The following is a 57,671-nucleotide window of genomic DNA, read 5'->3' on the forward strand; positions in this document are numbered from 1 at the left end:
CCTCGCCGTAGCGGATGACATCGAAAAACCGCTGAAACTCCAGCGCCAGCTCGGAGCGCCGCTCCCTCCGGATAAGGTCGCGCAGCAGGCTTTGGTCGGTGGTCGTGATGTCGGGCAGCAGGCCCGTTGGCACCTTGCCCGCATTCGGCAGCGTGGTATCGAAGAGATAGCTTTCGCGGGCCCGTTTGCGCACTTGGTTCAGGGCCGCGAGCGCCGCCGCGCTGTTACCGGCTTCGTTGAAGCCTTCGGCCTGAATCAGAAGCACTTCAGCGTACCGGATGGCTTCGTAGTTGAGGTTGCCGTCGCCTTTGATGGTAGCCGGAATTTCGGTGAGCGGCTGCAAATGCTTTTTCGACACGTAGCCGGTTGTCGTCCAGGTAGTGTCAAATGGAACGCCGAAAAACGACTGCCCCGCCCGCCCCAGCGTGTAGTCGAGCCGCGGATCGACCACCCCGGCAGCAGTGCGCTCGAAGTTGTCGACGAGCTTTTGCGTCGGGAAGAAAAAGCCGTAGCCGTTTTGCGGGCGCGGGGCAAACCACTGGTTGAGGTTATTGCCCTGGTTGGGGCTCAGGCCGCTGGTGTGCTGCACCGAGAAAATCGCCTCCTTGTTGTTCTTGGTGGCCGCCCGAAAATTATCGGCAAATACCGGTAACAAACTGTAGCCCAACGCTCCTACGGCCTGCGCAGTTTGGGCCGCTAAAGCCCATTTTTTCTCATACAAATACGTTTTGGCCAGCAAAGCCAGCGCCGCACCCTTTGTAGCCCGGCCGGCATCTGAGGCGGGCCACGTGGTGGGCAGCGCGTCGGCGGCGGCTTGGCAGTCGGCCTCGATCTGGGCGTAAATCTGGGCTTGCGGCACGGCCGGGCTTTGTAGCTCTTCGGGCGTTTCGACTTTCACGCGCAGCGGAATATCGCCGTAGAGCGACGTGAGCTGCAAGTAGTAGTACGCGCGCAGAAACTTAGCCTGTCCCACGGCCTGCTTCTTCACGTCGGCGCTCACGCTGGCATTGGCGTCGGGCAGCCCGTCGATGACCACGTTGCACTTGAAAATGCCGTCGTAGTCGCGTTTCCATTGGGCTTCCACGGCCGCGTTGATGGGGGCGATGTTGAAGTTGTCGATGTTTTCAAAATCGGCCTGGTCGCCGGGATTGCTGCCTTTCACGGCGTCGTCGGAGGCCACATCGCCCAGCACCCAAATGGCGTTGGAAGCCGCATCGCGAAACGAAAGCGGCACGTACGCGCTGTTGACGGCCAGCAGGGCGTTCGTGTCGGAAGTAAAGAACTGCCCGGCTTCGTACTGCCCCAGCACCGGCTGATCCAGAAAATCCTTGCAGCCGACCACCGTCAGCAGCAACGCTCCCAATAAGCTGATGGCAAAAGGTTTTGTTTTCATAACCATTTGATTATCAAATATTTAGAAGCTGGCATTGATGCCCACTGTAAAGGTGCGCGCCGAAGGATATGTCCCGAAGTCGATGCCCGTAGCCCGCACACCGTCGCCGAGGGAGTTGCTGTTGGTGCCCTGTTCGGGGTCGAGGCCGGTGTATTTGGTAAACGTCAGCAGGTTCTGCACGCTGGCGTACAGGCGCACCGACGACACGCGCACCGGCGCCAAGATTTTGTCGCCGAAGGTGTAGCCCAGTTGTAGGTTTTTCAGCCGCAGGTACGAGCCGTCTTCGAGAAAGCGGTCGGAGGGCATCTTGTTGTTGGAAGCACCAGTCCACGACAGGCGCGGAAACTCGTTGGTGCTGCCTTCGGCCGTCCAGTAGTGCGTGGCCACGCGCTCCGTGATGTTGAAAGCGCGGTAAAAGCCTTCGATGTCGGTATTGACCTGGTTGTAGAGCTTGTTGCCGTAAATGCCTTGGAAAAAGGCACTTAGGTCGATGTTTTTGTAGCGCACGTTGCCCGTGAGGCCGTACGTAAACTTCGGAATCGGGCTGCCCACAAACGTGCGGTCGTAGCCGTCAATCACACCGTCCGGCACGCCATCAGGCCCGCTGATGTCCTTGTATTTCACGTCGCCGGGCTTCACGCCCGGCCCTTGGTAGGCGTGGGTGAAAACCTCCTGGGCGTTCTGGAAAATGCCTTCTTTCTGCAACAGGTAAAAGGCCCCAATCGGATGCCCCACGGCCGTGAGAGTCGCGTAATAGTTGTTGTCGATGCGCCCGCCCACGATGGGTGGGGCCGTGCCCAGCGAAATAACCTCGTTGTGCAGCGTGGCGAAGTTGCCGGTCAGGTTGTAGCTCCAATCCTTGCCGATGGCGCTGCGGTAGAGCAGCTCCAGTTCCAGGCCGTTGTTGCGGATTTTGCCGGCGTTTACGGCGGGGTTGCCGCCGTTGCCGGCGCTGCTGGGCTGCGGCAAAAATAGCAGCACATCCGACGTATTCTTGATGAAATAATCGGCTGTGAACTGCAAGGCGCCTTTCAGCAGACCCAGGTCCACGCCCACGTTGGTTTGGGTGCTGGTTTCCCAGCGCACGTTGGGGTTGCCCTTGGTCACGATGCTCAGGCCCTGGGTCGAAACGCCGCCAAACGGATAGTAAAAGCCGCCGCCTACCAGCGAGGCGTAGGGGTAGTTGCCAATGGCTGAGTTGCCCAATTGCCCGATGCTGGCCCGCAGCTTGAGCAGCGACACCGCGCTGATACCCTGCATAAACTGCTCCTGCGCCAAGTTCCAGCCTACCGAGCCCGAATAGAAGTTCTGGGCCCGCAGGCCGGGCGAAAGCTGCGAGGAGCCGTCGCGCCGGAAGTTGAAGCTAGCCAAGTACTTGCTGTCGTAGTCGTAGGCCACACGGCCAAAGCCCGACAGCAGCGACGAATGCGCCTCGCCACCGCCGTTTTGCTGAATGCCCGTGCCGCTGTCGAGGTACTGAAACGTCGGCGACTGATCGACGTAGCCCCGGCGCGAGGCCGAAATGGCTCTTACGTTGTTTTTGATGGCTTCCGACCCAACTAAGAAATTGAAGGTGCTTTTGCCCAACGGCAGGTCATATACGGCCGTGTTGGTCCAGTTGTAGTTGAACTCGTTGGTGTTCGACTGCGCCAGCTGCGGCGGCGAGTTGAAGGACCGGTCAATGCCAAACGTCTTGAAAAACTGCTTGTAGTCAGTGATTTGGAACGTGATGCCATAATCCGACCGGATGTGCAGGCGCTCCACGGGGCTGACCTCCACGTAGGCATTGCCCAGCGCCGAATAGCGGTAAAAGTTGCGGTTGGCGGCGTCGGCCAGGGCCACGGGGTTGATGCCATCGCCGAAAAAGGCCGAAGCGACTTTGCCGTCCGCCATCGGCAAGTCCACGAACTGCCCCTGCTCGTTGTAAACCGGCGTGGCCGGCGTGCGAAACAAGGCGTAGCGCACAATGCTGGCGCCGGGGTTGCCGTCGCCGAAGCCATCGCCAGAGGTGCCTACCTGCCGGGTTTTGGAATACGACAAGTTGAGGTTGGTGCCCACCTTCACGTATTTCGACAAGGTGCTGTTCAGGGCCGTGCGCAGGTTGTAGCGATCGTACGATGAGTTCTTAATCAGGCCATCCTGCTTCAAATAGCTGCCCGACACGATGTACTGGGAGTTTTCGCCCCCGCCGCTCACGTCCATTTGCACGTTGTGCTGCTGGGCCGGCTTGAGCACCTCCTTCAGCCAGTTTACGTTGGGCAGCGTGGCGGCCAGCGTGGCCGGAATCTGGTCGCGGCCGTCGTTTTGGGCCGCGATGTTGTAGGCCGCCACGTACTGGCTGGTGTTGGCCATTTTGATGAGGTTGGATGCCGTTTGCACCCCGGTGTAAGCGCTCACGCTCAACCGGGGCTTGCCCGTTTTGCCGTGTTTGGTGGTCACAATCACCACCCCGTTCGAAGCCCGCGCCCCGTAGATGGCAGCCGAAGAGGCGTCTTTCAGGATGTTGATGCTCTCAATATCATTAGGCGAAATCTGGTTGATGCCGTCCTTAGTCGGCACACCGTCAATGATATACAGCGGGTTGTTGTCGTTGATGGTGCCCACCCCACGAATCCGGACGGCGATGTTTTCGCCGGGCGCGCCAGTCGCCTGCGTGATGGCTACCCCGGCGGCTTTGCCCTGCATAATCTGGGAAACGCCGGTCACCGGAATGCTTGCAATATCGCCTTGGCTAATCTGCGCCACCGAGCCCGTCAAATCCGACTTTTTCTGGGTCTGATAACCAATCACCACCACACCTTCCAGCGCTTTCACGTCGGTTTGGAGCGCCACGTTGAGCTGCGTGCGGCCTTGCAGGCTAACTTCTTGCGTCACAAACCCAATGGCCGAAATCACCAGCGTGGCGTTGGCGTCGGGCAGGTTCAGGGTGAAGTTGCCGCCGGTATCGGTGGTGGTGCCGTTGGTGGTGCCTTTTACCAGCACCGTGACGCCTGGCAGCCCTTCGCCGTTGGCCTGCGTCACGCGCCCCGACACGGTTACGTCGGCGGGAGGCGGGCTCGGCTGGGGCTTCGGCAGCAGCGCCGGCGCCGCGGCGCCCGTTGTTTCGGCGCGGCTAATAACTACTTGATCCTGAAGCACTTCAAAAACTAAGTCTAGCGGCGTTAGCAGCCGGTTGAGCACTTCGTCGAGGCGCTGCTCGCGCACTTGTAGCGTTACTTTTTGCCGCGTGTCGATCAGCTGCGAGCTGTACACAAATTTAACCTCGGCCTGTTGGCCGATGAGCCGCAACGCGGTTTTGAGTTCCTGGTTGTCGATTTTCAGGCTGATGCGCCGCGTCAGTACATCGTGGGTGGGCCCGGCTGGGGCAGCGGCCGCCCCACGCACGCCGGTCATAACCAGTAGTGCAGTGAGCCCGAGCAACCGCGTGAGTCGCGCTAGCTGCGCCCGGGTGGGTAAGATTTTCAGCATACTGTTGGGGAGTTTTAGTTGAATAAAACAGGCGTGGCCGGTTGCCCGGTGCGCCGAACCCAGGCCGGTGGAGTAGCAAGCTTCACCAACCATTTTTGCGGCAGAAAACGATTGCAGGTTAGGTCATAATAGAGAAGAAAATAGGCGGTTTATTGGCAGCCGCGGCCCGTTACAACTATTTGTGCATCAAGCACTTCGTAGTTGGCGCGCACGGCTTTACAGATCAGGTTGAGTTTGGCAAACAGCGGCTCGTCGGTGAGCGAGGCCGTGAGCGGACAGTTTCCCAGCACCGCTTCGTCGTAGACGATGTGCACGCCGTAGGCTTTTTCCAATTGGGCAAATACCTGACGCAGAGGCGCTTCAGTATATTCGAAGGCGGCCTGGCCAGCGCTGGCCTGTAGGGTTGGCTGCGGCACCAGCGTGCGCAACAGCTTTTGGTCGGTGAGGCGATAGGTGGCCTGCTGGTTAGGCAGCAGCACAAAGCCCTCTAGCTTGCGGGTGCGGCGCTGGGTCTGGGCCTCCGTGCCGCCCTGCGGATACACCGATACGCGACCTGTTTTCACGGTTACCATCACGCGGGGGGCGTCAGGCGGGGCCTGCACTTCGAAGCTGGTGCCCAAGACTTTGGTTACGAGGTGAGACGTATTGACGAAGAAGGGCCGGCTCGGATTTTTGGCCACTTCAAAAAAAGCCGTGCCGTTGAGGTACACGTTGCGGTTAGGCCCCGTAAACTGCGCCGGAAACGCCAAGCGGCTGTGCGGACGCAGCAACACCGAGCTGCCGTCGGGCAACACCACCAGGCGAGTTGACTGGGCGGTATTCACAATTTCCTTCAGCAAATCAGTGGCTTGGGCCTGCACCAGCAGCTCTTGGTACGCCGGATCGGGGGCTGTCCGAAGCGTTTGCCAAAATTGCCAGCCGCCTACCAGCAGCAACAGCACCGCCGCGGCCGCCGCCCAGTACCAACGAACTTGTCGGGGCTGACTGGCAGCCGGCGCCGGGGCTTCCTGGGCGTCCAGGTGCTCGAAAATGCGTTGTTTGAGCACTCCTTTTTCGCTGACCGTGAGCCGCGGCTGCGCTACCTGATGCAAGGCCAGCACCAGATGGCGGGCCAGCTCCACCTCGTCGCGCCGAAACGGAAACGTGGCCAGCCAGTCCTGCCACACCGTTTCGGTGTCGGCATCAGGCCTCAGAACCCACCGGACAAAGAAGTCATCCTGGGCAAAATCCTCGGCGGAAAAGTGAAGGTAGTCGTGCATGGGAAGAGGCTGCTCTCTATTCAGAGTCCGCGGCCTGCTTTTACTACCACGCCCGCGCCGAATTTTTTTGCGCTCCGGCACCTTTCCCTTTATCTATTCACACGTTCTGCTAAGATCATGTTGCATAAATATTTGACAATCAAATAGTTATAAAATAAGAATATTTGATATTTTTCACCGATTTACATTCGGTGCAAAGCCAGCAACAGCAGACCCGCCAGGCAGGGCACAAACGCTTTGCGCAGCTTTTGGAGGGCGCGGTAGAGCTGATTGGCGACGGTTTGCTCGTTGAGTTGGAGCAGATTGGCGATTTCCCGGATCTTGAAATCGCTGAAATACTTCAGGTTGATGATTTCTTTCTCGCGGCTGGAAAGCTGATCCATCGACAAGCGCAGCCTGACGGAGAGGCGCAGCTCGTCTTCGGCGCGTACGAGGCGCTGCTCAGCCGATTGCTCGTTGTCGTCGGGCGGCGGCCAGGCCAGGTGCGGCCGGGGTGCCGAAGCGGTTTTGAGCAACTCCCGCCGCAGGCAGCGATACAAATAGAACTTCACGGCTACTACTTCGCCTAAGCTTTCCCGCCACGACCACAGGTGCACAAACACCGTCTGAATGCCGTCTTTCACTGCTTCGGCGTCGTCGATTAGGTGATGGCCGTAGGCAAAAAGCGGCTGCGCGTAGCGATCAAACAGCTCTCCTAGCGCCTCCCGCTGCCCGGCCCGGAAGGCTTGCCACAGCGCCAAATCGTCGCTGTACCGTTGTTCGCTGTAGGAAGGGGTGGGGACGTACATGCGGGGGAGAGGCAAAGTACACTTCCCGGATAGCCCGGTCTATAAAGCTACCAGAACGGCCCGAATAGTCTAGACTTTTCGGTAAAAAGTATGCAGATCAACCCCTTACAAGAGAAGGAGTTGCAAACAGATTGATTTTGGCTGCCCTGCGTTACGATCGTGCAGAACCTCGCTGCTAAGGAAATTTAGCGGATAAAATTATTTCCAGAGCAATTATGAAATAACGTAGGATGCCAGCATCTTGTATCACTCTCTTTTCCCTACACACCTTTTTCAATCTGGAATGAAATCACCTTTCCAACTCCTGCTGTTGGCCTTGTTGGCCACGGCCGCTTGCCAGCAATCCGACCACCAAGCTGCTACCGCTTCAACCCTCGAAACGGACCACGCCGTACGGGAGCGCGTCGCGCAGCTGGCCAAGGCCTACAGCCACAAAGACGGCTCTGGCTTTGTGGGCCTCACCGACCCAGACGGTAGCGTGGTCTACGGCACGGATTCGGCGGAGGTGAACGTAGGACAAGCCGCGATCCTGCAACAGATGCAGGCCGATTTTGCTACCGTCGACTCGTTGCACTTCGGCTCCGTAGCCAATTATCACAGCCAAGCTACTCCCGCGTTGGCCACGGCCTTTTTCGATCAGCCTCTTGATGCCTACGTCGGCGGCCACCGCTACCACGGCCTGATACGCTTTGCCACGGTGTGGCACAAACGGGACGACGGCAACTGGTACCTGTCTCAAACCCTGGTGTCGCGCCCCACGAAAGGCAAATCGTCGCGCGAGGTAGTTGCCGCTCGCCACAAACAATCTTAGCCCAAGCAGGCATTCGATCCGTCCGATTCCAGCGGCTGAGTTTCAACCTGTTATAATACAGCCAGCATCAGCCGCTTGAATTAGTCTGCTGAGAGTGTTGCTGGCAGAGTTTCATCTTAACACGCTCGAATACAGATAGATCTACTCATGACGACCAACGCCCGGCTCAGGAAAGCAGTCGGGCTTGGTGTGCAGCATTGATCAGCGCGGGCGCGTTTTTGAGTGTGGCCAGCACTACTTCCTTGGCGGCTTGTTTTAGTTCGTCTTTACTGATGTCGCGGCTTTCTTCGCGCACCAAGTCGGCCAGCGTTTGGAAGGCGTGGGTTAGCGCCTCGCGTTTTGGCCGTTCGGAGTGCAGTTCCGTGTACACCAGCGCCAAGTGTGCCTGAATCTTCTTGCGGCGGGTACGAAACACCGATTCGTGGGCCACGTGCGGCTGAATGGCGTCGAGCAGCTTGACCAACGGCAGCAGCTTGCTGGCCGTCGCGACGGCGGCCCCGCTCAGCCGCTCGCGGCGGCTGTGGTGGCTAACGGGCTTTGGGAGAATGGAATTTTCGGGCTCAGCAGCCAGGTGGTTGGCTTCCGTAGGAGGGACGTTGTCGCTGGGAAAATCCTGGAAACTGGCGGGCATGCAGGGTAGCTTGAAAATGTCGTACGCCAACCAAGGTAGGAGCAAAGGGTCTGGACTACCAAACCCACGCGGCTACCCCGCCAAATCAAGGCATTTCCACCATCGCCTTGATGACACCCGTTTTGGGATCCAGCCAGCTGGCAAACTCGGCCTGTACCTGCCCGAACGGAACCCGGTGGGTGATGTACGTAGTGGGGTCGACGTGCCCGGCTTGCATGGACGCAATGACGTGCTCAAAATCGGCACGGGTGGCGTTGCGGCTGCTCAGAAGCGTGGCCTCGCGCTTGTGAAACTCGGGGTGCGAAAAGCTGATCTCGCCTTTCTGCAAGCCCACCAGCACGTAGCGTCCGCCGTGCGCCAGGTACTGAAACGCACTCTCGATAGCCTTTTGGCTGCCCGTCGCATCGATCACGACGGTCGGCATATCGCCGCCGGTGATGCCGTGCAACTGCTCCATAACATTGGGCGCTTGCGCCTCTACGGTGTATTCGACGCCTACTTTTTCGCGGCAAAAAGCGAGTCGCTGCGCATTGAGATCGAGGGCAATGACGCGGCCCCCGGCGATGCGCGCAAATTCCATCACGCCCAGCCCGATGGGACCGGCACCCACCACCAGCACAAACTCGCCGGGCCGCACCGCCGCCCGGCTCACGCCGTGCGCGCCAATCGCTAGCGGCTCGATGAGCGCCAACTCGTCGTAGCTCAGGCCCTGGCCGTGCACCAAAGCAGTGGCTGGCACGGCCAGCAACTCGGTCAGGCCGCCGTCGATGTGCACGCCGCACACCTTGATGTGGGTGCAGCAGTTGGGCAAACCCGCGCGGCACGCAATGCAGGTACCGCAGCCGAAATACGGAATAAACGTGACGGCCTCGCCCCGTTCGAAGCCAGGTGCGCCTCCCGTGTCAACTAACTCGCCGGCCAGTTCATGCCCCAGCACCCGCGGGTAGTTGAAAAACGGCTGTTTGCCCTCGTACGCGTGCAAATCGGTGCCGCAGATGCCGACCCGGCGAATCCGCACCAGCGCATATCCTGCGGGTACGGCTGGGGCAGGGCGCTGCTCGTAGGCAAAATGACCAGGCTCGATGCAAACTAACGTATTCATAATGAAGTAGATAGCGTTAAGCGTTGGCCAAGGCCCGATCGAGGTGCACGTAGCCGCCATCGACGTGGATGATCTGGCCGGTGGTGTGGCTGCTGCGGCCGGAAAGCAGAAAGGCCGTGGTGTTGGCAATTTCCTCGGCTGTAGTCATGCGGTTTCCCAACGGGATTCGGCTGGTGATTTCGCGCAGCTTGGCTTCAGGATTGGGCAGGGTCTGAAGCCAAGTTTGATAGGCGGGCGTCCAGCATTCGGCCACCGCCACGGCGTTCACCCGGATGCCGTATTTGAGCAATTCCACGGCCCACTCGCGCGTGAGAGCGTTGCGCCCGCCGTTGGCCGCCGCGTAGGCGGAAGTATTGCCTTGCCCGGTTTCGGCCGTTTTGGACGTGATGTTGACGATCGCCCCCTTCGATTTCTTCAGCTCGGGCAGCGCGTGGTGAGCCATCAAGTAGTAATGTACCACGTTGCGATGCAGGCTAAGCATAAATTTCTGATAATCACCGTTTTCCAGGCCAACGCCGTCGTTCACGCCTGCGTTGTTTACCAGCCCGTCGAGGCGGCCAAATTGGGCCACCACGTCGCGCACGGCTTTGGCGCATTCGTCGGGCTGCGTCAGTTCGGCAACTACCTGTCCGGCCCGGCCGCCGGCGGCCTCAAGGGCAGCTACGGTGGCGCGGTTGTCGGCCTCGCTGCGCCCCACGATAACCGGAATGGCCTTTTCGCCCGCCAGCACGTGCGCAATGCCTTCGCCAATGCCTTGCGCCCCGCCCGTAACGAGAATAACCTTGTCCTGAAGCTGTAAATCCATGGTGGGATGGGTTATAAACGGTAGAAAGCGGCCGCGTTGCCGCCCCAGAACTGCGCCTGTTCCTCAACTGAAAAAGCAGCCAAATAATCGGCTGCGAGCGCCTGCACTCGGTCGTAGCCGCCGGCCACGTTGCATACCGGCCAGTCGGAGCCAAACAGCAGCCGTTGGGCACCGAAAGCCTCGAAAGCCGCGTCCAGGTACGGCCGAAAATCAGCCGGTTGCCAGCGGTGCCAGTCGGACTCCGTGACCAGGCCGGAGATTTTGCATTGCACGTTTTCGTGCGCCGCCAAGGCTTTCAGATCACGCCGCCAGGGCTCAATTTCCCCGGCTTTGATGTGTGGTTTGGCCAAGTGATCGAGCACAAACGGCTGCGCCGGAAAGACCTGCGCCAGTTCGGCCGCGTAGCCTAGTTGGTCGGGCAAAATCAATAGGTCGTAGGTGAAGCCGTGCCGAGCCAGCGCCGCAATGCCGCGCCGAAATTCCGGCCGCAGCATCAGCGCCCGATCGGCTTCGCTTTGCAGTACGTGTCGGAAGCCCTTTAGCGGTGTAAATTGTTTATAATGAGCTAGTTGTGTTTCAATGGTGTCAGCCTGCAAATCAACCCAGCCCACAACGCCCTTGATAAAATCGTGGGCGTCAGCCAGCTCCAGCAGCCAAGCCGTTTCCCGCTCCGACTGGCTAGCCTGCACCGCAACGCACCCGTCGAAGCCATGCTGCTGCAAAATCGGTTGCAGCTCGGTGGGCAGAAAATCGCGTCGGATAGGCGCCATGTCGGCCGTTATCCAGGTGTCGCGGGCGGCGTCAAACTGCCAGAAATGCTGGTGAGCGTCAATTTTTAGCATACGCTTTCAGCACTTGGCGCGAGGTGCCGAGGCCGTCGATGCCCAACTCCACCACGTCGCCGGGCTTGAGGTACACGGGCGGCTTCATGCCCAGCCCAACGCCCGCCGGGGTGCCGGTCGAGATGATGTCGCCGGGCAGCAAGGTCATAAACTGGCTGAGGTAGCTGATCAGAAACGGGATTTTGAAAATAAGATTGGCCGTGGTGCCGTCCTGTACCATCTGCCCGTTCACCGACAGCCACAGCCGCAGGTTATTCACGTCGCCGATCTCATCGGGTGTGGCCATAAACGGGCCCACCGGCGCGAAGGTGTCGCAGCCTTTGCCCTTGTCCCAGGTGCCGCTGCGCTCCAGCTGAAACTCGCGCTCCGATACGTCGTTGTGCAGCACATACCCCGCGATATATTGCTCAGCTTCAGTTTCTTCTACGTACGATGCTCGCTTTCCAATGACCACAGCCAGCTCCACTTCCCAATCGGTTTTGGTGGAGTTTTTCGGGATGATAATGTCGTCGTTGGGCCCGACGTACGAGGTGGTGGCTTTCATAAACAGCACCGGCTCGGGTGGGGGCGTGGCGCCGGTTTCGCGGGCGTGGTCGGCGTAGTTTAGGCCAATGCACAGCAGCTTCGACGGACGCGCCACGGGCGGGCCAAGGCGCTCGCCGGCCGCAATCGGTAGGAGCTGATTTTCATGGGCTTGCACAAATTCCGCCAAGCGCCGCAGGCCATCGGTGGCAAAGAATTCTTCGTGGTAGTCCTGCCCGAAAGCGGAAACGTCGTAGGGCTGGTCGTGGAGAATTATGCCGGGCTTCTCGTGGCCGGGCTGGCCGTAGCGGATGAGTTTCATGTTCGGGAAAGGCTTTAGGGAGGGTATTACTTATTTGCATAAATATTTGATAGTCAACTATTTAACTTTATAAATCCGCCATCAATCGGGTAGTCGCAACCGGTGACGAAACTGGCTTCGTCGGAGCAGAGGTAAAGGGCCAGGGCGGCAATTTCGTCGGGCTGGCCCATGCGGCCAATAGGCTGACTGCGTGAGAGTTTGGCGAAGATTTCGTCTTCGTGACCGGCGTAGTTTTGGGCAATAAACCCGTCGACGAAGGGCGTGTGCACGCGGGCCGGCGAGATGCTGTTGCAGCGAATGCCAGCGGCCAGGTAGTCGCGGGCCACCGAGAGCGTCATGGCAAAAATGGCCCCTTTGCTCGTGGAATACGCAAATCGGTCGGTGAGGCCAACTTGCGCGGCAATGGACGCCATGTTTACGATGACGCCACCGCCTTGCGCTTTCATCTGCGGCACGGCGGCAAACAGGCAGTTGTAAGCGCCCTTCACGTTTACCTGAAACACGCGCTCAAAGTCGGTTTCGGTGGTGTTTTCTACATTGCCGATGTGCGCGATGCCGGCGTTGTTGACCAAAATATCGACGCGGCCGATCTGCTGAAAAACGGCTACCACCTGCGCCTGCTGGCTAACGTCGGCAGCATGCACGTGGGCTTGGCCGCCGGCGTGGCGTATTTCTTCGGCCGTGTGCTGCCCGGCTCCCAAGTTGAGTTCGAGGATGTGCACTTCGGCGCCCTGCCGCGCAAAAAGCACCGAAATGGCTTTGCCGATGCCGCTTCCGCCACCCGTCACGACGGTCTGTTTCCCTGTTAAATCAAACATAGGCCATTGGGCTGCAACCAGCCGTATCTTCCTGAGGCTGAAATTTTTGATGGCAACATTGATGCCCCAAGAAAGCACAAACCGCGCACAAAACAGCACAGTATTTCGGTCAGCTTCCACGACGCTTTTCGGGGCGAAAGCTGGCCATGGGTTGTTGAAAAGCAACTCGGCAGTAAATTCAAGCCCTGCTTTTTAAAATTATATTTTTTGTTACATTTATCATATCGAAGCGCACTCATGTCTTGCGCAGCCCTTCCTGCTTCTATGAAAATGACAAAAACGCTTGGCGTGCTTACAGCAGGTGGCGCCCTGCTGTACGTTGTTTGGTTGGGCCTGCTGACGGCCAGCAATTCGATTCAGGCCCAGACGCCCCCGGCGCAAGCCACCCTCAGCGCTGCCGCGGCGGATACGATAGTGCTCATTCCCAAGAAGAACTGGGAGGACATGGTGACACTTTACGCGTCGGCAACGGGCGAAACCCCAACCTACGAACCAGCCGGCTCGACGCTCGAAAAAGCTACCACCGCCCGCTGGCACAACGCCCAAGTGGCTTTTGTGCAGGATGGGCCAGGGGTGCCGGATGGGCAACCGGAATTTTTCATCCGCTTCTCAACCCAAGACGACACCAATTTCAAGAAGTACCTAAAAAACCTGCTGAAAACGCCCCACGACAACGGCCATGAACTGAAGCGGGATTTTCAGTATACCAATAGCCAAGGCAAGTTGCGAACGGTGAAAGTGCGGGGCATCTACCTGCACCACGTCATCCCGAGTGGGCAAGCCGTGGAATTCGACACCACAGTGGGCGTGATCCACAATCCCAATTTCTAGCGTAGCGAAATCCCTGCTCCGGCGGTTTGGCCAGCTTTACAGCAAGCCCAAGGCTTTGAGCACGCGATCGCGGTTGGAGAGGTCGCCGACCAGCCGGCGGACCAAGCCGGGGCGTTTCTTGAGCAGCATCGGCACACCAAGAACTTCGTCCTCGCTGGCGCGTTCGGGGTGCTGATGCAGGTCCACGACGGCCAGCTGGTGGCGGCCCGACAAATACTGCGCACAAATAGCCCGAAGGTTGTCGAGGGCCCGCATAGATGTCGGCGACGAGCCGGCAATGTACAGTTGCAGATCGTACTCAGGTACAAACGACAGATCCTCTTCGAGGGGCGTGGCAGCTTCGGCCATAGGCAAAAATAGGATTGAGGGAAGTTATACGCGCCTGCGCAACGACCGGCTAGCCTCAGGCAGATTTTTCTGTACATACAACCCATTGCCGGGTTGCACGACAGGGATTTGCCTATGGTAGCCACAACAAAAGCCCAACGCCACTCGCTACCTGAGAATGCATCATCAGGTACCAAGTGGCGTTGGGCAGAAAGCGCGAGGAGCGGTCTTCGCGGTGTAGAAACGCGACACTTCGCGTCTCTACGTTGCTGATGCTGAACGATTAAATCATCCCTGATAAACAACGACGAGACGCGAAGTGTCGCGTCTCTACGCTCCATCTTCGGACTTGGAAACTGCGCTAGTTGTTTTCCGCGCTACTTCACCTCGGCGGCCAGGTTAGCGTAACTTAGCTCGCGCACGGCAAAATTACCTTCTGACCTAAGTGTCATTTTATCAAGTATTTGCGTGGGAAAGAAAAGCTCGCTCATAACCGTCAGGCCCTGGTCGGCGAAAAGCTCTACTGAGCTGGCGTCGAAAAGCAGCGTTAGGTTTGTTTGAGGCGTGGTAGCCAGCCGCGGGGCCGTGTGCCGTCCGGCAAATTTGCTGCTGAAGCCCGATAAGCCCGCCTTCGTGCGGTCGATGTAATACTGATTGGCTTTTTTATCGTAGCCGATCACCAGCTCCTCGCCTTTGCTGTTGGAGAGCACCAGCGAGTAAGTAGCCAGCTGGGCCGCGCTGAGCTTCAGCTGAAACTTGTCGCCCGCATTTTTGACTTTCGCGGAGAGGTCGTACTCCTTCGGAACCGTAATGTTCTTGAGCGTAGTGCCCGGCTGGGTGATTTTGGCTAGTTCTTTCACCGGCTGCGAGGTCAGGTACATCTGCGAGCCTACCTGTTGCAGCGCCAGCTCACGCGGCGCCGTGGTGGCGTTGCGCCAAGGCGAGGTGGGCACTTGGTTGGCGTATTCCCAGTTGCTCATCCAGCCCAAGAAAAGACGGCGGTTGCCGGTGTTCGACCACGTCACGCCGGCGTAGTCGTCGGGGCCGTAATCGGCCCATTTCGTGTCGGTTGAGGCAGGCGTGAAGGTTTTGCCGTCGAAGTTGCCCACAAAATACTGCGTGCCGGAGCCGCCGTTGGGGCCGCCGGGGTTCAGGTTCACGATCAGCACCCAATGGGTTTTGCCGTTCAGCGTCAGCGGGAACAGGTCCGGGCATTCCCAGACGCCGCCGTGGGCACCGAGTTTTTGCCCGAATTCGCTTTCCTTGCTCCAGTCCTTCAGGTTAGGCGACGAGTAGAAGGTGATGCGGTCTTTGGTGGCCAGCGTCATCACCCACTTTTTGCCCGCCTCGTACCACCTCACTTTGGGGTCGCGAAAGTCCTGAATACCAGGGTTTTTCAATACGGGATTCTTATCGTATTTCGTCCAGGTTTTGCCCGCATCGAGGCTGTAGGCCAGGCTCTGGTTTTGGTGCTTGTTGGTGCCTTTTTTCTCCTCCTTGGGGTTGTGGTGGGTAAAAATGGCCACCAGCGGCACTTGCCCGTTTTTGCCAAATCCCGAGGTGTTGTTGGCATCGACCACGGCGCTGCCGGAGAAGATATAGCCCAGACTATCAGGGTAAAGCGCAATGGGTTGCTCTTTCCAGGTTACCATGTCGGGGCTGGTGGCGTGGCCCCAGTGCATCGGGCCCCACACCATGGCTTCGGGGTAGTACTGGAAAAACAGGTGGTAGGTGCCCTGGTAGAACACCATGCCGTTGGGGTCGTTCATCCAGTGCGCAGCGGGGCTAAAGTGATAAGCCGGCCGGTATTGCGGAGTAGGAGCAGGAGTGGGTGCGGGCGTAGTTTGGGCAGTACCGAACCGAGCCAGGCCGAGAAAGGGCAGGGCCAGGAGAAGCGCTTTTTTCATATGGAAAGGAATTTGTAGCGGGAGAGACAAGGAGCTATACGGCATGAGCTGCCATAAATTTGGCAACTTGGCTTTCAGTAATTAGAGGAGTGGCCCCTTGATAAGTAGCTACTAATGAGCCTGTTGCACAAGCGCGGCGCAGGCATTCTTCTGGGTCTTTGCCGGCTTGCCAGCAGGTGAGCAGGGCGGCCAGAAAAGCATCGCCGCTGCCGATGGTGTCCTGTACTTGCACCGAGATGCCTTCGCTGCGGTAGAGCTTGCCGCCCTTCCACATAATGGCGCCGTCGGCGCCTTTGGTCACGCACACGCCTTGCAGCCCGAAGCGCTCGGCCAGCCACGCCAGGGCCGTTTCTTCGTCGGCGTCTTTGCCAAACCAGCCCATAATCTCGGCCAGTTCGTGGTGGTTCATCTTCACCAGATCGGCGTGTTCCAGCAGGTAGCTTACCACTTCGCGGGTGTAGTGGGGCGGGCGCATGTTCACGTCGAACACCTTAAAACGGGCATTTTGCAGCAGCCGGTACAGGGTTTCGCGGGTGGCTGGTGTGCGGGCCGCTAGGCTGCCAAACACAAACATGTCGGCTTCGGCAACCAAGTCGCGCAGGCGGTCTTCGTACTGAATGTAGTCCCAGGCAACGGGCTGCACAATCTTGTAAACCACTTCGTTACGGTCGCCCACGTTGGCCTTCACCACGCCGGTCAGGTGGGTGTGGCCGCGCTGTACGTAGGTGGTCGGTACGCCGCGCTCTTCCAGAAAAGCAAGCAGCTCGGTGCCCAAATCGTCGTCGCCGACGCGGCTGATGAGCTCCACCGGCTGGCCGAGCTGGTGCAAGTGTACGGCCACGTTGAAGGGCGCGCCGCCCGGCTGCTTGCCCGAGGGTAGCACGTCCCAGAGCGTTTCGCCGAAACAGACAATAGTGTTGTTAGGCATCGGATATAAGGCTTAAAAGAACGTCATGCCGAGCGCAGCCGAAGCATGACGTTCTGGTTGATTTTTAGTGTATCACCAAAGTCTTTTCGAGTTGCTCCAGGCTGGTGCCTTTGGTTTCGGGCATGAAGCGCCACACAAACAGCAGTTGCAACACCATCATGCCGCAGAAAAACGCGAACGTATGTCCACCACCCAGGTGCTCAGCGAAATACGGGAACGTGAAGGCGATGAGCGCCGCCATCACCCAGTGCGTCGAACTGCCCAGCGCCTGGCCTTTGGCCCGCACGGTGTTCGGGAAAATCTCGGAGATGAACACCCAGATAACTGCGCCCTGCGAAAAAGCGAAAAAAGCGATGTACACAAACAGCAGCACCGGCACCAGCACGCCGCCAAACTGCTCGGTGTAGAAGGCGCGCGCCACCAAACCCAGCGTCACGATCAGGCCCACCGAGCCGATGAGCATGAGCTTGCGGCGCCCAAAGCGATCGATGAAATTCATGGCCAGCAGTGTAAACGCGAAGTTTACCAACCCAATGCCCGCCGACGACAACAGCGCCGAGCCTTTGCCCAACCCCGTCATTTCGAAGATGCGCGGGGCGTAGTAGATGATGGCGTTGATGCCCGATACTTGGTTGAAAAAAGCAAACAGCATCGCCAGCATCACCGGCTCGCGGTAGGCCCGCGCAAACAGCGAAACGCTCAGGGATTCGTCGGCGGCGTTGGTCGTCAGGATGGAGGTTACGTCCTGCTCGGCGGTTTCGGGGTCGATCAGGCGCAGCACTTGGCGGCCTTCCTCGACGCGGCCTTGCCCCAGCAGCCAGCGCGGGCTTTCGGGCACGCGGAACAACAGCAGCAGAAACGCCGTGGCCGGCACCGCCTGAATGCCTAGCATCCAGCGCCAATCTTGGTCGCCGATGCCGGCCAGCAGGTAGTTGGAGAGGTAAGCGGTCAGGATGCCGAACACAATGTTAAACTGAAACAAGGCCACCATCCGTCCGCGCGATTTGGGCGGCGAAATCTCGGAGATGTAGAGCGGTGCCGTCACCGATGACGCCCCTACGCCCAGCCCGCCCAGAAAACGGAAGATCATGAACGGCACCCACAGCGGGGTGAGCGCCGCGCCCAGCGCCGATATGAAGTAGAGCACGGCAATCCAGATCAGCGTCTTGCGGCGGCCGAGCTTGTCGGAAGGAATGCCACCGAAAATGGCACCGAACACCGTGCCAATCAGGGCGATGGCGATGGTGAAGCCGTGCTCAAACGCGTTGAGGTGCCACACCTGCTGAATGGCTTTTTCGGCACCGGAAATTACGGCCGTGTCGAACCCGAACAGGAAGCCGCCCAGCGCGACGACGATAGACCAGAAAAAGACGTTGCGATTTTTCATCTGAATAGAAAGTAGGAATAAGGCCCGCGTTTTGGACTGCTCTCGGGAGCCGGAACCGCATTACCTAGCTCCGTTTTCGAGAGGAAAAGGGAAGCTAGGTAATGGATTAAGTACGAGATGGTTACCAACCAGGATTCTGCTTGTACAACCCTTTGCTGAAGTTGATCTGGTTCAGCGGAATGGGCAGGTATTCGTCGCGGCCGATTGTGAAGTGGGCGTCTTTCAGGTGCAGGCGTTTCACTTTTTCCTTCTCGAAATACGCGTTCAGGTAGTCGCCGGCGATGCCCCAGCGCACAAGGTCAAAGAAGCGGTAGCCTTCCAGGGCAAACTCCAGGCGCCGCTCGAAGCGCAGGGCCTCGCGGGCATACTGCTGATTCCACTGCCCGGCGCTGTACAGGCCGATTTTGTAATTGGAAATGGGCTGGCCGCTGCTGGTTTTCAGACGGGCTGTACTATTCTGGGCGCGCTGCCGGATCTGGTTGATGATGGGCAAGGCCTCGGTGGCGCGGTTTAGCTCGATGAGGGCTTCCGCTTTCCACAACAGCACGTCGGCGAAGCGGATGATGGTCCAGTTTTTCGAAGAGCTCATAAACGGCGGCGTTTTCTGGAAGCTGGGGTCGGAAGGCAGCACGTTTTCTTTCATCGACATGAACACGCCGTAAGTGTTCTTGTCGCGCAGCCAGGAGTTGTCGTCGAAAATAAACGTAGGATCATACTTGTACGGGTGTGTTGGAATGCCCACCGTATGATCTAGGCGCGGGTCAACGGTATTGGTTTGAAAATCAGATGGTTTTATCAAATCTGAATTGTTGAACGTCGTGAACAGCGGCAAACCCTGGGGGTCAGTTTTGAAGGCATTAACCAGGTTCTGGCTGGGCTGGTGAAAGCCGCAGCAGCCGTAATCGGGGTTCATGGGATAGTTGAGCTGGTTGCCGCGGTCGGTGCGGCCCTTAGGCGTGCCGTCGTTGCGCGAAAATTGGATGGCAAATACCGATTCGGGGCTGTTGTCGCCTGCGGTCAGGAAGTTGGTGGCAAAATCGGGGTTCAGCGAGTACTTGCCCGTCGCAATCACCTGGTTGGTCAGCGACAGCACTTCCTGCAGTTTGGTCTGGTCAATGGACGTTACAGCGTGGTTGTCGCTTTGTACATACGCCTGATACAGAAGGGTTTTAGCCAGGTAAGCCTGCGCCGCCGACTTGTTGGCCCGCCCGATTTCGGGCTGAGTTTCCGGCAGGTTAGCCACGGCAAAGCGGAAGTCGTCGGCGATTTTGGCCCAAAGCTGATCGTTGGTCAGGGCCACGTTCGACACCTCCGGGTACTGCTCCGTGGGGATGGTTTCGTCGATGTAGGGAACCCGGCCAAATAGTTCTTTCAGCAAAAAGTAGAAGTGTCCGCGCAGAAAACGCAACTCGCCCTGGCGAACGGCCTTGTTGGGCATATCCACCGCGTTGAGGCGACGCAGAGCATCGTTGGAGCGAGAAACACCGATGTAGAGCTGAAACCAGAGTTGGTCGGTGTTCGGAATATCGACGCGGTTGAAGGAAAACGTTTCGTAAAAATGAAAGGCATCGATATCCGAAGTGTTATTGCCCCCCTTGTAAGCATCGCCGCTGCGAACGTTGCCATAGGGCCACATCGAGGTGTAAGGAACAAAGTACACGTCGTTGCCGAGCTGCGAGTATGCCGCAATGACCTGCTTCTCAATGTTGGCGGGCGTATTCAGCTGGTCGTCGCTGAGGGCGCCGGTGGGCTGTACGTTGAGGAATTTGTTATCGGAGCAGCCGAAGGAAAGCGTGAGCAGCGAAAGAGCCAACACGCTGGTTTTCAGGTTTTTCATAAGATGGAGCGTTGGCGAGTGGCTAGAAGGAAACGTTGAGGCCGGTCGTGAACACGCGCGGAATCGGGTACTGGTAATTGGTTACTTCCGGGTCGGGGCCGGTGTAGTTCTTGCTCTTGATCGTGAACAGGTTCTGGCTCTGCACGTACACGCGCACTCCTTGCAAATGGAGCTTGCCCGCCACACCTTCTGGTAGCGAATACCCCACCTGGAGATTGCGCAGCTTCAGGTAGGAAGCGTTCTCGATGAAGTAGGTCGAAGCGCGCGCTTCGTTGTTGTTGTTGATCAGGGTAGCCGCCGGAATGGTCGAGCCGGTATTGGTTGGCGTCCAGGCACCCAGCAGGCGCTGGCCCCAGTTTTCGCCAGAAGCGATGGACGAGAAATCCGTCCGGAATTTGGCGTTGTTGTAGGCATAGATGCCCTGCACACCCTGGAAGAACGCCTGTACGTCGAAGCCCTTGTAGCCCACGCCCAGGTTGAGGCCATAGTTGAAGTCCGGCACGCCTTCCGTAATCCATGTTTGGTCGAAGTTGTCGACTTTGCCGTCGCCGTTCAGGTCTTTGTAACGGATGCGGCCGGGCGCGGCCCCTACTTGCGTAGGACCAGCACTTACTTCGGAAGCATTCTGATACAAGCCATCCGCCACGTAGCCATACACCGCATTGATGGAGTGGCCCAGGCGCGTTACGTCCTGGCCGTTGCCGCCGTAGGCGTTGATTACTTCGGCGGGCAGGAAGGTGAGCTTGTTGCGGTAGGTCGAGAGGTTGCCGGTAATGTTGTAAGTCAGGCTGTTAGCGAGCTTGTTCTGGTAGCCGAGCAGAAATTCCCAGCCTTTGTTCTGAATCGAAGCCCCGTTGACAAACTTATCGCCGCCTTCGCCCACTACAGCCAGGTAAGGCAGGTTTACCAAGATGTCCTTGCTGTTTTTGATGAAGTAATCGACCGAACCGCTCACCTTGTTGTTGAGGAAACCGAAGTCGATGCCGTAGTTGGTTTGCGTGGTGGTTTCCCACTTCAGGCCGGGGTTGGCGCGCTGCACGCGACGATAGCCCGAGGGCAAGTTGGTGTCGTTGCCGTAGATGTCATAGGCCGTGCCGTGGTCGTAATCGAAGTTAGGATCCAGGGTGCCCAGCAAGGCTTGGTAAAGGCCGCGCGAAGCGAAGTTGGCAATGTCCTGGTTGCCGGTCTGGCCCCAGCCGGCGCGCAGCTTCAGGTCGGAAAGGAACGCGGCGTTGTCTTTCAGGAAGTTCTCTTCGCTCAGGCGCCAGCCCGCCGACACGGCCGGAAATACGCCAAACCGCTTGTCTTCGCCAAAGCGCGAGGAGCCGTCGCGGCGCACCGTTACCGAAGCTAAGTACTTGTCGGCGAAGGCGTAGTTGAACTTGCCGAAGTACGAGGCCAAGCGGTACGCCGTGCCCGAGCCACCATTGTCTTTGTTGGCCGAGCCCGCGTCGAGGTAGGTGTAGCTGGGATCTTCGCTGGCAAAGTTGGTGCGCGAGGCGTAGGTGCTCTCGTCGTAGTAGCTGATGCGCTCCGTGCCGACCACAAAGCCTAGCTGGTGCTTACCGGCCAGCGTCATGTCGTAGTTCAACGTGTTCTGCCACACCCAGTTACCGTAGAAACGCTCGTTGTCGGTTACCCGGTTATTGGCCTCCGACAGATAGCCCGCCTTGTAGGTTTTGTAGATCTGGCGGAACTTGTACAGGCTGTAGTCGATGCCGAAGCTGGTGCGCAGGTGCAGACCCTTCAGGATTTCGGCGTCGGCAAACAGGTTGCCGAATGCCCGGCCCGTGTTCGAGCGGTTTTGCTTGTTGTCTTTCAGCAAGCGCAAGGGGTTGTCGCGGTCGCTCATGCCGGCTACTGGGCCGCCCCAGCCTACACCATCAATGGTGTGCACGGGCACAATGGACGGCAGCTGCGTGGTGCGGTCGCGCACCAGGTTCAGGTCGAATTGCGCCTGCTGCGACTTCACGAGGGTCAGGTTTTCTCCGATCTTCAGCTTGCCGTTCAGGAAGTTATAATCCGAATTGAGGCGCGCCGTGTAGCGGTTGAAGCCCGTGTATTTCAGCGTGCCGGTGTTGTCGTAATAGTTCAGCGAAAACAGGGCGCCGCCGCGCTCGCTGCCGCTGCTCACGTTCAGGTTATACGACTGAATCAGAGCGTTTTGCTGGGTTTCCTTAAACCAGTCGGTGTTGGCGGCCCGCAGGGTTTTGTCGGCGTCGATAAACTCCGGAATGGTTACGCCGTCCAGCACCGGCTTGCCGCTGGCGTCGAGGTGCGTCTGGAAGTTGTAGTAAGGCAGGCTGGGCACTTTGCCGTCGTTGATGGCTGCCTGCCCGTACACCTGGCCGTAGTCTTTGGTGTTGAGCATCTTGATGTGCGGACCCGGCTGTTGCACACTGAAGAAGGTCGAAAAGTCGACGCGCGTGGCGCCTTTCTTGGCCTTTTTGGTCGTGATGATGATGACGCCGTTGCCGGCCCGCGAGCCGTAAATACTGGCCGCCGAAGCATCTTTCAGCACCTGAATCGACTCGATGTCGTTCTGGTTGATCTGGTTGATGCCTTCCTTCGTTGGGATGCCGTCGATGACGTACAGCGGGTCGTTGTTGCCCAGCGTACCGATGCCGCGAATGCGCACCGTGGCCGCGCTGCCCGGCCCCCCGTCGGTGGTGATGTTGACGCCCGGCACCCGGCCTTGCAGGTTGCGCGTGACGTCGTTAGAAGCCATGTCGCGGATTTCCTCGGTCTTGACCACGGCCACGGCCCCGGTCAGGTCGGCTTTGCGCTGGGTTTGGTAGCCGGTCACGACTACTTCTTCGAGGGCTTTGCGGTCGGGGGCCAGCGCAATCGTCAGGCTGGTGCGCCCGGCCACGGCCACTTCCTGCGTCAGGTAGCCCACCGACGAAACCACCAGCGTGGCGTTTTCGTCCATGGTCAGCACAAACTTACCGGTGCCGTCGGTGGAGGCGCCGTTGGTCGTGCCTTTTACCACCACCGTCACGCCGGGCATGCCTTCGCCCTTCTCGTCGTTGACCTGGCCGGTTACCTGAATAGGAGCCCAGAAATCGTTTGCAACATGAGGTCCCGTAACAGCAGTTTCAGCCTCGGGAGTAGGCCGCGCACCCGCTACCATTGGTACGGTGGCCAGCAGCGTCGGCAACAGTAGTCGGCGCGCCAAGAGTACACTTTTTCGCATGGGGATGTAGGAAAAGAAGTTGGAAGAATAGGAGCTGGAAGCGAATCGGGCGGAGCCGTTGGAGCCAGTATTCGGGCTGACCTCAGGCCGCAGACGGGCACTCGGAAACGTTTTCGGTGTCAGCGCAGCAATGCGCTACGAGAAGCAGATGTCAGCGCCGGAAAGGAGAAGCCCCGCAGATTCATGACTCAAATGTCGGCTGAAAGCAGGGCGGGGGGCTAGCTCGATTATCCCAAATGCTATAACAATTCGTACAGACTTACACTTTTATGTAAGCAGTTGATAATCAAGACATTATGTACAAGTGCGGAAAAGCCGTACTTGCGCAGCTATTACTAATGATACCTCACTTTAGAAATTGATTCACACGCTCGGCGTCGTGTGCAGGGCCCGGAACTCGGAAGGCGAGATGTGGTACTTGGCCTTGAAGCTGGCCGAGAAATAAGAGGGCGAAGAAAAGCCCAGCCGGTAGGCAACTTCGGCAATGGCCAGCTCGGTGTCGAGGAGTTGCTGGCGGGCTTTGGTCAGCCGGATGCCTTGGATAAAATCGGTAACGCCCGTGCCCAGCACGGCCTTCACTTTGCGGTAGAGCTGCACCCTCGAAATGCCGAGGCTGCGCGCCACATCCTCGACGCTCAGCTCGGAGTTGGATAGGTTTGCCTCGACAATCGCGGTGAGGTCGGCCAGGAATTTCTGGTCCACGCGCTGCGGCGCGACGGTGGCCGTGTCCACGGAAATCGCGCGCCGGAAATGCTCGCGTTGGCGCTCGCGGTTGCTGAGCAGCGTCCGCAGATTTTCCAACAGAAACGTTGGGTTGAAAGGCTTAGTCAGGTAAAGATCGGCGCCGGCCTGCACGCCTTCCACCTGCTGCTCGGCAGCGTTGCGGGCCGTGAGCAGCACCACCGGAATGTGCGAGGTGCGCCAGTCGCCTTTGAGCTGCGCCACGACTTCCAAGCCGCTGAGGCCGGGCAGCATTACGTCGCACACGATCAAATCCGGGATGGTTTCGGCTGCCATTCGCAGACCCTCGGCGCCGTCGGTAGCCGTCTTGACCTGAAAATGCGCGCGGAGTTTCTGAGCCAGAAAGGCGTTTACTTCCTCGTTATCCTCAATTACCAGCACTAGGGCTTCGCTGTCCTTGCCGGTGCTCACCACCGCAGGCATGTCGTCCGGCGATTGGGCCGGCGTAATTTCTTCCGTCAGCATAAGGGCAGGGGCCGGCAGCGAGGTGGCCGTGCTGCGAAGCGCCGCGGGAAGCTCCAGCGGCAGCGTCACGGTGAACGTGCTGCCTTGCCCAGGTTCACTGGCAAAAGCCAACGTGCCTTGGTGCAATCGCACCAGTCCCATCGCCAATGCCAGCCCCATACCGGAGCCCTTTGCCACGTCCTGGTTGCCCTGGTAAAACCACTCGAAGATGTGGGCGCGGTCCTGCTCGCTGATGCCGCTGCCGGTGTCTTCCACGCTGATGCGCACGCTGCGCTCGGCGGGCACCAGCTGAATGCTGACGGTGATCTGGCCGCGTTCCGGGGTGAATTTCAGCGCGTTAGACAATAGGTTGAACAACACCTTGTCCAGAATATTAACGTCAAACCATAGCCGGATGCTGGGCTCGGCGGGCAGAAACCGCAGGCTGATGCCGCGCTGCCGGGCCGGCTTCTCAAACACGTCCATGATCTCGCGCACAAACGCCACCAGGTTGCCCTCGGTAGCGCGCACAGGCATTTTGCCCACGTCGATTTTGCGGAAATCCATTAGCTGATTGACCAGCTGCAACAGGCGCTGCGTGTTGCGGCGCACCAGCGACAGATCGTGGCGCTGCCCGGCGGAGAGGTCGGCGCCGTTGGTGAGCAGCTCTTCCACCGGCCCCATAATGAGGGTGAGCGGCGTGCGCAGCTCGTGCGAGAAGTTGGTGAAGAAGCGCAGCTTGGCTTCGGTCTCGACGCGGGCCCGTTCGGCAAAGGCCTGAATCTGATTGCGTTGCGAAAGAATCTCTTGGTTCTGTCCCTCCAGCTGGCGTGTGATGCGGCGGTTTATGCCAAATGCCCGCCACACAATCACGCCCAGCACCATCGCACCCAGCAACGCAGCGGCCAGCACGTACAAAATCGTTTGCTGGCTGGTGTACGTGGCCAATTGCGCCCGCAGCAGTTGTTGCTGGCGCTGAATGTCCTGCTGCTGACTGGCCAGCTTTTCGGTCTGCAGCTTCATGGTCAGCACGTTGGTCGAGTCGATGACCATCGTGCTGAGAATGTTTTCTTTCTCGAACGGCTGCTTGCGCAGAATCCGCATGGCCGTGCGAATCGCCTCTTCACCGCCCGGCGGGTACAATAGCGTGGCAGTCAATATTTTATCCTGCACAAACTGGATGCCGCCCTGCGGCCCGGCCAAGCCATCGACGCCGATCACCCGAATGCGGCGATCCAGTCCCAACTGTTTGCACACCTGGTAAGCGCCCAGCGCCATGCGGTCGTTGTGGGCAAAAATCAGGTCTACTTCGGGGTGGGCCCGCAGCACGGCCGGCAGCGCCCGCATCACCGAGGGACGCTTCCAGTCGCCCTGCACCTGCGCCGTGAGCCGGACGCCGGGATAACCCGCGATGCCCTGCACAAACCCCTTGTGCCGATCGACGGCCGGCGAGGCACCCGCCGCGCCCAGCACTTCCAGCACGTTGCCGTGTTGGCGCAGCAGGCTGCTGGCGTAGCTGCCGGCCGTGTGGCCCACTTCCAGATTGTTGCCGCCCACGTACGCCGTGTAAAGCTTGGAGGTAGTACGGCGATCGAGAATCACGACCGGAATGCCCCGGTTAAACACTTCTTCCACGATGGGCGTGATGGGCTCGGCTTCGTTGGCCGAAACAATCAATAAATCAATGCCTTCGCGCAGAAACTCGCGGATGTGCTGCTGCTGGAGCTTGCTGTTGTCGTGGGCGTCTTTCATCCGAAAGCTGACCTGCGGATAAAAGCTCAGCTCCTTTTTCATGCCCGCCAGCATGGCCTGTCGCCAGGCGTCGCCGTTGGTGCACTGCGAAAAGCCAATGCGGTAGGTGCGCGGCGTCGGTGACGTGGTGCAGCTACCCGCTATCCATAAGATAATCAAATAGATACACGGCTTCAGGATAGCGAGTTTCCGGCCTGAAGCAATGAGAGATTTCATAAGAAGACCTAAGTGAACGCGCAAAGCCGAAAGCGATGTGGTGACTCACGAAAGGTAAGCAAGCCGCTCAATATTTATTCCGCTGCGCTTCGGCCGGGGCATATGCACCCGCCGTAGACGGATTTGTGCTTTTTTTGCAAGTGCTATGCGCCAAAATTACCCCGAATACCCGGCCGCCCGCGGCAACGTCCTGCTCCTGAGCTGCATGGATTTGCGCCTGCTCGACGACATCGTGCGCTTCATGGAACACGACAACCTTACCAACCGCTACGATCAGTTTATTTTGGCCGGCGCGGCACTGGGCTCGGCCATGAATGAACACTGGAACACGGCTTTTTTCGAGCACCTCGCCGTGGCTTGCCAGCTCCACGGCGTGCGCGACGTGTACATTCTGGAACACCGCAACTGTGGGGCCTACCAAGTGTTTCTGGGCGATGCGGGCACTTTCGACGATTCCCACCAGCACCACGACAACGAGCGCTGCCTGCACAACCAATACGCTCAGCAGTTGGCCGCCAAAATCCGGGACTGGAGCCAGACCAGCGGTTACGTACTGCAAGTACAGTGCTTCCTGATGGATCTGCGCGGCAATGTAGAACTGTTGCAAGCTGCCGAATCAGAATAAGGTAGGCTTACAATAGTGTGAATGGTTGATCCAAGTCTTTTCATAATTGCTTGATAATAAAGTAATTATGAAAAGACGTTTTGCGTTCGATTTACTTAGAGTTTATCGCAGCAAGGGCGCAATGCGCGTGCCGATCAGCTCGATGGAGCGCAGTACCTGCTCGTGAGGCAGCGCTGCTACGTCCTGTTGAAACGTGACGCGGGCAATGCCACCCAGCGCCTCGCTGTGGCGTTGGATTTTGGCCGCCACTTCCTCGGGGCTGCCGACCAGCAGCGCGCCCGTTGGGCCGGCTTGCGCGTCAAACTGCGCCCGCGTCACTGGCAACCCGCCCCGCTCTCGGGCTCGGGCCGAAAAGGTGCGGGCATACCCTGGGAAAAACTCGGTGCGGGCTTGCTCCGACGTCTCGGCCACGTAGCCGAGCGAGTGCAAACCCACCGGCAGCTGCTCGGGTGCAAAGCCCGCCCGGCGGCCGGCTTCGCGGTACAGATCCACCAGTGGCCGGAAGCGGTGGGTTTCGCCGCCTATCACCGCCACCATCAAGGGTAAGCCCAGCGCCCCGGCCCGCACAAATGACTGGGGCGTGCCGCCCACCCCAATCCAGATGGGCAAGGGTTGCTGCACCGGGCGAGGATAGATGCCTTGGCCGGTCAGGGCGGGCCGGAACTTGCCCTGCCAGTGCACATGCTCATGGGCGCGAATGGTCAGCAGCAGCTCCAGCTTTTCGGCAAAGAGCGCGTCGTAATCGGCCATGTCCAGCCCGAAAAGCGGAAAAGCTTCCACCGACGAAGCCCGGCCCACCACCATTTCGGCGCGGCCCTGGGAAATGAGGTCTAGGGTGGCAAACTGCTGAAATACCCGCACCGGATCGGCGGCGCTGAGCACCGTAACCGCGCTGGTGAGCCGAATGCGCTTGGTGCGGGCCGCCGCGGCGGCCAGAATGACGGTCGGAGCCGAATCAAGGTATTCGGGGCGGTGGTGCTCGCCAATGCCAAATACATCGAGCCCGACTTGGTCGGCCCGCTCAATACGGGCCAAGAGCTGCTCCATGGCCTGCGCGCCGCTAAGGGCAACGCCGGTGTCGGGCGCCGCGGCGAAACTGTCTATTCCGATTTCCATCTTGGGTAGTCTGACTAGGCGCCCTGCGAGTTGAGGCGGCAATGTTCTGCTTCAAGGTAGGGCAAAAGGCCGCGGCTTCAGAAGCGGTTGGTCAGAAATCAACTTCCTCTTATTTACTCAAGAATGCATGTTCTTTTATAAATAATTGATAGTGAGAGTTTTGTGCATGCAATGAAGCAAAAACCAGTTAATGACGAGCCCTCTCACCATCGGTGCGCAGCAGAAGCCGATTGCCCCACGGATCGGTGGCGGCAATGCCTTCCGGCGCCGGTTCCGTGGGAAAGCCAGCCTGCTGCAGACGGGCCGCCGCGGCATCCCGACTGGCGGCGTCGGGCAGCCACAGCTCCCAGGAAAGCAGGCGGGCATCCTGCGCGGTAGCTGCCGGCGAACCTGCTGCCCACACGTTCAGGCCCACATGGTGGTGATAGCTCCCGGCCGACACAAACAAGGCGCCGGGCAAGCTCCACGTCACCTTGTCCAGCCCCAGGGCAGCGTGGTAAAAGGCGGCGGCCTGCGCAAGGCTGCCGGTGTAAAAATGCATGTGGCCGATGGTGGTGCCCGCCGGCAGGCCCTGCCAGCGGGTGTCGCCGGCCGCCTGTAGCACGGCGGGTAAGTCCAAGGGATCGAGCGCCGATTGGATTTCGCCCTGCTCACTTACCTGCCACTCGCTGCGCGGACGGTCGCGGTATACTTCCACCGTAATGCCATCAGGATCAGTTAGATAGGTGGCTTCGCTGTAAAGATGATCTGAGGAGCCTATGCGTACCCCCAGCACGTGGACGTGCCGAAGAAATCGGCCTAAGTCGGCGCGGGAGGGCAGCAGAATGGCAAAATGATACAGGCCCAGCAGGCCCCGCCGCGGCACCGGCCGCACGCCTGGTTGCTCATGCAAAACCAGCAGCGCCTGCTCACTGCCGGCCGCCCCTAGCTCAGCCACGGCTCCCGCGGCCGGCGTTCCCTCGCTCCGACGCAGCACCTGAAAGCCCAATACATCTTCGTAAAAAGCCAGTGAGCGCGCCAGATCCGCTACTTGCAGCGCAACGGTGCCGATGCGGATGTCGGCAAGCAGGCGGCCGTCGGGCGGGCGAATCCCGATTTGGTCGGGCGCCAGGGCAGCATAAGGAAGCGGCGTGATGTTCATGGCAGGCATATGTAAAATGGGAATTACAAAGCAGGTACGCACACGACCAGCGCCGCTACTTGCTCAGGCTTCAGCTAGTTCATGTACGGTTGTCGGCTAAGTAAGTGCTGCCAGCAAAGGGTTGGATTAGAAATACCTAACGGCTGTGGAAGATCTAAAAAGCGATGTTTCGTAAACAATTGATTATGTGGTATTTATAAATTAAGGCCAAAAAGGATACGGACTTGCAGAATGTGTCGTAGCGGAAAGTCGCCACCCATCCGGATGGCCGTTGAGCTCCGTAGGCCGTTTCGGTTTGAAACAGAATGTAGATGCGCGGGTTGGAGGGGGCACCGGGTTTGCTAATACCTTTACCCAACCACTTTGGATTTGTATCCAGCTTCTAATAGGAAGTTGAAGCAATGCTGTTCAGCTATAATCATTTGATGGATAAGTGATTATCTGATTTGTAAAAATATTTTAAACATTTGTTTAAAATAAACAGTTAAAGTATTAGGCATGAAGGCCCGCGCCCATATATATTTATTCTGTCTTGCAAACTCCTCTCTGACTTTATGAAAAAAGTTGCCGAAGCTGCCCTCGATACAAGCACCGAAGAGCGCATCAAAGAGGCGGCGCGCAAGGTGTTTCTGCAAAAAGGCTACGCCGCCACCCGCGTGCGCGACATCGCCGAGGAGGCCGGGATCAACATTGCCTTGCTCAACTATTACTTCCGCAGCAAGGAAAAGCTTTTTGACCTGGTGATGCTGGAAAAAGTGCAGCAGTTTGCCGGCGAGCTTCGGCAAATTATGCTCGACGAAGCCACGTCGCTGCGGGAAAAAGTTGAGCGCATTGCTGCCTTCTACGTCGATTTGCTACTGGCCCAGCCTGAGCTACCGCTCTTCATATTCAGCGAGTTGCGCACCAATCCGGAAAAGCTGGTCGGTACGCTGGGTGCCAAAAAAGTGGTGATGCAATCGCGGTTTGCCGAACAGCTACGGGAGACGTTGGGCGACACCCATAGCCACACCAACCCCTTCCAACTTATCATCAGCCTGCTCGGAATGGCCGTGTTTCCGTTTATCGCGCGCCCCATGCTTCAAATTGTGGGTGAGCAAAACGACGCCATGTTTGCCGCTATGATGCAGGAACGCAAGCACTTGCTGCCGCAGTGGTTCGACGCGATGCTGAAGAGCAGTTAGTTTTTTTGGACGTCTCTTAAACAAGTTTTTAAAATAGAATTTCAACCGTTGCCTGTTCTATGAAAAAGGTAGTTGCGCTGCTCGGCTGGCTGGCGCTGGCTGGAAGTAGCTGGGCACAAACCCCTTCGCCGCCTCTGACGTTGGCCGACTGCCAGGCGCGGGCCCAGCAGAATTATCCGCTGATCCGGCAGCGGGAGCTTATTCAGAAGACTCGCGAGTACTCCGTGGCAAACGCGGCCAAAGGCTATTTGCCCCAGGTAAGTGTCAGTGGGCAAGCTACTTACCAAAGCCAGACGGTAGACTTCGCGGGGCGCTTTCCGGCGGGCTCGCCGCTAAGCGATGCATTGCCCAAAATCAGTAAGGACCAATACCGGATTACCGGACAAATCGAGCAGGTGGTGTACGACGGCGGGGCTATTCGGGCTGCTCAGCAGATTCGTCAGGCCGACGCCAACGTGCAGAATCAGAACCTAGAAGTGAACCTTTACACGCTTCGCGATCGCGTGAACCAGGTGTTTTTTGGGCTGCTGCTGCTGGATGAGCAGCTCAAACAAGTCGCGCTGCGCCGCACCGACATCCAAAGCGGCGTCGACAAAACGCAGGCGCAACTGACCAACGGTGTGGCCTTTCGCAGCAGCCTCAACGAGCTAAAGGCCGAGCTGATAGGAGTAGATCAAACCGTGACCGAGCTGCGCGCTACCCGTCGCGCCTACGCCACCATGCTCGGGCTGCTCGTCAACGAGTCGCTCGATGAGCAAGTACAGCTGGAAAAGCCTCAGCCCGTGGGGCTTACTCCTCAGATCAATCGCCCGGAGCTGGGGCTATATGAGGCGCAAAAACGCGCTTTCGATGCGCAGGAAACCCAATTGCGGGCGGCTTTACGGCCGCGGTTCAGCGCCTTTTTTCAGGAAAACTACGGGCGGCCAACCTTCAACATCATCAGCAACGACTTCGGCTTTTTCTGGATCGGTGGCCTGCGCCTGAGCTGGAACCTGAGCAGCCTCTACACCACGCACCGCAACGACGTGCAACTGCTGAACCTGAGCAGGCAAAACGTGGACGTGCAGCGCGAAACCTTCCTCTTCAACACCCACCTCACACTCACCCGGCAGCAGGCCGACGTGCAGAAATATAAAGAGCAACTAGCTCAGGATGAGCAGATTGTAGCGCTTCGTACTTCGGTGAAAAATTCGGCCAATGCCCAGCTGCAAAACGGCGTCATCACCAGCCACGAATACATTGTGCAGGTAAACGCCGAGAGCGCGGCGCGGCAGGCGCTCGTGCTGCACCAGATCCAGTTGTTGCAGGCCCAATACAGCTACCAGACCACTTCCGGCAACTAATCAGCACGCTTTTGTTATGAAATTTCTGTCAACCCTAACCCTGGCTGCTGCCTGTGTTGCCCTGGCTTCCTGCCAGAAAAAAGGCCCTGATTTCGACGCATCCGGCAATTTCGAGGCGGATGAAGTCATCGTGTCAGCCCAGCAAAACGGCCAGATTTTGTCCTTCAACCTCCAAGAAGGCGACGTACTCAAAGCTGGCACAACGGTAGGCCAGATCGACGTGACCACGGCTCGGCTTCAGCGGGAGCAGGCCCAGGCTTCGATGGATGCGCTTCGCCAGCAAACCAGCAGTGCCGCCCCGCAAGTTGCTCTCACGCGCCGGCAGCTGGCCGTGCAGGAGGCTCAGCTTCAGCAACTTCAGCGCGAACGAACCCGCACCCAAAACCTGATTGCCGCCGACGCGGCCACCCAAAAACAGCTCGACGACCTTAATGCCCAAATCACGCAGATGCAGGCCCAGCTGGCCGTCACGCGCCAGCAGATCAGTGTGGCGGAGAGCAACACCGCCACTCAAAACCGGGCCGTGCTCAGCAACCGGGCTGCCCTCGGCAAAACGGCAGCCCAGTTTGAAGAACAGATTCGCAAAGGCCAGATCGTCAACCCGATAACCGGTACGGTGCTCACCAAATATGCCTTCGCCGGCGAGGTGGCCACGATGGGCAAGCCGTTGTACCGCATTGCCAACACCGATACGCTCTCGCTGCACGCCTACATCACCGGGACGCAACTGCCGCAAGTGAAGCTGGGCCAGCGGGTTACGGTGCGCATTGATAACGGCGAAAAGGCCTTCAAAACCTATCCCGGGACCATTTCCTGGATATCGAGCAAGTCGGAGTTTACGCCCAAAACCATCCAGACCAAAGACGAGCGTGCCAACCTCGTGTACGCCCTGAATGTGCGGGTCAAGAACGACGGCTACCTCAAAATTGGGATGTACGGTGAAGTATTGCTGAATCCACAAGTGTCTCATTAGTAAATAGTTGTAGTATGGGCGCTGTAACGCTGGAACACATCACCAAAACCTACGACAAGGGCGCCGTGCTGGCCGTGGATGACGTGTCGTTTTCGGTGGAGCCGGGTGAGTTATTTGGGCTGATTGGCCCGGATGGGGCCGGCAAAACCAGCATCTTCCGCATCCTCACCACGCTGCTGCTGGCCGATTCGGGCCGGGCCACCGTGGACGGCCACGATGTGCAGCAGGACTACCGTGCCATCCGCAGCAGCGTGGGCTACATGCCCGGCAAATTCTCACTGTATCAAGATCTTACGGTGGAGGAAAACCTGAACTTCTTTGCCGCGCTTTTCGAAACAACCGTTGCGGCGAACTATGCTTTAATCAAGGACATCTACGAGCAGATCGAGCCCTTCAAAACGCGGCGCGCGGGCAAGCTTTCGGGCGGTATGAAACAGAAGCTGGCCCTGTGCTGCGCCCTGATTCATAAGCCCACGGTGCTTTTTCTCGACGAGCCCACCACAGGCGTAGATGTGGTGTCGCGGAAGGAATTCTGGGCCATGCTCAAGCGGCTTAAGCAGCAGGGAATCACCATTTTGGTGTCGACGCCTTACATGGACGAAGCCACTCTCTGCGAGCGCATCGCGCTAATACAGGGCGGTAAGATTTTATCCATCGACACGCCCTCAAACGTCATCACGGCTTATCCTCGTAAGCTGTACGCGGTAAAATCCGATGCTATTCATCAGTTGCTCAACGACTTGCGCAATTGTCAATTCGTGTACGGCAGCTACGCTTTTGGCGAGTACGTGCACGTCACGTTCCAACAAAACCTGCCGGAAAACGAGGTCGCACTTGAGCGTTATCTGGCGGAGAAAGGCCACACTGGCCTCGAGGTCAAAGCCATTTCGCCCACCATCGAAGACTGCTTCATCGACCTGATGACCAGCGCGCAACCCAGCCAGGCTCATGGAACCGTCGTCCGCTAAAGCCATTGTCTGCCACGAGCTGACAAAGCAATTCGGCGACTTCCGGGCCGTTGACCGGATCACGTTTGACGTGGCGCAGGGCGAGATTTTTGGCTTTCTGGGTGCCAATGGTGCGGGCAAAACTACGGCCATGCGCATGCTCTGCGGCCTGTCGTACCCGACTTCGGGCCAAGCGACCGTGGCGGGGTTTGACGTGTATCGGCAGCAGGAGCAGATCAAGCGGAACATCGGCTACATGAGCCAGAAGTTTTCGCTTTATGAAAACTTGACCACGCTGGAAAATATCGAGTTTTTCGGCGGAATTTACGGCCTTACCAACCAGCAGCTCAAAGCCAAAAGCGACGAGCTGGTCACCACATTGGGTCTGCAAAGCGAGGCTAAAAAGCTGGTGGGCAGCCTGCCGCTGGGGTGGAAGCAAAAGCTGGCCTTTTCGGTCGCCATTATTCACGAACCGAAAATTGTGTTCCTGGATGAGCCTACGGGGGGTGTCGATCCGGTGACGCGGCGCCAGTTCTGGGATCTGATTTATGCGGCTTCCGACCGGGGCATCACCAATTTCGTGACCACGCACTACATGGACGAAGCCGAGTACTGCAACCGCATTTCCATTATGGTCGACGGCCGGGTAGAAGCCCTGGATTCGCCGGCTAACCTAAAGCGCGCTCACCACACCGATTCGATGGACGACGTGTTTTATCAGTTGGCCCGCGGTGCCAAGCGCGGGGAATAGGGATGTAAGTGCTTTGTAATTAGGTGGTTATGCAGTTGGGCGTATTATTTAATAAGATGTCATCCAGGGCGCAGCGAAGGATCTCTACATGAATAGCGAACCCAGCGAAGCGGGCAAGATCCTTCGCTGCGCTCTGGATGACAGCCGTGAAGTGGTAAGGGTAGAATTGAAATTACGCAAAGTTAAGATATTGATAATTAGATAATTATGTTGTGCCATCTTGGTTAAGATTCCGATTTCATCATGAAACAGCTACTCGTCTTTATTCGCAAGGAGTTCTACCACGTCTTCCGCGACCGGCGCACCTTGCTCATCCTGTTTGGCCTGCCCACGGCGCAGATTCTGCTCTTTGGCTTTGCCCTGAGCAGCGAGGTCAAAGACGTTAACCTAGCCGTAGTAGATTTTGCCAAGGACAACGCTTCGCAGCAGATTATCAGCCGGTTGCAGGCCAGCACGCGCTTTCGCCTGCAACGCTCGCCGCTGAGCTACTCGGAGATGGAAACGGCCTTTCGCCGCAACACCATCAAGGCAGCGCTGGTTATCCCGGCCAACTTCAACCGCGACTTGCTGCATACGGGTCGCGGGCAGCTGCAAATCATTGCCGACGCTTCGGACCCTAACGCGGCCACCACCATTACTAACTATCTCACGGCCATTGTGGGCGACTACCAGCAGGAGCTAAACCAGGCGGCCGGTGCGTTGCCCTACCAGATAATGCCCGAAACCCGCATGCTCTACAACCCCGACATGAACGGCTCGCTGAATTTCATTCCGGGGGTGCTGGCGCTGGTCTTGATGATTGTTTGCACTACGCTTACTTCCGTCGCCATTGTGCGCGAAAAGGAGTTGGGCACCATGGAAATCCTGTTGGTGTCGCCGTTTCGGCCGCTGCTGGTGCTCATTGCCAAGGCGGTGCCGTATCTGGTGCTGTCGCTGCTCGACTTCACCCTGATTCTGCTGTTGTCGGTATTCGTGCTGAACGTAGCCATTCAGGGCAGCGTGGTGCTGTTGTACGTGGTCAGTACCGTGTTCATTATCAGCTGTTTATCGCTGGGGCTGTTGATTTCCAACGTTACGGCTTCGCAGCAAGTAGCCATGCTGGCCTCCATGATGGGCATGATGCTGCCCACGCTGCTGTTTACGGGCTTCATGTTTCCGCTAGAAAACCTGCCTGGTCCGTTGCGGCTCGTGCCCAATATCGTTCCTTCGCACTGGTACTACCTCGTGGTTAAGGCCATCATGCTCAAGGGCTTAGGGTTTGAGGCCGTCTGGAAGGAAACGCTTATTCTGGGGCTTATGGCGGTGGTGCTGCTGGGCATCAGCTTGCGCAACTTCAAAATCCGGCTGACATGAGAACCTTGTTTTTCCTGCTGCGCAAGGAATTCCGGCAGATTTTCCGCGACAAGAGCATCCTGGCCATGATTTTCATCATGCCCTCGATCCAGCTGATTATCATGCCTTTAGCAGCCAACTACGACGTCAAGAACATCAACCTGGCCGTCGTCGACAACGACCACAGCAGCTATTCGCGCCGCCTGATTGCCAAGGTCGGCTCGTCGGGCTATTTCCGGCTTGCGGCCTATGCGCCTTCGTTTAGGCAGGGGCTGCGGCTGGTCGAAGACAACAAGGCCGACCTTGTGCTGGAAATCCCCAATGGCTTCGAGCGTAACTTGGTGCGCGAAGGCTCCCAGCAGCTTTCGCTGGCCGTGGACGCCATCAACGGTACGCGTGCCAGCCTGGGCGGCGCCTACCTCACGCGCATCATCGCCGATTTCAACCAGGGCATACGCCTCGAGTGGCAAAGCCCGCCGTCGGCCGCCACCATCGACATCGCTTCTTCCAACTGGTACAACCCGCTGGGCGAATACCGATTCTTCATGGTGCCGGCCATTTTGGTACTGCTGCTCACGATGGTAGGCGGCTTTCTGACGGCCCTGAACATTGTGCGCGAAAAGGAAATCGGCACCATCGAGCAGATCAACGTGTCGCCCATCCAAAAATGGCAATTCATTCTGGGCAAGATGATCCCGTTCTGGATTCTGGGCATGATCGTCTTCACCATCGGGCTCATCATCGCTCGCGTGCTCTACGGCATCATTCCGGTCGGGAGCCTGCCCACGCTTTACCTGTTTGCGGGCGTGTATCTGGTGGCGCTGCTGGGGTTTGGCCTGCTGATCTCGACCTACAGCGAAACGCAACTTCAGGCCATGTTCGTGGCGTTCTTCTTCATCATGATTTTTATCCTGATGAGTGGGCTGTTCACGTCCCTGGACAGCATGCCGCCGTGGGCGCGCTACATTGCGTATTGCTCGCCCGTAACGCACTTCATTGAGGTGGTGCGCATGATCGTGCTGAAAGGCAGCGGGCTAGCCGACGTTTCGCGCCAACTAGGCTACGAAGTGATTTTTGCGGTCGTGCTGAACACCTGGGCCATTCTTAACTACCACAAAACCACGTAAGCGCGGTTTTTCAATCGATATCCGGGGTGTAGAGACGCGAAGTGTCGCGTCTCTACACCCTGTGCCGTGAGTTGTAGGTTGCTTAGAACCAGAGTTTTACTTCGCGTCGTTGACTTCGATCCAATAGCCGTCGGGGTCTTGTAAGTAGATTTGCTTTACCCCGTCGGCGCGCAGCGTGGGCTCTTTGCCTTCGCCTTTCAGGTTGGTGTACGCCACGTTTGTCTTTTCCAGGTGGCCGATAAAATCGCTGAGCGACGCCACGGCGAAGCACAAATGGATGTTCTTGTTGGTGATGGGCGTGCAATCACGCTGAATCACATGCAGTTGCAGGTTCGGCCCAATCTTGAGCCAAGCATGAATACCGTCATTAAAGGGATTGGCAATCTCCTCCAAGTACATCACGTTGTGGTAAAACGCAACGCTCTTTTTCAAGTCCTTCACGCACACGGCCGCGTGGTTGAAAGTGGGAGTGGAGCTGGCTTTCGCCTGGCTATGCGCTGGCTGCACTCGGAAAAAACTGCACAGCAGGAGCAAAACGAAAAGTTGTTTCATTATGTAAATAATTGATTATTAAATGTTTGTGAAATAGCTATTTCCAAAGAAAACAGCAGGACCAACAGCTGTTTTCACGGCCGTTGGTCCTGCTGTTTCAGGGTAGCCCTCGCGTCCGTTATTTGGAGGCGACGCTTTTCTTGGCGAAGTCGGCAGCAGCATCGTTGAGCTGCTTCGTCGTCAGCGTTTTGCCACCTTCGTCGATGAGCACGCGGTAGCGGAACGTAACCGATTCACCCTTTTTGAGCGTGAGGTTTTTCTCACTCGCGTTGTTGGTGAAGATCTTCTCGCCCAAGGGGTTAGCCGCAAACAAACCGTAGCCGCGGGCGTGCCAGAAGGTCGGGTAGTTTGGGTTCTTCGGGTGGTCGAGAATAGCAATGGTTACCGAATCCTGGCCCATTTTGCCGTAGAGCTTGCACCACGCGCCGCGTGTGCTCCAGGCATCGTTGCCCCGTTTGCCGGCGCTAGTGACGTAGTTGCCATTGGGCGTTTTGTCGGTGCCCGCCTTCACTACCGTCACGATGCCTTTGCTGTCGGTGAACTTCTCGTCCTTGTCCGACGGCATTTGCAACTCGTGGGCGACGCGCAGGCCTAGTAGGCCGTCTTTGGCGTCGGTAAACTTCACTTCCGTGTTGGCTTTCAGCGTCGTCACGCGGTCGATGGTGCGCTCGCGGTCGGTACCGCTAAACTCAAACCGGGTGGTTTCTTCCAGCAGTACCTCGTTTTTCTGGTTGGTCCAGTTGGCGTGGTAAGCCAGCGTGCCGGTCGGGCCGCTGGTCGTGCTGATGATCTTGTCGGTTTTGATCCAGCCGTACGAGCCTTTCTTCTCTTTCGGAATGGCGTAGGAGTTGTTCCAGAAGTCTAACCCATTGACATTCTCGAAGTTAAACCACAGCCCAATGTGGTGCGGGTGATCGGTGGGGTCGCCGGGCTTGGGGTTGAGCGGAAAGCCGCGCGTGACCACCGTGTTGTTGGCGGCCCGCAGGGGGTACAGCACCGGCTTTTCCAGTGTATCGGGATACAAGAAGCTGGTAAACAGCTTGTTGCCCACGAACACGTCAATCTTCTTGGCCTTGGCGTCCTTCGTAACCCGAACGGCCTCCGTTTTCTGGGCGCTGGCGTTCGTAAGGCTCGCCAGCGTCAGCAGCAAGGCACCCCCACAGGGTATCGCGAATTTTAGCATCGTTTCTTGATTTAACGGCTTAGGCAAGGAAAGGCTTGCCGCCCACCATTACTTCCTGGGTTTTCTCGTCGAAAGTGGCTTTCTGGCCCGAGTGCACGGCCGCGTTGGTCATGATGGTGGCAATGGAATGGCTGTAGCCAGCTTCGACGGGCGCATTGGGCGTCTTGCGGCTGCGCACGCACTCCATCCAGTTGCGGACGTGGTTGGAAGTCAGCTTGTCGCCGCCCGTGTTGGCCGACGCGATCACCGGCTCCGCTGCCGACAGGCTGGTTTCGGGCAGCAGGTTGGGCTTCATCTTCATTTGGGCCGCCATTTTCTCGGTCAGGCCGCCTTTGGGCGAAACCATGTTGGTGTTCAGGTTCAGCTCGCCGCCGTTGGAGTAGTAAATCTCGGCGGGGTGCTCGTCGCCGTTGTGCATCCGCGAGCCGAAGGTTACCTGGAAGCCGTTGGTAGGATCGTTGGCGGGGCCGTAGTCGAATACCGCCGTGATGGTATCCCAGTTGCGGCGGCCGTCTTTCCAGGCGTAAATGCCGCCGTTGGCCACCACGCTGCGGGGGTGCTGCAAGCCGCTGAACCAGTGCACGGTATCAATCTGGTGGCTCATCCACTGTCCAGGCAGGCCCGAAGAATAAGGCCAGAACAACCTGAACTCTAGATATTTACGTGCATCGAAGGCTTCCATGGGCCGGTTCATCAAGTACCGCTTCCAGTCGGTGTCCGACTCTTTCAGCAGCGGTACCAAGTCGGGGCGACGCCACCGGCCGGGCTGGTTGACGTTCCAGGTCAGCTCCACCATCGTGATGGGGCCGAACTTGCCCGACTTGATGAAGGCTTCGGCCGCGTGGTAGTTGGATCCGCTGCGGCGCTGCGAGCCGATCTGCACGATTTGCTTGGAAGCTTTGATGGCTTTCAGGGCAGCGCGGTTGTCCTCCATCGTTTCGGCGAAGGGCTTTTCGCAGTACACATCGCAGCCGGCTTTTACGGCCTCGATGGCGTGGCGGGCGTGCTGGAAGTCGGCGGTGCTGACAAACACGGCATCCACCGCCTTTTTGTCGTACATCTCCTCGTTGTTGCGGTAGGCCGCTACGTCGTGGCCCATTTTGGCTTTCCAGGCGGCGGCGCCTTCTTCGCGGCGCTTGTTCCATATGTCGGAAACGCCGACCACGTCGAAATTCAGCTCTTTATAATGCTCCATGAAACAGGGCATGTGCGAGCCTTTGTGGCGATCGGAAAAACCAACTACGCCGACGCGCACGCGGTCATTGGCCCCGATGATTCTTTTATAGCTGCTGGCCGACCACGCTACCTGCGAAAACATGACGCCGGCGCTAGCGAGGGCCGCCTGCTTGATAAAGTGCCGGCGGGCGTTGGATTCGTTAGATTCGTTTGACATGGGAAAGGAATTAAGGAAAGGGTAGGACTAGTTATTTAAGCTCTTTGATTTTGATGCTGCGGAACGACACTTGGTTGCCGTGATCCTGTAGCAGGATGTGCCCTTTGGGCGCTTCCCCGAAGTTCGGCCAGATGTGATGCTTGCTCTGCGCCACGAGGTCGCGGAACTCCTTCGAGCCGCGCGTATATTCCAGCACTTTCGCGCCGTTCAGGTAATGCTCCACGCGCTTGTCGGGGTAAGACACGATGCGGCCCACGTTCCACTCGCCGATGGGATGGATGAAGCGCGGATTTTTGTCGGCCTTGATTAAATCATACAACGAAGCCAGCGTACGGTTGCCGTCGCGGCCGAGCTTAGCGTCGGGGTGGCGCTCGTCGTCAAGTACCTGATATTCAGGGCCGATGGAAGAGCCCTCCGACTTTTCGGCCAGCGTCACGAAGTATTTCACACCGCTGTTGGCACCGGGCGTCAGCTTGAACTCAAACGACAGGTCGAACGACCCAAACTCGTCTTTGGTCACGATGTCGCCGCCGTTGGCCGCTTCCTTGCCTTCCGACGAAAGCACGGTCATCGTGCCGTCGGTAGTTTGCCAGCCCTGGGCCGGGAAGGTGGTAGCCTTCGCACTGCGCCAGCCTGCCGAGGTTTTGCCATCAAACAGCAGCTTCCAGCCGTGTTCCTTTTCGTAGGGCGTGAGGTAGTTGGGCACGAAGTTCACCACATAGATATCCGCCGGAAACGGGCTCGGCTTCAGGTCCGTGGTTTTGATCTTGATGTTCTTGAAGTAGATCTTCTTGCCTTCCTGCTCCTTCGTGTTGATGGCGTGCACCTGCAAGCCAATAAACCCTTTCGGGTCCACCGGATCGACGACATAGGCGACGGGCTGGCCGTTGAGCCAGGTTTTGGTCTCGTTGCCGATGCACTCAATTTTCAGGTGGTTGTATTGGCCCTGCTTGTAGAGGGTTTTGGCCTTCGGGTTGAGGTCCAGCGGGTAGAGCCACTGGCGGCGCGCCTCATCGTAGACGCCGCCCGACCAGGCCCGCTCCGAAGGGTCAATCTCGATCTGCCGACCGTAGACTTTGCCTTCGTGACCGGGCGTGTTGAAGTGGCTGCGCGTCTGTACGCCCGTGTTGCTCACGGGGCTTTCCAGCATAATGTCGATTTCCAGTTGAAAGTCGCCGTATTCCTTCTCGGTCGTCAGGAAGCTGTTGCCCGAATTCATGACCGTCGTGCCGACAATCACGCCATTTTCAACTTTGTAATCGGCTGTGCCGCCCAGGCGTTTCCACCCGTTCAGGGTTTTGCCGTCGAAGAGGTTCTGCCACGCGTCGGCAGCTTTTGCCAGACTCTGGTGAGGCTGTACGAAAGCCAGCGATGCCACCGCAACGTAGGCAGCCAATGATCTGAATTTTGCCAATGTGTTGATTGATAAAGGTTTACAGTTTGTTCATTTCAACAGCTACGAAACCAACGGTTTAGTATCCCGGATTTTGGGGGAAGGAGGCAACGCCGCCAGCCGTCCGGTCGATTTGGTCCTGCGGAATAGGCCGCACTTCGTGTTTGCCCGCTTTGATGTTGGGGGCCGCATCTGGGTTGTAAAGCTTGACGCGCTCAATCAGTTTGCCCCAACGCTTCAGGTCAAACCAGCGGAACATTTCGCCTTGCAGCTCGCGCTCACGCTCCTCCATGATGAAATCCATAGTGAGCTGGCTGGCTGTGATTTGCATAGCAGCTTCTTTGCCGGGAAACGCCGCCCGCCGCCGCAGCGTGTTGATGAACGGCAGCGCTTCGGTTACTTTGCCTTGTTTTACAAGTGCTTCAGCAGCAATAAGATACGTTTCGGCCAAGCGGAACATCAAGAAATCGCGGCTGCCGGGCTGATACTGCAAGTCGGGGCGAATGGGGTCCAGAAACTTGGTCAGCGTCGGGAATAGGTTGGGCCGGTACAAGCTCGGTACCAATACTTGATAAGGCTTTTTGGCCCGCTGCGCCAACGTCCATTCCACGCCGGGCAGGTAGATGGCGGTGTCGCCAGCCTTCACGGTGATCGACGATTTCGACGTATCGAACAGGTTCGTAAACGTGCCGGGGTTGTTGGAATAATACACCGTCCGGAAGCTCTTGGCGTAGCGCGAATCGTTGACGCGGTCGGCGTATACCGTGTTCAGCAAATACTCCGTAGGCCGGAACCGGCGGAAGGGGCGCCCCAAATCGATGCTGCGCTTCATGCCCGCTTGCGCGTCGTACTCCATCACGAAGTACAGGTGGGTCTCGTTGCCGACGCCGTTGGTAGTAGGGTCGGAGGTGTATTGGGTAGCAAAAATGACTTCGTCGTTGATCTCGCCCGAGCCCTGCTGAAACACGCTGGCAAAATCGGGCAGCAGCTTGTACGTGTAGTTCTTGATGACATTCTGGGCGTACGTCGCCGATTTAGCGAAGTCGTCGGCTGCAGCAGCTTCTGAGGTGGCTTTGGTGAGGTACACCCGCGCTAGCAGGTGCTCGCAGGCGCCTTTGGTTACGCGACCATAATCAGGGGTGGTGGCCGTCAAATCCGGCAAAGCCGACTCCAGATCTTGTACGATGGCAGCGTAAACCTCTTTCACAGGCGTACGGGTAGCCACTTTGTTGGCCGTAGTGTTTTGGGTCAGAACCAGCGGAATAGCTCCGTATTGCTGCACCAGCACAAAATAATTGTGGGCCCGCAAAAACTTCACCTCGGCTATTCGGCGCTTCTTGGTAGCATCATCCAGGCCCGTCACGTTCGGGGCCTGATCGATTACGGCGTTGGCCGTGTTGATACCAATATAGAGTGCGTTCCAGATGTCGATGATGGGCTGCGTACGGCTATCCAACTGGGTCGTATACTGATTCATATACTTGTATGTACCGTCGGAGCCAAACGTATAAGTATCAGTGCCAAAAACAGTTACGTCCATGCCGTTTTCGCGGCCGTAAAAGTCGCGCAGCGAGGAGTACACGGCTTTCACGCCGGCTTCGAAGCCCGCGGCCGTGGTGAGGTAATCAGCTCCCACCTGCGAAACCACGGTTTCCTTTAGCAGGTCTTTGCAAGAAGGGGTGGTAAGCAGCAGCAGGGCCGCCGCCAAAAGTGAAGTGCTGTATTTCAAGGTCTTCATGTCTCGATGATTTGAAAATGCTGGGGCCGGGCCTTAAAATTTCGCGTTGACGCCAAACGTAATCTGCCGTACCGAAGGAATCTGGTTTGCATTCACGACATCCGACGTTTCGGGGTCGATGCCTTTGTACTTCGAGCGGTACTGGGCGAAGATGAACGGCTGCTGAATGCTGGCGTACACCCGCAACCCCGTGATTTTGAGGCTCTCGACAAAACCCGGCGAGAAATTGTAGCCGAAGTTGATGTTACGCACCTTCACGAAGGTGCCGTCAAAGTATTGCAGCGTGGAGTTGTAGACCGGGAACTCTTGGTCCTTGTTGGGCCGGGGGAAGTCGTTGGTCGGGTTGGTTGGCGTCCAGTAGTTGATGTCCAGGTTGTTGTAGCGGCCGGCCAGCTGGTTGGTGCCGAGGTGGAAGTCGCTGCGGATCATGTTGCCTACGCGGGCATACACGAAGAACGACAGGTCGAAGCCCTTGTAAGCGAAGCGGTTAGTGATGCCGCCGGCCCATTTCGGTATCGTGGAGCCCAGGATGATCCGGTCATTGACGGCGTCGATTTTGCCGTCGCCGTTCTGGTCTTTGATCTTGATCTGGCCAACTTTCTGGCCGAAGGCAGCGGCCTGCGTTTCCTCGCCTAGCTGCCAGATGCCGATCTTCTGATAATCGTAGTACACTTGCAACGGCTGTCCGATGAAGCGTTGGTTGCCAACGTCATCGCTTTTGCCATTGAACAGCTCGACAATGGCCTCGCGGTTACGGGTAAACTGCAGATCCGTCGACCACTTGAAGCCGCTGGGGGTGTTCACGTTTACGGTCGTTAGGGTTACTTCCATGCCCCGGTTGCGCGTGTGGCCCACGTTTTGCAGCACCCGGTCGAAGCCGTTGGAGATAGGTAACTGATTGTATAGCAAGAGGTTACGCGTGTCGGCCTGGTAGGCTTCGATCGAGCCGTATACCCGGCCTTTCCACAGGCTGAAGTCGGCCCCGATGTTGGCCGTGCTGGTCGTTTCCCACTTCAGGTCGTTGTTGGCCAGGGTGCCTACGCGGTAGCCATAGGCCGGCGACGTGCCAAATGCGTAGCTCGTGCGGGCCAGCAGGCTCTGGGTTTGGTAAGGCGAAATGCCGGTGTTGCCGATCGAGCCGTAGCTACCCCGAAGCTTCAACTGGTCAAGCCACGAAAGGCCTTTGAAGAATTCTTCATCGCCTACGTTCCAGCCCAAGGCCATGGAAGGGAAGAAGCCGTATTTGTTGTTTGAGCCGAAACGGGAAGACCCGTCGTAGCGGCCGGTCAGCGTCAGCAGGTATTTCTCCTTGAAGTCATAGTTGACGCGACCCATAAACGATTGCAGCGTCCAGGTTTGCAGGTCGGTGCCGGGGGCGTTGAAAGAGCCTGCCTGGCCCAGGTTATAAAACGTCTGCGATTCGGCCGACACGGCGTTTACGTCGATAAAGCCGGTTTCGTAGTTGTCGCGCTGAATTGAGTGCAGAGCCGTCAGGTTCAGGTTGTGTACCGAATTGAAGGTTTTGTTATAGGTCAGGATGTTCTCCACCGTGTAGTTGAAGCGCTGGCCGTACTCGGTACGGGCCGTAGGCGCGCCTAAGCGGCGGGCGTTGGTGAAGGTGCCCGTAAAGCGCCCGAAGCGTTGGTTGGTGAAGTCAGGGCCGAAATTGACGCGGTATTTCAGGCCATCAGCAATTTTCCATTCGCCGTACACGCTGTTGAAGATGCGGACGGTTTTGGTTTGGGCGACGTTGGCGCCTGGCACTACTTCAGCAGCAGGGTTGGAGCGCAGGCCGTCGGGAGTCGGCAGGAAGATCAGCGTGCCGTTGTCGTCATAAGGCTTACCCAACGGGTTTTCCGACAGAGCGCCGGCAAACGGGTGGAAGCCGCGCGCTACGTAGTTGGGGTTCGGGAAGCCATCGAACGAAGGGTTGTTGATGGGGCTGTCGGAACCGTTGTTAATACTGTATACCCCGAACGTAGACGTACCAATCCGGATGCGGTCGTTGATCTGGTGATCGAGGTTGACGCGGAACGTGTAGCGGGTAAAGTCCGTGGTTTTCAGAATGCCTTTTTCCTGGAAGTAGTTGCCCGAAACCGAGAACTGCGTCTTTTCGCTACCGCCCTGTACGCCAACCTGATGGCTCTGGATGGAGCCCGTGCGTAGTAATAAGGACTGGTAGTCGGTGCTGCGGCCCGAGGCAATGCCGTCCAGCTCGATGGCCGTGAAGGTTTTCTTGTCGGAGGCAACCGGGTCTTTGTCGTCGTAGATGCCTGCCGTACGGTAAGCTTCGCGCTTGTAGTCAGCAAATTGCTGCCCGGTCATGACGTCTACCTTCCCCAGCGGGTTGGAAAAGCCGCCGTAGCCATCGTAGCTCACCACCGTTTTGCCCGCTTTGCCGCGCTTGGTAGTTACCAGCACCACGCCGTTGGCACCGCGCGAACCGTAAATACCGGTAGCCGAGGCGTCTTTCAGAACTTCCAGAGAAGCAATGTCTTGTGGGTTGATATCATCAATACCACCCGCTACCGGAATGCCGTCAACGACATACAGCGGGTCGTTGGAAGCGTTAATGGAGCGGCGTCCCCGGATGCGCACCGTAACGCCACCGCCGGGCTCACTGCCCGACTGAATGACGTCGACACCGGCTGCCCGACCCTGCAAGGCCTGGCGGGCATTGGTTACCGGCAATTCAGCGATTTCCTTAGACGAAACCGAAGAAATGGCGCCGGTAGTCTGGCTTTTCTTTTGCGTACCATAGCCTACTACCACTACATCGGCCAGCGCGTGCACATCCTCTTTCAGCGTGACGTTGAGCTGCTTGCGTCCGTCGATGTTAACGGTTTGGGCCACCAAGCCCACCGAAGAAATTACCAGCGTATTGGAGCCCGCAGGCACTTTCAGCGAGAATTTGCCGTCGCCATCGGTGCTGGTGCCGGTGGTGGTGCCTTTCACCTGAATCGTGACGCCGGGCAGTCCGCTGCCTTTCTCGTCTACAACCCGGCCGCTGATGTCAGTTCCGGCTTGCTGCGCCCAGGCCCCCAAGGAGGCGCAGATCAGCAGCAGCAACGTAAGAAGGGGCACCCTAAAGTGTCGTGAGTACAGTGCAGTCATGTGATGGGAGTTGGTTAGGTGAAGGAAGATGTGAAGAAGCTATTGCGGTGTTCATGCGCTGTACTTTTTCGAAAAAAGACAGGCTAATCTTAAATCCCTGATTTACTGCTAGCTATGCAAACTTTAGGGTAATCTATAAGGAATGCGTGTGAATGGGAGGGGAATCAGGGTTTTTATTTCCGCAAACGTTGTCGGAACTTTTGCGCTGCGCAGGCATCTAGTTGAAAGATAACGAATTAAGCTGCTTTTGCCCCGCGTTTGCCTGTCGACATAAAACTTGGCGAAAATCCGAAAAAACGGGTGATGGTGGGCTTTGCTGTATGGTTAGGGTCCAATCGCAACTGATATTCGTCATAAAAAACCGCCCTGCCTTCCTGTACTCTCATGGACGAGTCACTTGACAGCCGCGCAGCGTCGGGAACAAAGTACTCTGCGGCAGCATTTTGCCTGGGGTGACGTGCCCACAAGTGCTACCTTTGGCAAAGCCGGGGCCGGTAAGTACAGGATGCAGCTTGTTTACGAGCAGCCGAACTTCCTTTTTGGCACCTTCCGCAATCCTTTCCGGTGTTCTTAGCAATAACCGCGGGCTTCGTTTCACTCTATATAGTTAGTAGCTGCATGATTTTAGGCTTCCTTTTGGCAACGGTGCTTTGGCTGCTTCCGGCAGCTCCGGCCCCGTTGCGGGCTTTCCACCTTAACGGGTATGCCCAGGGAACCACGTATGCCATTACCTACTATGCAGCTGATAGTCTGGTTACTGCCGACGACGTAACGCGGCAACTGGCTGAAATTGATGCCTCACTGTCGCTTTACAAGCCGGGCTCGTTGATCAACCAGTTCAATCAATCGCGGCGGGGAGTTGTCGCCGATCGGCATCTGCGCACCGTCGTTCGCAAAGCTTTGCAGGTGTACCAAGATACCGACGGCCTCTTCGATGCCACCGTCGAACCTTTGGTGCGGGCCTGGGGTTTCGGGACGGAACACATTGCCGCGCCGCCTACGCCGGCTGCTATTCAGGCGATACTGCCGCAGGTCGGGTCCGACAAACTTCATCTGCGGGGTGATTCGCTGGTGAAAGACCGGCCCGGCGTGCGCATCGACCTGAACGGCATTGCCCAGGGCTACACCGTCGATGTGCTGGCCACGCTACTCGAGAGCAAGCGCATTCGCAACTACTTGGTAGAGCTTGGCGGCGAAATTCGGGTGCGCGGCCGCAAATGGCCCAGCGGCGAGCCGATGCGGATCGGGATTGAGCGGCCCGACAGCAGTGATTTGCAACCAGCTGATATGCAGCAAGTTATTCAGGTGAATGCTGGGGGCGTTACTACTTCCGGTAATTATCGCAAATTTAAGCAGTGGGGCGCCACAAAAAGCGCGCATCTGATGGACCCGAAAACAGGGTATCCGTTTAATAATGAGATGATTAGCGTAACGGTAGTGGCGCCCGATGCCTTTACCGCCGATGCCTACGACAACGCCCTGATGGGCATGGGACTGACCAAAGCGCTCGCATTTCTGCGTCGGCACCCCGATCTTCAGGCGTATGTAATTTACCAGCGCCCCAACGGCGCCATTGCCGACACAACTACGCAGGGATTTCAAAGGTTAATTTTTCACTGATGACGGACTTTCCAAGACGAGATTTTCTCAAAAAAACAGGCATGCTGACCGGCGGCCTGCTGTTGAACGGTGGGTTGATGGATGCATTTGCGGCGCCGGCTGCCACCGGCAAAATCAAAATTGCCGTCATCGGGTGCGGCGACCGCGGCACGGGCTTGCTGAAAGTGTTGCAAGAATTGCCCGACAAGTTTGAAGTCGTAGCCCTCTGCGACGATCTGCCGTTTCGCCTGCGCGACGCCCAGAAAATCGGCTCGGCCAACAAAGCCAAAACCTACGCCGATTACCACGCCCTGCTGGATTCGAAGGCGGTGGAAGCCGTAATTATTGCCGTGCCGCTCAACATGCACTTTCCCATTGCCAAAGCGGCGCTGCAGGCCGGCAAGCAAGTGTACCTCGAAAAGACCATGACCTTCGACATACCGCAGGCCTTGGAACTGGTGCAACTGGCGCAGGCACGGCCCAACCAAACGTTACAGGTGGGGCACCAGTACCGCTACTCGCCGCTGTATTACCGGGTGAAGGAGATGATCAAGCAGGGGTATTTGGGCAAGGTAACCCAGATTGATTGTCGCTGGGACCGCAACGGCAGCTGGCGCCGGCCCGTGCCCGAGCCCGGGCTGGAACGCAAGATCAACTGGCGCATGTACCGCGAATATTCGGGCGGATTGGCGGCGGAGCTGCTCTCGCACCAAATGGATTTTATCAACTGGGCTTTCGAAACGCACGCCGACGAAGTATTTGGCACCGGTGGCATCGACTACTACAAAGACGGTCGCGAAACCTACGACAACGTGCAGGTGATGGTGCGCTACGCCCAAGAAGGCATGGTTGGCAACTTCGGGGCGACGTGTGGCAATGCCCGCGATGGCTATTTATTTAAGCTCAAAGGCACGAAAGGCACCATTTCGCTGCTCGTTGATGAGGGTGTATACTACCCCGAAAAGGAAACCTTGAAGCAGTACGGCACCGTGGACGGCGTAACCGGCGCCACCAAAATTACGTGGAACAAAGAGGGTGGCATTGCCATCACCACCGGTTCGGAGCCGTTGAAAGATGGCTCGTGGTATGCCCTGAACGACTTTTACCGGGCCGTACGCGAGAAAAAGATGCCCGATTCGAACGTGCTTACGGGGGCGCGCACGGCTTGCACGGTGCACATGGCCAACCAAGCCATTTACAACCACACCATCGAGAAGTGGCACCCTGAGTATAGCTTCACATAACAGGTTATGAAATCGCAAAAAAGCCCGTTGACTTCGCCAAAAAGGCAGTCAACGGGCTTTTTTGTAAGTGATTGATTGTCAATATATTATATATCAGAGTACGAAGCGGGGTGTAGCATGTACTTGTCCATGCGCAGCATGTTATTGGCGTACTCAGGCATGGCCTTGAGCTTTACCCACTCCGGGTCGGCGCCGAATGCTTTCCAATGCGCCTCTTGGTCTGCCGTGTTTTCGAAGGTGGAGAGGTACATCAGGTTCGGCATTTTGCTGCCTGCCACTACTTGCCCGCAGAATACGGTGTTGAAATTCAGGCGCTTAAAAATATTGATCTCGGCGTTGTTGAACTGCGCTACTTTGTTGAGGTGCAGCTTTTCGGTGGCGCCTTCGTAGCTGCGCAGCTCGTATACGCGCTCATTAGGTCCCGATTTCAGCGCCGGCAGGTGGAAGTTTGGCATGCCCGTAAAGGCGTTCATCAGCACGGTTTCGATGCGGCTGTACACGGGGTTGTCGAAGGGCGCGTTGAGGTAATCTTGGGCGCTGGTTTGGTATTGCTTGTCCTTCTCCAAGTCCGAATCCAGCTTCAGAAATTGTTCTCCCGAGCTAAACGGAACAAACACGAAAATAAGTTGCTCCGTTGGGGCAGGCGCTGCGGCATCGGTTGCCGCGATGGGCTTAAACACCCCGACCTTGGCAATGCCGGCCCGGTGCAACGCCGGCAAATACGCCTGTTGCAGGTATTTGTCGAGGCGGGCTTCCTGATCTTTGTTCTGTAAGTGGTAAATCTTGAGCTGGTAGAAATCGCGTTTCGGGGCTGCGCCGAACCCTTGCAAAGTGCTGGCCAGCCACAAAAAAATCAAGCAGAGAGCAACTCGCTGTATGTGCAAAAGCTTCATAGAGAGGTAGTTAGTTTGGTGGTTTTGGTGACGTCTGAGAAATGAGAAAGTAGAAGGTCTTAGCGAAAGTCAAACCATAGGCTGCCCTTGATAGGCGTGTAGTTGAGCATGAAGTTTTTCTGACTTTGCGGTCCCATCAGGGCCGCTGCCTGAAATTTGGTGCCGATGGGCGCAATGGCCGTCAGAAATCCGAGGTTACCGTCGGGGAAAGCGGGAACCGTGTTGTCGGTGCGGGCCCCGGCCGGCCGCGCCGGTTTGAGCATTTGGAGAAAGATAGATTGGTCGTCGGAGTAGACGGTAAACGGCGATTCTTTGTTCTCCACGACCACCCAATACAGGTCGGCGTGATAGCCCTTGAACTCTGGATACTGCCAGGTTTCGCCCGTGATGGAGTTGTTGTAGTCTTTGTGCCAAACGCCAAACTGCTGGCCCTTCAGGCGGTTTTTCCACACCCGATACGGCCCGCGCCCCAGCCACTTCATGCCCGTGATTTTTTCCTCGGGATAATTGAACGTGATGCCCATAAAGTCGGCGTCGCCCTTCTGCGAATACTGGTATTCGAGCTTGGCCGGCTTGCCAGCCGCAAACAGCCACTTCACGTGAAACTCCGAAGGCCCGCCGTAATCGGCTTCCACGACGTGGCTGTCGCCGGCCGCGTAGTGTCGAAACTTCTGGAGCGAGTGGTGTACACCGGCCTGTACCGGCCCGCCCGACAACGAGATTTCGCCTTTTGCATTGACCACTTTTTGCAGATACCCGGTGCTTTTGTCAAAATAATAACTCACGCCGTCGGCTTTCACCAGCAAGCTGACCACTTGCTCCGCTGCTTCGATGGCCGGTGCTGCTGATTTAGCAACAAACTGCTTATCAATATCTTGTGGATATCTAATCGGCATCGTCCAAGTGAAAAGCTCGCGCTTGTCGGGGCCGTATGCGGTCAGGTAGAGGGCGTCGCTTTGGTGCCAGTTGGAGGGAAGCTTGAGCGCCAGTGTGCCTTTCGTGCCCGGTGCCAACGCCGGTGGCTGCGCAGTGCCGGTCGCGTTATTCTTGGGCGCAGTGGTCGTACCATTGGGCGTCGGGAACGACACGAGCCGCCACGCAAACGAGCATTGGTTCAGGTTGGTGTACAAGTAACGGTTTTCTACCTCCAGCCGTCCGTCGAAGCCGGGCGCGAGAAACTTCTTGTCGATCACGACTGGCGACCACAACTCTTTGATGGTGTAGAAGCTGGCTTCTTTTTCGCGGTGGGGCCCCAGAATGCCATCGGGGGCTTGGTCGCCGGCGGCATCCAACTTGCCGTTCTGATCGGTGCGAACCACGGCTTCATCGTGAAGGGCCCACAAAAAGCCCCCGCCAAAGTAAGGATGGCGGCGCATCAAGTTCCAGAAATCTTCGAGCCCCGCGCCGTGCCCGCCGTCGAAAAGGCCGTGCATAAACTCGGTCGGGAAGAAGATTTCCTTGCCGTAGAGCACGGAGTTCTGCACGTAGTTATAGTCGGGGTAGTGCTTGGTATCGGTGCCGTTGAAGCGCTCCCAGGGGTGAATCACCGGGCGTTTTTGCGGGTCGTAGAGGGCATAATCACCGTCGAGGCCAAAGTTGAAGCCGCCCTCGTTGCCGTTGTCCCAGAGCACAATCGAAGGGTGATTCACGTCGCGCACAACCAGTTCCTTCACCAGCTTGCGCCCCACCAAAGTATCGTATTTGGCCTGCCAGCCGGTAAGCTCATCCAGCACAAAAAGGCCCAACGAATCGCACACGTCCAGAAAATGCTGATCGGGTGGGTAATGCGACATGCGCACGGCGTTCATGTTCATCTCCTTCATCAGGCCCACGTCGAGCAGGCTGAGCTGCTTGCTAAGCGTACGCCCCGATTCGGGCCATTCGCTGTGCCGGCATACGCCTTTGAAGTAGATTTTCTGCCCGTTGACGTACAGCCCATCCTGCGGTCGGAGCTCCATGGTGCGGAACCCAAATCGTTGCTTGATCCGATGCACGACGCCTTTGGCGTCAGCAAGCGAAACGATGAGGTTGTAAAGCTTTGGCGCTTCTGGGTTCCAAGGCTTAATGCCTTTAAACTGCTGACGCAGTGTAGTTTTCTCCTGGCCGCTGCTGGTTTTCGCGGAAAATCCTGGCCCAACCCGCTTGCCGGAAAGCTCCTGTACTTCCGCCTTAAGCGTCTGATTAGCAGCGTTTACTGCGTATACGTCCACGCTCAGCGACCCATCGGCTTGCGCATTCAGCGCAACGCGGTCGATATAAGTAGCTGGGACAACTTCCAGATAAACCGGCCGAAAAATGCCACCGAATTGCCAAAAATCGGCCTTGCGCTCGGCTTGGTTGATGGAGGCGTTGGCGGAGCGCTTACTAACCTTCACTTCTAGCAGGTTATCGGTGCCGGCGGGTTTCAACAGGCTGGTAATCTCATACTTAAAGCGGTAGAAGCCGCCTTGGTGCACCGGCCCGGCCAACTGCCCGTTTACCTTCACCTCGGTGTCGGTCATGGAGGCCTCAAACACGATAAATACGCGCTTGTTTTTGCCCGCCGCCGGCACCTGAAATGCGTGCTTGTACAGGCCCTGCTCGTCGGGGTTAACGTCGTCGCGGTAGTAATTGTAGGTGCCAAAGCCCTGCAACTCCCAGTTAGAGGGCACCGCAATCTTGTCCCATTTGCCACTTTTGCTGCCCGTGGTGCAATAAAAATCCCACTGTACGGTATGGTCTTTGTCGGTGCCGGAGAGGTATTGCACCACGGTGGCTTGGGAGAACGCCTGCGAGCAGGCAGCCCACAGCACAACCAACATTACCAGAGCAATTTTTCGTCTGCTGCGCACCGTTTTTACAGTTAAAATGGGCCGAACCATGCCGAAGCAAATAATTCGACTAGCCGAGGTTCAATGGGGTAGGGGCAAGCGTGCGTAGTGCGGGCACAAAAGCCGGCAAGTCCGCGGGGCAACGGGAACGTAACGTTTTGGAGAATCTGTGGGGCATTGACAATCTGCCAGTTGGCTCAATGCCCAAGGACGGCGGGTAAGTTAGCACAACCGCCGGAATCGTTTGCTAAAGCTTTAATAAATGTAGCGCCCGCGTGCTAGCCAGCACCATTGCTCCTATTCTATAGTATATAACGCGCATCAAATAACACAGCCCTCTTCGGCAGCGCCTGATTCAGGAGTCTGCTAAAGAAGGCTGTTTTATCAGTTCGCACTGACGTGGAGGTCCTTGCGTACTGTTTTACCAAGAAGTTATGCGTAAAAGCGCCCTTTTGAGGCTTAATAAGTCAGGCGTTGAATGGTGCCGTCGCCGTGACCGAGCACGTAGTAGGTGTGCTCGCCAACGCGTTCTATATCAGTAGGTTGCTCGAGGCCTCCGCGCAAGGTTGTACCCGTTTCGGTGGCTACGCGGCCGCTCTTGGGCACAAAGCCTACGGTGGGAGGGGTCAGCGAAAACTGCGCGTACTCGGTTACAACGGGAACATTCTTCGTAGTTAAGGCCAAGTTGGTGAGCATGGTGAAGCCCGTGCGGTAGTCCGAAACGGTGCCGTTCAGCGTCACCTGCACGATTTTGGCCGCGCCCGTACTGAACGGGAATCCAGTCAAGGTGCTGACCAAGAACCGGTTGCCGTCGAATACGATACCCGTCGGTACGGATTGCACCTGCGGATTGATATTCGGAATCTTGGCAAATACGCTGAGTGCGCCCGTATCCTTCTTACGCCTGATGATGGCGTTGGCACCAGCGTCAGCAATGTACAGATCGCCATCGGGGCCGAAGGTCAGGTCGTAGATGTCCGAATCGATGGGGGTAGAAAGGTTTTGCGACCGTACAAACGTCCCGATGTCCTCCGACGCCAAACTCTGGGCGGAGCGGGTCGGGTCGCCGGGTTTGTAGGCGGAGACGTCGGCGCGATACAGCTTGCCCGTGCCACCCTCCAGAATATACAGAATGCCGTCTTTGTACAGCACGTGCCCAATGCCGCCCAGCTCGCCGCCCTGCGATACTGCGGAAGCGAAGCCGGTAAAGGCCGGATACACTTGCCCATCCTGGGTGACTACCGAAATCTGCGCATCGTTGTTACCGGTGCCTGTTTCGCTGACCCAAATCCGGCCTTTGCCATCTACGCTCAGGCCAATAGGAAGGGTTAGGTCATCGGTGATAATGGTTTTCTGGTTGGGAAACAGGCTTCCCAAATCGTCGTTCTGACAGCTGGTAACTAGCAGCGTAAGCAGCAAAAAAGCGGAAACAAGGAGGTGTTTGTGGGTCATAGCAGTGAGATTAGAAGTAGATTTAGAAAATTGGATTTATCGTAAAAACTTCTTGGTAATCAAAGCGTTACATCTAATTAAGAGGATATTATTCAAATAAATATTGCTTTAGGTATATTTATTTTCCTCCCTACTGGTTTGAATGGATCGGCGCTAGTTGCCGCCCTATTCAAATGCACTAGTGTTAGCTAATACTCAGTCCGGCGACACCGTGTAGCGTAGGAAGTATTATAGCCAGCTACTGATTTTGTACAACTCCTACCTCGAATTTCTGAGCCTACACCTTGCTTTCAATGCTAAGATTACTATTCTTATAGTTACATTAGCTAGGCATAGTTAAAATGCCTGTATCTAGTTAAGTAGTTAATAGTCAAAGCATTACATGATATACTTTTTTGCCTCTGCCAACCGTTTTACGTCCTTTGCATCTTCGGGGCGGACTATTGCGTAATCCCCTCCGTTCTGCTTCTCCTCTCTTTACCACCTACATATGCTCCTCAAATTCATCGTTCGCTGCCTACTATTCGTGTTTCCCATCTGGCTGATGGGATGCACCTCCAAGGAACCTGCCCCGGTTCAGCCCCTCACCTACAAAGTGACTCTGGCAGGCAATAGCTTACTATCTGGTTATCTGGGTTTTATCATGGATGAAAAGATCATGACCGACGTGCGGGCCCAAGCCCAAACCGCCGGGCTTGGCAGCGGCGATCTGCAGAACGTGGCCGTTGCCAACCAAACCACACAGCAGATTTTGGATAAAATGGAGCGCATCAACGCCGCCTACGACGACAGCAAAGACGTAAACGTGCTCGTGCTCTGGGAAGGGACCAACCACATCTATTACGGGGCCAAAGCGGCGCAAGCTGAGGATGCGCTGCTGCAAGTGTGCCGGCAGGCGCTGGCTGTGCACCCCAAGTGGAAAATTGTGGTGGGAACGCTGCTGCCCCGCTCGGAGGAAGATACGCCGGCCAATCAGGAAACCGACCGTCAGGCGACCAATGCTTATCTGCGCAACCTGCAGGCGCAGGGCAGTACGGCCTTTCATGGGCTGGCAGATGTCGCTGCAGATCAGCGCGTTGGGCGAGCCGGTGACGAACAGAATACGGCTTACTACCACGATCGGGTGCACCTCAACGACGCCGGACAGCGGGTGGTGGCGCCCATTTTTTCACAGGCCATCGTGCAGGCCATTCAGCAAGTAAAAAGCGGCAAATAGCCGACCGGATAGCTTTACATGACTAACTGCTTGAAAGGAAGCAGAATGAATCGCCGGGCTTTAGTGAAAAAAATTCTAAATTTTATTACTTTAATACCCAGCAGGCTTTCACTTCCTTTTCAGGCGCTCAGCGCTCACTATTAGCACAGCATTATGGGTACTACGGATTCACTGATGGCGCCCATTCCGGGAGCAGAGCGCCGTGAGGTAGGGGGCGTACAGGTAGAAGTGGTGCGCACCGGCGACGCGCGCGTCAAGCGGGTAATTTATCCGCCGGGTTTTCGCTGGTCCCGCGATCTGAAGGGTATCATTGGTACTGAGCTTTGTATGCATGCACACGTCGGGTTTTTGGCGCATGGGCAACTGCATATTCAGTACGCCAACGGCGACGGCGAAGAATTCGTGGCGCCGCAGGTCGTGGCCATTGAGCCCGGTCACGACGGCTGGGTAGTAGGCGAGGAGCCCGCCGTACTGATTGAATTTGACTTTGAGCAGCAGACTGTGCAGCGGCTGGGCTTGCCGCTGGTGCATGCGCAGCGCTAAGTAGTTCGCTGTCAGTATTCCTGATTCAGCTTTGAAAAGGCGGCGTGGCTATTTAGCCGCGCCGCCTTTTTGGGTTTTGGGGAGTTCAATGGCGATAAACATTCGCTTCGGCAGGCTTTGCAAGCAAATTGCCCCCAGCTCTCGCAGTAGTTCGTTGTATCTTTTTGATATTCAAGGTATTACTAACTGAATTATTGCTCAGCTACTTGTTATGTCTTGTATTTAATCGTAAATTCTTATAACAATTACTAGGGCGCTGACGCGCGTGGTGTTGGGAAGGGGAAGCATCGGAAACTTTTAGCGACAATTTAGAAATGGCAAACTTGAACGGCGATTCCGTAGATCCTGCAATAGCGGGCGTGCGCGGCGAAAATGGGAGTGTGGGCGGAGACGGCGTTGCGGGCGTTAGCAACGCCGGCAATGGTGTGCACGGAAAAAGCGCCACCTCGTTTGGCGTACTAGGCGAGTCAACCAGCAGTCGCGGGGTGGTGGCCCTAAGCGATACCGACTATGGTTTGCGGGCCGCCAGCCGTACTTCGGCCGGCATTCGAAGCAGTTCCGTCGAGGGACGTGGCATAGAAGGCTGGGCCACCAAAGCAGAAGGCGTGGTCGGGATCAGCACCGAGGGCAATGGCATCTGGGGTCAAACGGACGGGAAAGGCGACGGCGTGCTGGGCACCAGCAAAAGCGGCAACGGCGTACACGGCAAAAGTACTTCGTCGTTTGGCGTGCTGGGCGAATCGGTGAGCGGCCGGGGCGTGGTAGCAATCAGCGACACCGATTACGGCTTACGGGCCGCCAGCCGCACTTCAGCCGGAATCCGTGGCAGCTCCGTTGAAGGACGCGGCGTGGAGGGCTGGGCCACCAAAGCAGAGGGCGTCGTGGGCATCAGCACCACCGGCAACGGGGTATGGGGCCAAACAGACGGCGCCGGAATCGGTGTGCTGGGCAGTAGTAAAAGCGGGGTCGGCGTGTACGGGAAAGGCGGCCGGCTGGCGGGCTTTTTTGAGGGCAACGTGGAAGTAACCGGCGACATTACCATGTCCAACGCCGACTGCGCCGAAGATTTTGATCTCGCCGAGGCCGCTGAACCGGGCACCGTGATGGTTTTGGGCGACGAAGGTGCCCTCTACCAAAGCCATAAGCCCTACGACAAGCGCGTAGCCGGGGTGGTATCGGGGGCAGGTGCTTTCAAGCCGGGTTTGGTGCTGGACCGGCAGCCGCAGCATAGCCCGCAACGCCAACCGATTGCGTTGCTGGGCAAGGTGTATTGCAAGGTCGATGCGCGTGAGGCGGCCATTGAAGTCGGCGATTTGCTGACCACTTCTGACTTGCCCGGCCACGCCATGAAAGCCGCCGAGCCGGGCAAAGCCTTTGGCGCCGTGATCGGCAAAGCCCTGCGCCCGCTTCGGGAAGGACAAGGCCTGATTCCTATACTAATTGCCTTGCAATAAGGCATTTATGCGAAGACCATGAGCCGTATCAGAATGAAGATATTCGTCAGCAACGAAACGGACGCCGCCCTGACGTTCAGCGACGAAGAGATTGTGCATGGCGATTTTACCCCCGACTGGAATCCGCCGCCCACGATTGGGCCCGGTGAGCGCAAAGGGTTTCAGGGCGAAGGTAACATTGTGCCCATCGACCAAGCCGTTACCGGCACGGAAGGCCGCGTGCG

Annotated in this window: 44 protein-coding genes (2 of these 44 only partly in view); 16 read left to right on the forward strand and 28 right to left on the reverse strand. The window is 57.4% G+C overall.

Annotated features, from left to right (window positions below):
• The 4 genes from H9I52_RS03455 to H9I52_RS03470 form a co-directional block, all read right to left on the reverse strand.
• Positions 1-1,393, reverse strand: the 5' portion of a protein-coding gene (locus H9I52_RS03455) for a RagB/SusD family nutrient uptake outer membrane protein (protein WP_187452665.1). Its footprint begins 110 nt before the window's first position; only the first 1,393 of its 1,503 coding nucleotides appear in the window; the start codon lies at positions 1,391-1,393; the stop codon falls past the left edge of the window.
• Positions 1,394-1,414: 21 nt separating this feature from the next.
• Positions 1,415-4,861, reverse strand: coding sequence for a TonB-dependent receptor (locus H9I52_RS03460; RefSeq protein WP_187452666.1), 3,447 nt, complete (start codon positions 4,859-4,861; stop codon positions 1,415-1,417).
• 149 nt (positions 4,862-5,010) lie between these two features.
• Positions 5,011-6,120, reverse strand: coding sequence for a FecR family protein (locus H9I52_RS03465; RefSeq protein ID WP_187452667.1), 1,110 nt, complete (start codon positions 6,118-6,120; stop codon positions 5,011-5,013).
• A gap of 182 nt (positions 6,121-6,302) precedes the next feature.
• Positions 6,303-6,908, reverse strand: a complete 606-nt coding sequence (locus H9I52_RS03470; protein ID WP_187452668.1) for an RNA polymerase sigma factor — start codon at positions 6,906-6,908, stop codon at positions 6,303-6,305.
• Positions 6,909-7,191: 283 nt separating this feature from the next.
• Between H9I52_RS03470 and H9I52_RS03475 the strand changes: the two genes are divergently transcribed.
• Entirely contained in the window at positions 7,192-7,719 is a 528-nt protein-coding gene (locus H9I52_RS03475) for a YybH family protein (RefSeq protein WP_187452669.1), read from the forward strand.
• Between the two features lie 166 nt (positions 7,720-7,885).
• On the opposite strand, the gene H9I52_RS03480 is transcribed toward H9I52_RS03475, so the two are convergent.
• From H9I52_RS03480 to H9I52_RS03505, 6 genes are all read right to left on the reverse strand, one after another.
• Positions 7,886-8,350: a hypothetical protein gene (locus H9I52_RS03480; RefSeq protein ID WP_187452670.1), complete on the reverse strand. Its 465-nt coding sequence runs from the start codon at positions 8,348-8,350 to the stop codon at positions 7,886-7,888.
• An 85-nt stretch (positions 8,351-8,435) separates the two neighbouring features.
• Entirely contained in the window at positions 8,436-9,452 is a 1,017-nt protein-coding gene (locus H9I52_RS03485; protein WP_187452671.1) for a zinc-binding alcohol dehydrogenase family protein, read from the reverse strand.
• A gap of 16 nt (positions 9,453-9,468) precedes the next feature.
• Positions 9,469-10,257, reverse strand: coding sequence for an SDR family oxidoreductase (locus H9I52_RS03490; RefSeq protein WP_187452672.1), 789 nt, complete (start codon positions 10,255-10,257; stop codon positions 9,469-9,471).
• An 11-nt stretch (positions 10,258-10,268) separates the two neighbouring features.
• A complete protein-coding gene (locus H9I52_RS03495) occupies positions 10,269-11,099 on the reverse strand; it encodes an amidohydrolase family protein (RefSeq protein ID WP_187452673.1) in 831 nt (276 codons plus the stop codon).
• Positions 11,086-11,943 carry a fumarylacetoacetate hydrolase family protein gene (locus H9I52_RS03500; protein WP_139514032.1) on the reverse strand — a complete coding sequence of 286 codons (858 nt, stop codon included), beginning with the start codon at positions 11,941-11,943 and terminating at the stop codon, positions 11,086-11,088. Before H9I52_RS03500 ends, H9I52_RS03495 begins: the two co-directional genes overlap by 14 nt.
• Before the next feature lie 53 nt (positions 11,944-11,996).
• Positions 11,997-12,761 carry an SDR family NAD(P)-dependent oxidoreductase gene (locus tag H9I52_RS03505; RefSeq protein ID WP_187452674.1) on the reverse strand — a complete coding sequence of 255 codons (765 nt, stop codon included), beginning with the start codon at positions 12,759-12,761 and terminating at the stop codon, positions 11,997-11,999.
• 264 nt (positions 12,762-13,025) lie between these two features.
• Here H9I52_RS03505 and H9I52_RS03510 point away from each other — a divergent pair, with 264 nt between their 5' ends.
• A complete protein-coding gene (locus tag H9I52_RS03510) occupies positions 13,026-13,592 on the forward strand; it encodes a hypothetical protein (protein WP_222940395.1) in 567 nt (188 codons plus the stop codon).
• Positions 13,593-13,628: 36 nt separating this feature from the next.
• Here the strand turns inward: H9I52_RS03510 and H9I52_RS03515 are convergent, their stop codons facing one another.
• The 7 genes from H9I52_RS03515 to H9I52_RS03545 form a co-directional block, all read right to left on the reverse strand.
• Complete coding sequence (locus H9I52_RS03515) at positions 13,629-13,940, reverse strand: circadian clock KaiB family protein (protein WP_139514029.1); 312 nt, start codon at positions 13,938-13,940, stop codon at positions 13,629-13,631.
• A gap of 356 nt (positions 13,941-14,296) precedes the next feature.
• A complete protein-coding gene (locus tag H9I52_RS03520; RefSeq protein ID WP_187452676.1) occupies positions 14,297-15,826 on the reverse strand; it encodes a glycoside hydrolase family 32 protein in 1,530 nt (509 codons plus the stop codon).
• Positions 15,827-15,860: 34 nt separating this feature from the next.
• Complete coding sequence (locus H9I52_RS03525; RefSeq protein WP_187452677.1) at positions 15,861-16,754, reverse strand: carbohydrate kinase family protein; 894 nt, start codon at positions 16,752-16,754, stop codon at positions 15,861-15,863.
• Positions 16,755-16,818: 64 nt separating this feature from the next.
• A complete protein-coding gene (locus tag H9I52_RS03530) occupies positions 16,819-18,141 on the reverse strand; it encodes a sugar porter family MFS transporter (protein ID WP_187452678.1) in 1,323 nt (440 codons plus the stop codon).
• Between the two features lie 121 nt (positions 18,142-18,262).
• Complete coding sequence (locus H9I52_RS03535; protein ID WP_187452679.1) at positions 18,263-19,978, reverse strand: RagB/SusD family nutrient uptake outer membrane protein; 1,716 nt, start codon at positions 19,976-19,978, stop codon at positions 18,263-18,265.
• A gap of 22 nt (positions 19,979-20,000) precedes the next feature.
• Positions 20,001-23,174: a SusC/RagA family TonB-linked outer membrane protein gene (locus H9I52_RS03540; RefSeq protein ID WP_262385930.1), complete on the reverse strand. Its 3,174-nt coding sequence runs from the start codon at positions 23,172-23,174 to the stop codon at positions 20,001-20,003.
• A gap of 363 nt (positions 23,175-23,537) precedes the next feature.
• The gene (locus H9I52_RS03545) at positions 23,538-26,327 is read right to left on the reverse strand and encodes a substrate-binding domain-containing protein (protein WP_187452680.1); all 2,790 of its coding nucleotides are present in this window, start codon (positions 26,325-26,327) and stop codon (positions 23,538-23,540) included.
• 145 nt (positions 26,328-26,472) lie between these two features.
• On the opposite strand from H9I52_RS03545, the gene H9I52_RS03550 reads away from it, so the two are divergent.
• A complete protein-coding gene (locus H9I52_RS03550; protein ID WP_187452681.1) occupies positions 26,473-26,952 on the forward strand; it encodes a hypothetical protein in 480 nt (159 codons plus the stop codon).
• Between the two features lie 102 nt (positions 26,953-27,054).
• Here H9I52_RS03550 and H9I52_RS03555 read toward each other — a convergent pair whose 3' ends face one another.
• Together H9I52_RS03555 and H9I52_RS03560 are read right to left on the reverse strand one after the other, a co-directional pair.
• On the reverse strand, positions 27,055-28,068 hold the full coding sequence (locus tag H9I52_RS03555) for an LLM class flavin-dependent oxidoreductase (protein WP_187452682.1): 1,014 nt from the start codon (positions 28,066-28,068) through the stop codon (positions 27,055-27,057).
• Between the two features lie 187 nt (positions 28,069-28,255).
• Complete coding sequence (locus H9I52_RS03560) at positions 28,256-29,218, reverse strand: VOC family protein (RefSeq protein ID WP_187452683.1); 963 nt, start codon at positions 29,216-29,218, stop codon at positions 28,256-28,258.
• A 545-nt stretch (positions 29,219-29,763) separates the two neighbouring features.
• Between H9I52_RS03560 and H9I52_RS03565 the strand changes: the two genes are divergently transcribed.
• From H9I52_RS03565 to H9I52_RS03595, 7 genes are all read left to right on the forward strand, one after another.
• Entirely contained in the window at positions 29,764-30,390 is a 627-nt protein-coding gene (locus tag H9I52_RS03565) for a TetR/AcrR family transcriptional regulator (RefSeq protein ID WP_187452684.1), read from the forward strand.
• 59 nt (positions 30,391-30,449) lie between these two features.
• Entirely contained in the window at positions 30,450-31,733 is a 1,284-nt protein-coding gene (locus H9I52_RS03570) for a TolC family protein (protein ID WP_187452685.1), read from the forward strand.
• Positions 31,734-31,749: 16 nt separating this feature from the next.
• On the forward strand, positions 31,750-32,706 hold the full coding sequence (locus tag H9I52_RS03575; RefSeq protein ID WP_187452686.1) for an HlyD family secretion protein: 957 nt from the start codon (positions 31,750-31,752) through the stop codon (positions 32,704-32,706).
• A gap of 14 nt (positions 32,707-32,720) precedes the next feature.
• Positions 32,721-33,674 carry an ABC transporter ATP-binding protein gene (locus H9I52_RS03580; protein WP_187452687.1) on the forward strand — a complete coding sequence of 318 codons (954 nt, stop codon included), beginning with the start codon at positions 32,721-32,723 and terminating at the stop codon, positions 33,672-33,674.
• The gene (locus H9I52_RS03585) at positions 33,655-34,404 is read left to right on the forward strand and encodes an ABC transporter ATP-binding protein (protein WP_139514017.1); all 750 of its coding nucleotides are present in this window, start codon (positions 33,655-33,657) and stop codon (positions 34,402-34,404) included. Before H9I52_RS03580 ends, H9I52_RS03585 begins: the two co-directional genes overlap by 20 nt.
• Before the next feature lie 243 nt (positions 34,405-34,647).
• The gene (locus tag H9I52_RS03590; RefSeq protein WP_187452688.1) at positions 34,648-35,757 is read left to right on the forward strand and encodes an ABC transporter permease; all 1,110 of its coding nucleotides are present in this window, start codon (positions 34,648-34,650) and stop codon (positions 35,755-35,757) included.
• On the forward strand, positions 35,754-36,863 hold the full coding sequence (locus tag H9I52_RS03595; protein ID WP_139514015.1) for an ABC transporter permease: 1,110 nt from the start codon (positions 35,754-35,756) through the stop codon (positions 36,861-36,863). Before H9I52_RS03590 ends, H9I52_RS03595 begins: the two co-directional genes overlap by 4 nt.
• A 96-nt stretch (positions 36,864-36,959) precedes the next feature.
• On the opposite strand, the gene H9I52_RS03600 is transcribed toward H9I52_RS03595, so the two are convergent.
• The 6 genes from H9I52_RS03600 to H9I52_RS03625 all read right to left on the reverse strand — a co-directional run bounded on the left by H9I52_RS03600 (position 36,960) and on the right by H9I52_RS03625 (position 46,236).
• A complete protein-coding gene (locus H9I52_RS03600; RefSeq protein ID WP_187452689.1) occupies positions 36,960-37,415 on the reverse strand; it encodes a VOC family protein in 456 nt (151 codons plus the stop codon).
• Positions 37,416-37,533: 118 nt separating this feature from the next.
• Positions 37,534-38,598 (reverse strand): PmoA family protein, encoded by a 1,065-nt coding sequence (locus tag H9I52_RS03605; RefSeq protein ID WP_139514013.1) that lies wholly within the window; start codon positions 38,596-38,598, stop codon positions 37,534-37,536.
• Between the two features lie 19 nt (positions 38,599-38,617).
• Entirely contained in the window at positions 38,618-39,991 is a 1,374-nt protein-coding gene (locus tag H9I52_RS03610) for a Gfo/Idh/MocA family protein (RefSeq protein ID WP_139514012.1), read from the reverse strand.
• 31 nt (positions 39,992-40,022) lie between these two features.
• Positions 40,023-41,387 (reverse strand): DUF1080 domain-containing protein, encoded by a 1,365-nt coding sequence (locus H9I52_RS03615; protein WP_187452690.1) that lies wholly within the window; start codon positions 41,385-41,387, stop codon positions 40,023-40,025.
• 76 nt (positions 41,388-41,463) lie between these two features.
• Positions 41,464-43,122, reverse strand: coding sequence for a RagB/SusD family nutrient uptake outer membrane protein (locus H9I52_RS03620; RefSeq protein WP_187452691.1), 1,659 nt, complete (start codon positions 43,120-43,122; stop codon positions 41,464-41,466).
• A 33-nt stretch (positions 43,123-43,155) separates the two neighbouring features.
• The gene (locus tag H9I52_RS03625) at positions 43,156-46,236 is read right to left on the reverse strand and encodes a SusC/RagA family TonB-linked outer membrane protein (protein ID WP_187452692.1); all 3,081 of its coding nucleotides are present in this window, start codon (positions 46,234-46,236) and stop codon (positions 43,156-43,158) included.
• 618 nt (positions 46,237-46,854) lie between these two features.
• On the opposite strand from H9I52_RS03625, the gene H9I52_RS03630 reads away from it, so the two are divergent.
• On the forward strand, positions 46,855-47,856 hold the full coding sequence (locus H9I52_RS03630) for an FAD:protein FMN transferase (protein WP_187452693.1): 1,002 nt from the start codon (positions 46,855-46,857) through the stop codon (positions 47,854-47,856).
• The gene (locus H9I52_RS03635; protein ID WP_187452694.1) at positions 47,856-49,079 is read left to right on the forward strand and encodes a Gfo/Idh/MocA family protein; all 1,224 of its coding nucleotides are present in this window, start codon (positions 47,856-47,858) and stop codon (positions 49,077-49,079) included. Before H9I52_RS03630 ends, H9I52_RS03635 begins: the two co-directional genes overlap by 1 nt.
• 86 nt (positions 49,080-49,165) lie before the next feature.
• On the opposite strand, the gene H9I52_RS03640 is transcribed toward H9I52_RS03635, so the two are convergent.
• The 3 genes from H9I52_RS03640 to H9I52_RS03650 all read right to left on the reverse strand — a co-directional run bounded on the left by H9I52_RS03640 (position 49,166) and on the right by H9I52_RS03650 (position 54,234).
• Positions 49,166-49,972 (reverse strand): NIPSNAP family protein, encoded by an 807-nt coding sequence (locus tag H9I52_RS03640; protein WP_187452695.1) that lies wholly within the window; start codon positions 49,970-49,972, stop codon positions 49,166-49,168.
• Between the two features lie 59 nt (positions 49,973-50,031).
• Positions 50,032-52,773, reverse strand: coding sequence for a glycoside hydrolase family 2 TIM barrel-domain containing protein (locus H9I52_RS03645; RefSeq protein WP_262385931.1), 2,742 nt, complete (start codon positions 52,771-52,773; stop codon positions 50,032-50,034).
• A gap of 468 nt (positions 52,774-53,241) precedes the next feature.
• On the reverse strand, positions 53,242-54,234 hold the full coding sequence (locus tag H9I52_RS03650; RefSeq protein WP_187452697.1) for a ScyD/ScyE family protein: 993 nt from the start codon (positions 54,232-54,234) through the stop codon (positions 53,242-53,244).
• Between the two features lie 490 nt (positions 54,235-54,724).
• Between H9I52_RS03650 and H9I52_RS03655 the strand changes: the two genes are divergently transcribed.
• The 4 genes from H9I52_RS03655 to H9I52_RS03670 form a co-directional block, all read left to right on the forward strand.
• On the forward strand, positions 54,725-55,450 hold the full coding sequence (locus tag H9I52_RS03655) for an SGNH/GDSL hydrolase family protein (protein WP_139514003.1): 726 nt from the start codon (positions 54,725-54,727) through the stop codon (positions 55,448-55,450).
• 153 nt (positions 55,451-55,603) lie between these two features.
• A complete protein-coding gene (locus H9I52_RS03660; RefSeq protein ID WP_187452698.1) occupies positions 55,604-55,993 on the forward strand; it encodes a hypothetical protein in 390 nt (129 codons plus the stop codon).
• A 314-nt stretch (positions 55,994-56,307) separates the two neighbouring features.
• Positions 56,308-57,447 carry a hypothetical protein gene (locus H9I52_RS03665; RefSeq protein WP_222940396.1) on the forward strand — a complete coding sequence of 380 codons (1,140 nt, stop codon included), beginning with the start codon at positions 56,308-56,310 and terminating at the stop codon, positions 57,445-57,447.
• Positions 57,448-57,465: 18 nt separating this feature from the next.
• On the forward strand, positions 57,466-57,671 hold the 5' end (the start) of the coding sequence (locus H9I52_RS03670; RefSeq protein ID WP_187452699.1) for a hypothetical protein. It continues 1,066 nt past the right edge of the window; the window shows 206 of its 1,272 coding nt (coding positions 1-206); its start codon is at positions 57,466-57,468; the stop codon falls past the right edge of the window.

This window comes from Hymenobacter sp. BT491 (assembly GCF_014349165.1).
Taxonomy (GTDB): Bacteria; Bacteroidota; Bacteroidia; order Cytophagales; family Hymenobacteraceae; genus Hymenobacter; species Hymenobacter jejuensis.

Bases quoted from the DNA above. Each gene is read 5' to 3' on its own strand.
- H9I52_RS03555 (WP_187452682.1), bottom strand. From the start codon at position 28,068: ATGGAAATCGGAATAGACAGTTTCGCCGCGGCGCCCGACACCGGCGTT.
- H9I52_RS03635 (WP_187452694.1), top strand. From the start codon at position 47,856: ATGACGGACTTTCCAAGACGAGATTTTCTCAAAAAAACAGGCATGCTG.
- H9I52_RS03520 (WP_187452676.1), bottom strand. From the start codon at position 15,826: ATGAAAAAAGCGCTTCTCCTGGCCCTGCCCTTTCTCGGCCTGGCTCGG.
- H9I52_RS03625 (WP_187452692.1), bottom strand. From the start codon at position 46,236: ATGACTGCACTGTACTCACGACACTTTAGGGTGCCCCTTCTTACGTTG.
- H9I52_RS03485 (WP_187452671.1), bottom strand. From the start codon at position 9,452: ATGAATACGTTAGTTTGCATCGAGCCTGGTCATTTTGCCTACGAGCAG.
- H9I52_RS03540 (WP_262385930.1), bottom strand. From the start codon at position 23,174: ATGCGAAAAAGTGTACTCTTGGCGCGCCGACTACTGTTGCCGACGCTG.
- H9I52_RS03610 (WP_139514012.1), bottom strand. From the start codon at position 39,991: ATGTCAAACGAATCTAACGAATCCAACGCCCGCCGGCACTTTATCAAG.
- H9I52_RS03605 (WP_139514013.1), bottom strand. From the start codon at position 38,598: ATGCTAAAATTCGCGATACCCTGTGGGGGTGCCTTGCTGCTGACGCTG.
- H9I52_RS03505 (WP_187452674.1), bottom strand. From the start codon at position 12,761: ATGTTTGATTTAACAGGGAAACAGACCGTCGTGACGGGTGGCGGAAGC.
- H9I52_RS03630 (WP_187452693.1), top strand. From the start codon at position 46,855: ATGATTTTAGGCTTCCTTTTGGCAACGGTGCTTTGGCTGCTTCCGGCA.
- H9I52_RS03590 (WP_187452688.1), top strand. From the start codon at position 34,648: ATGAAACAGCTACTCGTCTTTATTCGCAAGGAGTTCTACCACGTCTTC.
- H9I52_RS03620 (WP_187452691.1), bottom strand. From the start codon at position 43,122: ATGAAGACCTTGAAATACAGCACTTCACTTTTGGCGGCGGCCCTGCTG.
- H9I52_RS03655 (WP_139514003.1), top strand. From the start codon at position 54,725: ATGCTCCTCAAATTCATCGTTCGCTGCCTACTATTCGTGTTTCCCATC.
- H9I52_RS03550 (WP_187452681.1), top strand. From the start codon at position 26,473: ATGCGCCAAAATTACCCCGAATACCCGGCCGCCCGCGGCAACGTCCTG.
- H9I52_RS03510 (WP_222940395.1), top strand. From the start codon at position 13,026: ATGAAAATGACAAAAACGCTTGGCGTGCTTACAGCAGGTGGCGCCCTG.
- H9I52_RS03640 (WP_187452695.1), bottom strand. From the start codon at position 49,972: ATGAAGCTTTTGCACATACAGCGAGTTGCTCTCTGCTTGATTTTTTTG.
- H9I52_RS03465 (WP_187452667.1), bottom strand. From the start codon at position 6,120: ATGCACGACTACCTTCACTTTTCCGCCGAGGATTTTGCCCAGGATGAC.
- H9I52_RS03645 (WP_262385931.1), bottom strand. From the start codon at position 52,773: ATGTTGGTTGTGCTGTGGGCTGCCTGCTCGCAGGCGTTCTCCCAAGCC.
- H9I52_RS03470 (WP_187452668.1), bottom strand. From the start codon at position 6,908: ATGTACGTCCCCACCCCTTCCTACAGCGAACAACGGTACAGCGACGAT.
- H9I52_RS03570 (WP_187452685.1), top strand. From the start codon at position 30,450: ATGAAAAAGGTAGTTGCGCTGCTCGGCTGGCTGGCGCTGGCTGGAAGT.
- H9I52_RS03460 (WP_187452666.1), bottom strand. From the start codon at position 4,861: ATGCTGAAAATCTTACCCACCCGGGCGCAGCTAGCGCGACTCACGCGG.
- H9I52_RS03525 (WP_187452677.1), bottom strand. From the start codon at position 16,754: ATGCCTAACAACACTATTGTCTGTTTCGGCGAAACGCTCTGGGACGTG.
- H9I52_RS03575 (WP_187452686.1), top strand. From the start codon at position 31,750: ATGAAATTTCTGTCAACCCTAACCCTGGCTGCTGCCTGTGTTGCCCTG.
- H9I52_RS03650 (WP_187452697.1), bottom strand. From the start codon at position 54,234: ATGACCCACAAACACCTCCTTGTTTCCGCTTTTTTGCTGCTTACGCTG.
- H9I52_RS03490 (WP_187452672.1), bottom strand. From the start codon at position 10,257: ATGGATTTACAGCTTCAGGACAAGGTTATTCTCGTTACGGGCGGGGCG.
- H9I52_RS03495 (WP_187452673.1), bottom strand. From the start codon at position 11,099: ATGCTAAAAATTGACGCTCACCAGCATTTCTGGCAGTTTGACGCCGCC.
- H9I52_RS03600 (WP_187452689.1), bottom strand. From the start codon at position 37,415: ATGAAACAACTTTTCGTTTTGCTCCTGCTGTGCAGTTTTTTCCGAGTG.
- H9I52_RS03500 (WP_139514032.1), bottom strand. From the start codon at position 11,943: ATGAAACTCATCCGCTACGGCCAGCCCGGCCACGAGAAGCCCGGCATA.
- H9I52_RS03480 (WP_187452670.1), bottom strand. From the start codon at position 8,350: ATGCCCGCCAGTTTCCAGGATTTTCCCAGCGACAACGTCCCTCCTACG.
- H9I52_RS03660 (WP_187452698.1), top strand. From the start codon at position 55,604: ATGGGTACTACGGATTCACTGATGGCGCCCATTCCGGGAGCAGAGCGC.
- H9I52_RS03580 (WP_187452687.1), top strand. From the start codon at position 32,721: ATGGGCGCTGTAACGCTGGAACACATCACCAAAACCTACGACAAGGGC.
- H9I52_RS03565 (WP_187452684.1), top strand. From the start codon at position 29,764: ATGAAAAAAGTTGCCGAAGCTGCCCTCGATACAAGCACCGAAGAGCGC.
- H9I52_RS03665 (WP_222940396.1), top strand. From the start codon at position 56,308: ATGGCAAACTTGAACGGCGATTCCGTAGATCCTGCAATAGCGGGCGTG.
- H9I52_RS03545 (WP_187452680.1), bottom strand. From the start codon at position 26,327: ATGAAATCTCTCATTGCTTCAGGCCGGAAACTCGCTATCCTGAAGCCG.
- H9I52_RS03585 (WP_139514017.1), top strand. From the start codon at position 33,655: ATGGAACCGTCGTCCGCTAAAGCCATTGTCTGCCACGAGCTGACAAAG.
- H9I52_RS03530 (WP_187452678.1), bottom strand. From the start codon at position 18,141: ATGAAAAATCGCAACGTCTTTTTCTGGTCTATCGTCGTCGCGCTGGGC.
- H9I52_RS03535 (WP_187452679.1), bottom strand. From the start codon at position 19,978: ATGAAAAACCTGAAAACCAGCGTGTTGGCTCTTTCGCTGCTCACGCTT.
- H9I52_RS03560 (WP_187452683.1), bottom strand. From the start codon at position 29,218: ATGCCTGCCATGAACATCACGCCGCTTCCTTATGCTGCCCTGGCGCCC.
- H9I52_RS03595 (WP_139514015.1), top strand. From the start codon at position 35,754: ATGAGAACCTTGTTTTTCCTGCTGCGCAAGGAATTCCGGCAGATTTTC.
- H9I52_RS03475 (WP_187452669.1), top strand. From the start codon at position 7,192: ATGAAATCACCTTTCCAACTCCTGCTGTTGGCCTTGTTGGCCACGGCC.
- H9I52_RS03515 (WP_139514029.1), bottom strand. From the start codon at position 13,940: ATGGCCGAAGCTGCCACGCCCCTCGAAGAGGATCTGTCGTTTGTACCT.